This is a genomic window from Butyricicoccus pullicaecorum (assembly GCF_002160355.1).
Lineage (GTDB): Bacteria > Bacillota > Clostridia > Oscillospirales > Butyricicoccaceae > Butyricicoccus > Butyricicoccus pullicaecorum.
The window spans coordinates 57,672-115,342 of sequence record NZ_NFKK01000003.1 but is presented as its reverse complement, the minus strand read 5'-3'; the positions used below and the strand labels follow the sequence as shown (position 1 = coordinate 115,342).

At 49.3% G+C, this 57,671-nt stretch carries 59 protein-coding genes and 1 riboswitch (2 of these 60 cut by a window edge); of the genes, 5 read left to right on the top strand and 54 right to left on the bottom strand.

The window, feature by feature from the left end:
* Positions 1-106 carry the beginning of a rubrerythrin gene (gene rbr / locus B5F17_RS03725; protein ID WP_087370971.1) on the bottom strand. Its footprint begins 434 nt before the window's first position, so only the first 106 of its 540 coding nucleotides appear in the window; the start codon lies at positions 104-106; its stop codon lies off the left edge, out of view.
* Positions 107-269: 163 nt separating this feature from the next.
* On the opposite strand from rbr, the gene B5F17_RS03720 reads away from it, so the two are divergent.
* Entirely contained in the window at positions 270-428 is a 159-nt protein-coding gene (locus B5F17_RS03720; RefSeq protein WP_016146735.1) for a DUF1540 domain-containing protein, read from the top strand.
* A 181-nt stretch (positions 429-609) separates the two neighbouring features.
* Here the strand turns inward: B5F17_RS03720 and B5F17_RS03715 are convergent, their stop codons facing one another.
* From B5F17_RS03715 to B5F17_RS03690, 6 genes are all read right to left on the bottom strand, one after another.
* The gene (locus B5F17_RS03715; protein WP_087370967.1) at positions 610-1,638 is read right to left on the bottom strand and encodes a sulfate/molybdate ABC transporter ATP-binding protein; all 1,029 of its coding nucleotides are present in this window, start codon (positions 1,636-1,638) and stop codon (positions 610-612) included.
* The gene (modB, locus tag B5F17_RS03710) at positions 1,638-2,300 is read right to left on the bottom strand and encodes a molybdate ABC transporter permease subunit (RefSeq protein ID WP_016146737.1); all 663 of its coding nucleotides are present in this window, start codon (positions 2,298-2,300) and stop codon (positions 1,638-1,640) included. The genes B5F17_RS03715 and modB overlap by 1 nt, the downstream gene beginning before the upstream one ends.
* Before the next feature lie 31 nt (positions 2,301-2,331).
* A complete protein-coding gene (modA, locus tag B5F17_RS03705) occupies positions 2,332-3,132 on the bottom strand; it encodes a molybdate ABC transporter substrate-binding protein (RefSeq protein ID WP_087370965.1) in 801 nt (266 codons plus the stop codon).
* 112 nt (positions 3,133-3,244) lie between these two features.
* The gene (locus B5F17_RS03700; protein ID WP_087370962.1) at positions 3,245-4,159 is read right to left on the bottom strand and encodes a diacylglycerol/lipid kinase family protein; all 915 of its coding nucleotides are present in this window, start codon (positions 4,157-4,159) and stop codon (positions 3,245-3,247) included.
* Positions 4,160-4,198: 39 nt separating this feature from the next.
* Positions 4,199-6,079 carry a molecular chaperone HtpG gene (gene htpG / locus B5F17_RS03695; protein ID WP_087370959.1) on the bottom strand — a complete coding sequence of 627 codons (1,881 nt, stop codon included), beginning with the start codon at positions 6,077-6,079 and terminating at the stop codon, positions 4,199-4,201.
* A gap of 139 nt (positions 6,080-6,218) precedes the next feature.
* Complete coding sequence (locus B5F17_RS03690) at positions 6,219-7,355, bottom strand: AI-2E family transporter (protein WP_275532112.1); 1,137 nt, start codon at positions 7,353-7,355, stop codon at positions 6,219-6,221.
* Between the two features lie 215 nt (positions 7,356-7,570).
* Between B5F17_RS03690 and B5F17_RS03685 the strand changes: the two genes are divergently transcribed.
* Positions 7,571-8,608, top strand: coding sequence for an alcohol dehydrogenase (locus B5F17_RS03685; RefSeq protein WP_407922586.1), 1,038 nt, complete (start codon positions 7,571-7,573; stop codon positions 8,606-8,608).
* Positions 8,609-8,652: 44 nt separating this feature from the next.
* Here B5F17_RS03685 and B5F17_RS03680 read toward each other — a convergent pair whose 3' ends face one another.
* The 29 genes from B5F17_RS03680 to uxaC all read right to left on the bottom strand — a co-directional run bounded on the left by B5F17_RS03680 (position 8,653) and on the right by uxaC (position 37,792).
* On the bottom strand, positions 8,653-9,432 hold the full coding sequence (locus B5F17_RS03680) for a sirohydrochlorin cobaltochelatase (protein WP_087370951.1): 780 nt from the start codon (positions 9,430-9,432) through the stop codon (positions 8,653-8,655).
* Between the two features lie 6 nt (positions 9,433-9,438).
* Positions 9,439-10,074, bottom strand: a complete 636-nt coding sequence (locus B5F17_RS03675; RefSeq protein WP_087370948.1) for a precorrin-8X methylmutase — start codon at positions 10,072-10,074, stop codon at positions 9,439-9,441.
* Positions 10,071-10,601 (bottom strand): cob(I)yrinic acid a,c-diamide adenosyltransferase, encoded by a 531-nt coding sequence (locus B5F17_RS03670; protein WP_087370945.1) that lies wholly within the window; start codon positions 10,599-10,601, stop codon positions 10,071-10,073. The genes B5F17_RS03675 and B5F17_RS03670 overlap by 4 nt, the downstream gene beginning before the upstream one ends.
* Positions 10,594-12,105 (bottom strand): cobyric acid synthase, encoded by a 1,512-nt coding sequence (locus B5F17_RS03665; protein ID WP_087370942.1) that lies wholly within the window; start codon positions 12,103-12,105, stop codon positions 10,594-10,596. The genes B5F17_RS03670 and B5F17_RS03665 overlap by 8 nt, the downstream gene beginning before the upstream one ends.
* Positions 12,095-13,162, bottom strand: a complete 1,068-nt coding sequence (gene cobD / locus B5F17_RS03660; protein WP_087370939.1) for a threonine-phosphate decarboxylase CobD — start codon at positions 13,160-13,162, stop codon at positions 12,095-12,097. The genes B5F17_RS03665 and cobD overlap by 11 nt, the downstream gene beginning before the upstream one ends.
* Before the next feature lie 12 nt (positions 13,163-13,174).
* Positions 13,175-14,140 (bottom strand): adenosylcobinamide-phosphate synthase CbiB, encoded by a 966-nt coding sequence (gene cbiB, locus B5F17_RS03655; RefSeq protein ID WP_087370935.1) that lies wholly within the window; start codon positions 14,138-14,140, stop codon positions 13,175-13,177.
* On the bottom strand, positions 14,137-14,520 hold the full coding sequence (locus B5F17_RS03650; protein WP_087370932.1) for a bifunctional adenosylcobinamide kinase/adenosylcobinamide-phosphate guanylyltransferase: 384 nt from the start codon (positions 14,518-14,520) through the stop codon (positions 14,137-14,139). The genes cbiB and B5F17_RS03650 overlap by 4 nt, the downstream gene beginning before the upstream one ends.
* Positions 14,517-15,290, bottom strand: a complete 774-nt coding sequence (gene cobS, locus B5F17_RS03645; RefSeq protein WP_087370929.1) for an adenosylcobinamide-GDP ribazoletransferase — start codon at positions 15,288-15,290, stop codon at positions 14,517-14,519. The genes B5F17_RS03650 and cobS overlap by 4 nt, the downstream gene beginning before the upstream one ends.
* Positions 15,287-15,826 (bottom strand): bifunctional adenosylcobinamide kinase/adenosylcobinamide-phosphate guanylyltransferase, encoded by a 540-nt coding sequence (locus tag B5F17_RS03640; protein ID WP_087370926.1) that lies wholly within the window; start codon positions 15,824-15,826, stop codon positions 15,287-15,289. Before B5F17_RS03640 ends, cobS begins: the two co-directional genes overlap by 4 nt.
* Before the next feature lie 10 nt (positions 15,827-15,836).
* On the bottom strand, positions 15,837-16,895 hold the full coding sequence (gene cobT / locus B5F17_RS03635) for a nicotinate-nucleotide--dimethylbenzimidazole phosphoribosyltransferase (RefSeq protein ID WP_087370924.1): 1,059 nt from the start codon (positions 16,893-16,895) through the stop codon (positions 15,837-15,839).
* Positions 16,895-18,253, bottom strand: coding sequence for a cobyrinic acid a,c-diamide synthase CobB (locus B5F17_RS03630; RefSeq protein WP_087370921.1), 1,359 nt, complete (start codon positions 18,251-18,253; stop codon positions 16,895-16,897). Before B5F17_RS03630 ends, cobT begins: the two co-directional genes overlap by 1 nt.
* Positions 18,250-19,446 carry a precorrin-6y C5,15-methyltransferase (decarboxylating) subunit CbiE gene (gene cbiE, locus B5F17_RS03625; RefSeq protein ID WP_087370918.1) on the bottom strand — a complete coding sequence of 399 codons (1,197 nt, stop codon included), beginning with the start codon at positions 19,444-19,446 and terminating at the stop codon, positions 18,250-18,252. The genes B5F17_RS03630 and cbiE overlap by 4 nt, the downstream gene beginning before the upstream one ends.
* Before the next feature lie 15 nt (positions 19,447-19,461).
* Entirely contained in the window at positions 19,462-20,751 is a 1,290-nt protein-coding gene (gene hemL / locus B5F17_RS03620; protein WP_087370915.1) for a glutamate-1-semialdehyde 2,1-aminomutase, read from the bottom strand.
* The gene (gene hemB / locus B5F17_RS03615; protein WP_087370912.1) at positions 20,751-21,737 is read right to left on the bottom strand and encodes a porphobilinogen synthase; all 987 of its coding nucleotides are present in this window, start codon (positions 21,735-21,737) and stop codon (positions 20,751-20,753) included. Before hemB ends, hemL begins: the two co-directional genes overlap by 1 nt.
* Positions 21,738-21,740: 3 nt before the next feature.
* Positions 21,741-23,225: a uroporphyrinogen-III C-methyltransferase gene (gene cobA / locus B5F17_RS03610; RefSeq protein ID WP_087371313.1), complete on the bottom strand. Its 1,485-nt coding sequence runs from the start codon at positions 23,223-23,225 to the stop codon at positions 21,741-21,743.
* 6 nt (positions 23,226-23,231) lie between these two features.
* Complete coding sequence (hemC, locus tag B5F17_RS03605) at positions 23,232-24,095, bottom strand: hydroxymethylbilane synthase (RefSeq protein ID WP_087370909.1); 864 nt, start codon at positions 24,093-24,095, stop codon at positions 23,232-23,234.
* A 3-nt stretch (positions 24,096-24,098) separates the two neighbouring features.
* A complete protein-coding gene (gene cobK, locus B5F17_RS03600) occupies positions 24,099-25,286 on the bottom strand; it encodes a precorrin-6A reductase (RefSeq protein WP_087370906.1) in 1,188 nt (395 codons plus the stop codon).
* The gene (gene cobJ, locus B5F17_RS03595) at positions 25,283-26,011 is read right to left on the bottom strand and encodes a precorrin-3B C(17)-methyltransferase (protein WP_087370901.1); all 729 of its coding nucleotides are present in this window, start codon (positions 26,009-26,011) and stop codon (positions 25,283-25,285) included. Before cobJ ends, cobK begins: the two co-directional genes overlap by 4 nt.
* Positions 26,008-27,189, bottom strand: coding sequence for a glutamyl-tRNA reductase (gene hemA, locus B5F17_RS03590; protein ID WP_162608064.1), 1,182 nt, complete (start codon positions 27,187-27,189; stop codon positions 26,008-26,010). The genes cobJ and hemA overlap by 4 nt, the downstream gene beginning before the upstream one ends.
* An 8-nt stretch (positions 27,190-27,197) precedes the next feature.
* On the bottom strand, positions 27,198-28,076 hold the full coding sequence (locus B5F17_RS03585; protein ID WP_143287664.1) for a cobalt-precorrin 5A hydrolase: 879 nt from the start codon (positions 28,074-28,076) through the stop codon (positions 27,198-27,200).
* Positions 28,077-28,213: 137 nt separating this feature from the next.
* The gene (gene cobM / locus B5F17_RS03580; protein ID WP_016146763.1) at positions 28,214-28,969 is read right to left on the bottom strand and encodes a precorrin-4 C(11)-methyltransferase; all 756 of its coding nucleotides are present in this window, start codon (positions 28,967-28,969) and stop codon (positions 28,214-28,216) included.
* Positions 28,966-29,658 carry a precorrin-2 C(20)-methyltransferase gene (gene cobI, locus B5F17_RS03575; RefSeq protein WP_087370893.1) on the bottom strand — a complete coding sequence of 231 codons (693 nt, stop codon included), beginning with the start codon at positions 29,656-29,658 and terminating at the stop codon, positions 28,966-28,968. Before cobI ends, cobM begins: the two co-directional genes overlap by 4 nt.
* Positions 29,655-30,785: a cobalt-precorrin-5B (C(1))-methyltransferase CbiD gene (gene cbiD / locus B5F17_RS03570; RefSeq protein WP_087370890.1), complete on the bottom strand. Its 1,131-nt coding sequence runs from the start codon at positions 30,783-30,785 to the stop codon at positions 29,655-29,657. The genes cobI and cbiD overlap by 4 nt, the downstream gene beginning before the upstream one ends.
* Before the next feature lie 195 nt (positions 30,786-30,980).
* Positions 30,981-31,171, bottom strand: a riboswitch (cobalamin riboswitch).
* 347 nt (positions 31,172-31,518) lie between these two features.
* Positions 31,519-32,820 (bottom strand): TRAP transporter large permease, encoded by a 1,302-nt coding sequence (locus B5F17_RS03565; RefSeq protein WP_087370887.1) that lies wholly within the window; start codon positions 32,818-32,820, stop codon positions 31,519-31,521.
* Positions 32,821-32,823: 3 nt separating this feature from the next.
* A complete protein-coding gene (locus tag B5F17_RS03560) occupies positions 32,824-33,315 on the bottom strand; it encodes a TRAP transporter small permease (RefSeq protein ID WP_087370885.1) in 492 nt (163 codons plus the stop codon).
* 15 nt (positions 33,316-33,330) lie between these two features.
* Complete coding sequence (locus tag B5F17_RS03555) at positions 33,331-34,362, bottom strand: TRAP transporter substrate-binding protein (protein WP_016146768.1); 1,032 nt, start codon at positions 34,360-34,362, stop codon at positions 33,331-33,333.
* A 42-nt stretch (positions 34,363-34,404) separates the two neighbouring features.
* Positions 34,405-35,253: an SDR family oxidoreductase gene (locus B5F17_RS03550; protein WP_016146769.1), complete on the bottom strand. Its 849-nt coding sequence runs from the start codon at positions 35,251-35,253 to the stop codon at positions 34,405-34,407.
* A gap of 67 nt (positions 35,254-35,320) precedes the next feature.
* Positions 35,321-36,370: a mannonate dehydratase gene (uxuA, locus tag B5F17_RS03545; protein WP_016146770.1), complete on the bottom strand. Its 1,050-nt coding sequence runs from the start codon at positions 36,368-36,370 to the stop codon at positions 35,321-35,323.
* Between the two features lie 15 nt (positions 36,371-36,385).
* Positions 36,386-37,792, bottom strand: a complete 1,407-nt coding sequence (gene uxaC, locus B5F17_RS03540) for a glucuronate isomerase (RefSeq protein ID WP_087370882.1) — start codon at positions 37,790-37,792, stop codon at positions 36,386-36,388.
* Positions 37,793-37,934: 142 nt separating this feature from the next.
* Here uxaC and B5F17_RS03535 point away from each other — a divergent pair, with 142 nt between their 5' ends.
* Positions 37,935-38,819, top strand: coding sequence for an AraC family transcriptional regulator (locus B5F17_RS03535; protein WP_242968698.1), 885 nt, complete (start codon positions 37,935-37,937; stop codon positions 38,817-38,819).
* A 186-nt stretch (positions 38,820-39,005) separates the two neighbouring features.
* Here B5F17_RS03535 and B5F17_RS03530 read toward each other — a convergent pair whose 3' ends face one another.
* Genes B5F17_RS03530 through B5F17_RS03510 form a run of 5 tightly spaced genes read right to left on the bottom strand, consistent with a single transcriptional unit; the run spans position 39,006 to position 42,410 of the window.
* Positions 39,006-39,764, bottom strand: coding sequence for a carboxymuconolactone decarboxylase family protein (locus B5F17_RS03530; RefSeq protein ID WP_087370879.1), 759 nt, complete (start codon positions 39,762-39,764; stop codon positions 39,006-39,008).
* Positions 39,765-39,774: 10 nt separating this feature from the next.
* Entirely contained in the window at positions 39,775-40,275 is a 501-nt protein-coding gene (locus tag B5F17_RS03525) for a cyclophilin-like fold protein (protein ID WP_242968697.1), read from the bottom strand.
* Between the two features lie 25 nt (positions 40,276-40,300).
* Entirely contained in the window at positions 40,301-41,275 is a 975-nt protein-coding gene (locus B5F17_RS03520) for an alpha/beta hydrolase (RefSeq protein ID WP_087370874.1), read from the bottom strand.
* A gap of 14 nt (positions 41,276-41,289) precedes the next feature.
* A complete protein-coding gene (locus tag B5F17_RS03515) occupies positions 41,290-41,832 on the bottom strand; it encodes a flavodoxin family protein (protein ID WP_087370872.1) in 543 nt (180 codons plus the stop codon).
* A complete protein-coding gene (locus tag B5F17_RS03510; RefSeq protein WP_087370869.1) occupies positions 41,829-42,410 on the bottom strand; it encodes a sugar O-acetyltransferase in 582 nt (193 codons plus the stop codon). Before B5F17_RS03510 ends, B5F17_RS03515 begins: the two co-directional genes overlap by 4 nt.
* Before the next feature lie 139 nt (positions 42,411-42,549).
* Between B5F17_RS03510 and B5F17_RS03505 the strand changes: the two genes are divergently transcribed.
* Complete coding sequence (locus B5F17_RS03505; RefSeq protein WP_087370866.1) at positions 42,550-43,440, top strand: LysR family transcriptional regulator; 891 nt, start codon at positions 42,550-42,552, stop codon at positions 43,438-43,440.
* Positions 43,441-43,559: 119 nt separating this feature from the next.
* Here B5F17_RS03505 and B5F17_RS03500 read toward each other — a convergent pair whose 3' ends face one another.
* Both B5F17_RS03500 and guaA read right to left on the bottom strand, forming a co-directional pair.
* A complete protein-coding gene (locus B5F17_RS03500; RefSeq protein ID WP_087370861.1) occupies positions 43,560-44,069 on the bottom strand; it encodes a P-loop NTPase family protein in 510 nt (169 codons plus the stop codon).
* Between the two features lie 703 nt (positions 44,070-44,772).
* Entirely contained in the window at positions 44,773-46,314 is a 1,542-nt protein-coding gene (gene guaA / locus B5F17_RS03495) for a glutamine-hydrolyzing GMP synthase (RefSeq protein WP_016146802.1), read from the bottom strand.
* A 200-nt stretch (positions 46,315-46,514) separates the two neighbouring features.
* Between guaA and B5F17_RS03490 the strand changes: the two genes are divergently transcribed.
* Complete coding sequence (locus B5F17_RS03490; protein ID WP_087370857.1) at positions 46,515-47,489, top strand: Ig-like domain-containing protein; 975 nt, start codon at positions 46,515-46,517, stop codon at positions 47,487-47,489.
* Between the two features lie 38 nt (positions 47,490-47,527).
* Here B5F17_RS03490 and B5F17_RS03485 read toward each other — a convergent pair whose 3' ends face one another.
* The 11 genes from B5F17_RS03485 to ruvC form a co-directional block, all read right to left on the bottom strand.
* Positions 47,528-49,306: an Rqc2 family fibronectin-binding protein gene (locus B5F17_RS03485; RefSeq protein ID WP_087370854.1), complete on the bottom strand. Its 1,779-nt coding sequence runs from the start codon at positions 49,304-49,306 to the stop codon at positions 47,528-47,530.
* A gap of 15 nt (positions 49,307-49,321) precedes the next feature.
* Positions 49,322-50,098, bottom strand: a complete 777-nt coding sequence (locus B5F17_RS03480; RefSeq protein ID WP_087370851.1) for a Nif3-like dinuclear metal center hexameric protein — start codon at positions 50,096-50,098, stop codon at positions 49,322-49,324.
* Positions 50,086-50,805, bottom strand: coding sequence for a class I SAM-dependent methyltransferase (locus tag B5F17_RS03475; protein ID WP_087370848.1), 720 nt, complete (start codon positions 50,803-50,805; stop codon positions 50,086-50,088). The genes B5F17_RS03480 and B5F17_RS03475 overlap by 13 nt, the downstream gene beginning before the upstream one ends.
* Before the next feature lie 63 nt (positions 50,806-50,868).
* Complete coding sequence (locus tag B5F17_RS03470) at positions 50,869-51,069, bottom strand: DUF1858 domain-containing protein (RefSeq protein WP_016146807.1); 201 nt, start codon at positions 51,067-51,069, stop codon at positions 50,869-50,871.
* 145 nt (positions 51,070-51,214) lie between these two features.
* Positions 51,215-51,493, bottom strand: a complete 279-nt coding sequence (locus tag B5F17_RS03465; protein ID WP_016146808.1) for a zinc-ribbon domain containing protein — start codon at positions 51,491-51,493, stop codon at positions 51,215-51,217.
* 129 nt (positions 51,494-51,622) lie between these two features.
* Complete coding sequence (locus B5F17_RS03460; protein WP_162608063.1) at positions 51,623-52,243, bottom strand: sigma-70 family RNA polymerase sigma factor; 621 nt, start codon at positions 52,241-52,243, stop codon at positions 51,623-51,625.
* Between the two features lie 106 nt (positions 52,244-52,349).
* Entirely contained in the window at positions 52,350-54,188 is a 1,839-nt protein-coding gene (gene glmS, locus B5F17_RS03455) for a glutamine--fructose-6-phosphate transaminase (isomerizing) (RefSeq protein WP_087370841.1), read from the bottom strand.
* 326 nt (positions 54,189-54,514) lie between these two features.
* Positions 54,515-55,867: a phosphoglucosamine mutase gene (glmM, locus tag B5F17_RS03450; protein ID WP_087370837.1), complete on the bottom strand. Its 1,353-nt coding sequence runs from the start codon at positions 55,865-55,867 to the stop codon at positions 54,515-54,517.
* Positions 55,868-55,904: 37 nt separating this feature from the next.
* Positions 55,905-56,945 carry a Holliday junction branch migration DNA helicase RuvB gene (gene ruvB, locus B5F17_RS03445; RefSeq protein WP_370812456.1) on the bottom strand — a complete coding sequence of 347 codons (1,041 nt, stop codon included), beginning with the start codon at positions 56,943-56,945 and terminating at the stop codon, positions 55,905-55,907.
* A gap of 14 nt (positions 56,946-56,959) precedes the next feature.
* Positions 56,960-57,580 (bottom strand): Holliday junction branch migration protein RuvA, encoded by a 621-nt coding sequence (gene ruvA, locus B5F17_RS03440; protein ID WP_016146813.1) that lies wholly within the window; start codon positions 57,578-57,580, stop codon positions 56,960-56,962.
* Between the two features lie 24 nt (positions 57,581-57,604).
* Positions 57,605-57,671, bottom strand: partial view of a crossover junction endodeoxyribonuclease RuvC gene (gene ruvC, locus B5F17_RS03435; protein ID WP_016146814.1) — the final stretch only. It continues 425 nt past the right edge of the window; the window shows 67 of its 492 coding nt (coding positions 426-492); its start codon lies off the right edge, out of view — the gene reads right to left on this strand; the stop codon is at positions 57,605-57,607.

The window sequence follows — 57,671 nt, the reverse complement described above, 5'->3', positions numbered from 1 at the left end:
TCTTCGCCTTGGAAGCGTAGTAGGTGTACTTGTTGCGTGCCTGGGATTCACCCGCGAATGCCGCCATCAGGTTTGCTTCGGTCTTTGTTCCCTTTAAGTTTGCCATAATAAGTCTCCTTTCTCATTCGAACAAGAATTATTATTGTTTATAGTATACCCATTTATACAATTTTTGTCAATGCGGAAATTTAATTTTTCCGAGACATGATGTATATGGTATAGCAATTTCACACATACTTTTTATAAAGTTTTCAAGGAGGTAATCCAATATGGAGAACAAAGCAATTCGTTGTACTGTGAAACAGTGTGCAAATCATGCAAATGGTGCAGACTACTGCGCGCTTGATCACATCACGATCGGTACGCATGAAGCCAATCCCTGCACGCAGCAGTGCATTGACTGCATGAGTTTTTGCACCAACCGCTGATACAGAGAAAAAGTGTCAAATCTAATATAATTATGCAGATGTAGGTGAATTCATAACCATATTTTAAGGCTATGAATTGATCTATCCTGATCGTTTTTGCGATTCAAAAGCGAAAACATCAGAAAAAAAGGCCATCACACAGCAGAAAACTGTATGATGGCCTTTTGCAATACATCGTATTTTATTCAGTGAGCAAATGAATTTGATCCAGTAGCAAATATAGCCGGATGAATTGATCTCTTTGCAGTGAAGTGTTACAGGTACGCCAGTGTAAGACGCCACTTCCCTGTTGTGGGGTTATTAAAACGATGGCATCTGTAGGCCCGTGCATAATGCGTGTGATACAACCGTTCACCGTCAGGTAGTCTGATGGCGGCTCTTCCAAAGTAAAAGCATGTGCAGAGACAGAGACCGCGCGAACGTTTGGCACTGTATTCTGCGGTGTGAACGAGATATTCCAGGCTGGAATATAAATTGTGCCATCGCTTTGTTGTTGTGCATCCAGCACGTTTTCCATGCCAACCAGATGTGCCTCTGCTTGCGTTTGGGGATGACAAAACAGCTCGCGTTTTTCGCGTAGCCCATGTGTCTTTCCATCCTGCACAACTGCAATCTTTTGACACAAGCGATAAGCCTCTTCCCTGTTGTGCGATACTAAAATGGTAGTGCCCGGGAAAGACTCGATGACCTCAGACATTTGCTGCTCGACTTGCCAGCGCAGAAAGGCATCCAGAGCGGAAAAGGGCTCATCTAACATCAAAATGCGCGGTTGACTGGCAAGGATACGAGCGAGTGCAACCCGCTGCTGTTGTCCGCCGGATAGTTCACTTGGCAGACGTTTGTCCAATTTCTCCAGCCCGAACTGCCGAATCAGCGCATCCACACAGGTATATTTTCGACTTCTGCGTGCACCACACATAATGTTTTGACGCACTGTCATGGTGGGAAACAGTGCATAATTTTGGAAGAGCAATCCGGTACCGCGTTCTTGCGGCGGAAGATTGATTTTTTTCTCACTGTCAAATACACATTGCCCGTCGATTACGATTTTTCCGCGATCGGGTTTTTCCACACCCGCGATACAGCGCAGCGTCATGGATTTGCCGCTGCCAGAAGCGCCCAGCAAGGCAATCGGGATGTTATCGGCTTCGAGCTGCATATTTAACCGAAAGCCGTCTAAGTTTTTTTCGATATCGACAAAGATTGACATTATGGCTTCCTCCGTTTGCGTTCCATGAGATTCACGGCCATAAGTACGCAAAATGAGATGGCCAGATTGACAAATACCCAGCGATATGCGAGATCGGTATTTCCCTCGCGCCATAGCTGATATACGGTCGTGGAAATGGTCGCCGTACGACCGGGCGTGTAGCCGGAGACCATGCTGGTTGCGCCATACTCACCTAGTCCGCGTGCAAATGCTAAAATCATGCCGGCAAATACACCTTGTTTGCATCCCGGCAGTAAAATTCGCCAGAAGATATATCGGCCGGATAATCCGAGCGTACGCGCGGCATCCAGAATATTGGGGTCAAAGCTTTCAAACGCACCGCGCGTCGTTCGATACATAAGCGGAAACGTGACGATGATGACTGCGAAAATAGCAGCTTGCCAGGTCATAATGATTCGAAGATCAAACCATTCCAAAAGTGGCGAACCAATGACACCCTTCGGACCAAGCAGACGGAGCAAGAAGAAACCGACAACTGTAGGCGGTAAAACCATTGGAATGGTCAGAATGACATCACAGATTCCTTTTACACTGCGCGGCAGATGACAAACCAGATATGCGGCAAAAATGCCCAGAAAAAATGTGATGACAGTTGCTGCTGCGGCGATGCGCAGCGAGTTCCATAATGGAAACCAATCCAAGGAACACTCCCCCTATTTTATGATGACGGTGTTAAGCCTCGTCCGGACGCGAGAAGCCGACCGATGCAAATACATCCATTGCCTTATCGGTCTTGAGGTAATCCAGAAATGCCTGTGCCTCTTCTGCCTGTGTCGCATTGGTCAAAACAGCAGCAGGATAGATGGCCGGAGAATAAGACTCGGCCGGTGCAGTTGCAACGACTTCAATTTCCGGTTCGCTGGCAGCATCGGTGCGATAAACAATGCCGCAGTCAACAGCCGCTGCTGCAACCTGCGAGGTAACTTCCTTTACATTGGAACCGAACGTGATCTTGCCGTCTGCGTTCAGGCCGTCCCACAGTCCCATGTACTTTAAGATTTCTTCGGAATACTGTCCAACCGGAACGTCAGAGTTGCCCAGTGCGATGGAAGATACATTTGCCAGATCTTCAAATGAAGCAGGAGCGTTTTCCGCACCCTTGGGCGCAACCAGAACGACGGTATTTTCAAGCAGATCTACACGAGAGTCACTCTTGACCAGATCACCCAGACCATCCATCTGCTTTTGTCCAGCGGAGATGAACAGATCACAGACGGCACCCTCTTCGATCTGAGTCTGTAACGTACCGGAAGAGTCAAAATTATATACCAGCTCTACTTCCGGATGTTCGGACTCATAGACTTCCTTAATTTGATTCAGCGATTCTGTGAGCGATGCGGCTGCGAATACGGTTACTTCGGTGGGATCGGTCGATGCCGCAGCATTCGAAGCATCATCTGTCTGCGTATTGCTATTGCCGCAAGCGGTTAAAGTCATCGCTGCAAGACACAGTACTGCCAATCTTTTTTTCATGGAAAATCGCGCCCCTTCATTCGTTATATTTTTAAAAGTATAGCGATAGTATAACAAACAAAAATGCAAACTGCAAGCGTGATGAAATCAGAAAAATCGACTGATTGATTGCTCAATCAGTCGATTTTACGGTTTTTGGAGCAGTTAAAATGCTTAAAGCGCGGTAATTGTTGGAAATTCCCACTTTTTTGGTCGTTCCACCAAATTCTCCGTCCAGTGTCCAGGGAATCTCTTCGTCAGAGAAGATCTGGAGCTTGGATGCCTTGCAGCGCAAGAGGAATTTAGAATCCCCTTTTGATTGCATCAATTCATTAAAGATGGTCTGCCAATCCAGCGGATTTTTGGGCTGGCGAATCAATACAACCTCAAACAGTCCATCATCCATGCGGACATCGTGCGGCGTGAGTTCTTTAAACCCACCGATGGATGTGGCGTTGGAGACCATGCCATAGATGAGTTCATCTTCCAGACTTTGTCCACAGGAAGTCTCAATTCGAATATGATAAGGTTTTAAATGCGGCAGGGACTTGATGCCTTCCAAAATATATGCGGTTCGTCCAAGCAGATTTTTTTGTGCTTGCGGTGTGGTATAGGATACGTTGGTAAAGGCTCCGAACGCTGCAATATAGCAAAAATTGCGGTCGGCAAAGCGGCCAATGTCCACTTGCCGTATCACGCCGGTGGCAGCAATTTGTGCGGCTTCCAACGGATGCTTGGGAATACCCAAGCTGGAAGCAAAGTCATTTACCGTTCCCGCCGGAATATAGCCCAGCGGGATACGGTCGGTGTGCTGCAGAAGACCGGTCACAACTTCGTTGAGTGTTCCATCTCCACCTGCACACACAATGCGGTCAAATTGTGCCGCACGCTCTATGACAATATTGGTAGCGTCCAGAGGCTTTTGGGTTGTATATACTGTAACGTCGAACCCGGCTTTTACGAAGATATCGATACAGCCCAGTGCAGAATTTTGGATGGCACCTTTTCCGGCGTGCGGATTTATGATAAAAAGTAATTTTTGATTCATCTCATCCAATTCCTGTCCCTAACCTCTCGTGAATTGTGATTATACCAACAGTTCGCAGACGGTATTTGCGTAAGCAACCGGGTCTTCCAGCGGCAGACCTTCAATCAGCTGTGCCTGTGCATACAGAACAGCAGCATATTTTGCCAGCGTATCTTGGTTAGCGGTCTTGAGCTTCTGGAAGATCGGATGCTCTGCATTGAGTTCCAGAACACGTTCTGCATGGATTTTCTCCTGACCAGGCTGCTGATTGAGCACCTTTTCCATTTCCAGAGAAAGCATACCCTTGGTGGTCAGACAGCAGGGATGGCTCTTCAGACGGCTGGTGAACTGAACGGCAGTGACCTTTTCACCGAGTGCCTGCTTCATCGTATCCAGAACAGACTGATACTCCTTGGTCAGGGTTTCAATCTCTTCCTTCTCGTCCTGAGTTTCCAGATCCAGATCATCGTCAGAAATGGATTTGAATTCCTTGCCCTGATAGTCATGCATCATCTTCATGCAGAACTCATCAATGCTGTCGGTCAGGCACAGAACCTGATATCCCTTGTCGCGCAGACGCTCCATCTGCGGCAGCAGCTCGATCTTTGCCTTGGTTTCGCCGCATGCGTAATAAATATACTTCTGCTCTTCCTTCATCTGCTCGGTGTACTCTGCCAGAGACAGCATTTTATCCGAATCCGCAGTATGATACATCAGAAGATCCTGGAGCAAATCCTTGTGCATGCCATAATCCATGTATGCGCCATACTTGAGCTGCAAGCCAAAGGCCTGGAAGAACTTTTCGTAGTCCTCGCGCTTGTTCTTCATCATAGATGCAAGCTCGTTCTTGATCTTCTTTTCGAGCGCACCTGCGATGAGCTTGAGGTGACGGTCATGCTGAAGCAGCTCACGGGAAATGTTCAGCGACAGATCGGCCGAGTCGACCAGACCGCGAACGAAGCTGAAGTAATCGGGCAGCAGATCGGCACACTTGTCCATAATCAGCACACCGTTAGAGTACAGAGCCAAGCCCTTTTCGTAGTCCTTGGTGTAATAGTTCATAGGTGCATGGCTGGGGATATACAGCAGCGCATGATAGGTAACCGAACCCTCGGTATACATGTGAATATGGTGAATCGGGTCTTGATAATCAAAGAACTTCTGCTTGTAGAACTGGTTATAGTCCTCATCCTTCAGTTCGGACTTGGACTTGCGCCACAACGGAATCATGGAGTTGAGCGTGGTCAGTTCCATGTATTCTTCCCATTCCGGCTTTTCCGGATCGCAGCCTTCCTTCTGGCGCGAACGCGGCATTTCCATCTGAATGGGATAACGAATGTAATCAGAATACTTCTTTACCAGCTCCTGAATGCGGTAAGGCTCGAGGAACTCACTGTACTTGTCCCCTTCATTGTCCGGCATCAGGGTCAAAATGATATCGGTACCAACTTCAGCACGCTCTGCGGGTTCAATGGTGTATCCATCGGCACCGTCGGAAACCCAGCGGTTTGCAGTATCAGCGCCCTGTGCACGGGAGACAACTTCAACCTTGGATGCAACCATGAATGCAGCATAGAAGCCAACGCCGAACTGACCGATAATATCGATATCGTCCTGCTTGTCATTCTGCTGCTTAAACTGCAAGGAACCAGAATGCGCAATGGTACCCAGATTTTCTTCCATCTCTGCAACCGACATGCCGCAGCCGTGGTCAGATACGGTCAATGTGCGGGCATCTTTATCGATGGTAATAGTAATGGGCAGATTATCGCGCAGGATACCGGTCTGTCCCTGCTGCATTGCATGATAATACAGCTTATCGGTCGCGTCCGAAGCATTCGAGATCAACTCGCGCAGGAAAATATCCTTGTGAGAATAGATCGAGTGGATCATCAAATCGAGCAGTCTTTTCGACTCAGCTTGGAACTGTTTCTTTTCCATAATGAAAAACACCTCTGTGATGTAAATAAAATAAATGGGTTTAGCACTCTGACACCTCGAGTGCTAACGATATTATGATAATCCCAATGCACATAAAAATCAAGAGCCCATATTATCTTTTCACAGAAAGTTCAAGAACTCACCGCAGCTTGTCCTGTGGTACTTTTCGCTTGGCCAAACGATTGTAGGTATAGCGGCGAATGAGTGCATAGATGACCGAAAACAGCGGAATATTGATCAGCATGCCCAGAATACCCATGGTGCTGGCACCTGTGGTCACAGCGACCAGAACCCAAATGGACGGCAGACCAACCGAGCTTCCCACAACATGCGGATAGATGAGATTGCCTTCAATCTGCTGCAGGACCAAAAACAGGATGATAAACCACAAAGCCTGCATGGGATTGGCAATCAGAATGAGGAATGCACCGATAAAGCAGCCAAAGAATGCGCCGAAGATCGGAATGAGTGCCGTGAAGGCAATGACAACGCTAGTGACAGCTGCATAGGGAAAATGGAAGATCGACATGGAGACGAAGAACAGCATACCCAGAATGCATGCTTCTAAACATTGACCAGAAATAAAATTGGAGAATGTACGCTGGGTCAGACGCAGGATATTCAATGCAGTATCTACAGGGTGCTCCGGGAACCAGGCATACATGATCTTTTTGCACTGTGCAGCAAGCTTTTCTTTTTGCAGCAGCAGATAAAATGCAAAGATCAATCCAATAACGGCATTTGTCATGCCGCCGATAATGGAGGATGCAACAGAGAACGTATTATCCAAAAGATTACCGTTTTTGAGGAAATCCAGAAGATTTTGCAGCTGTTCCGTCCAGTTGATTTGACGCAGTGTATCAATTGAACTGTTTACATAATCGGTGATTGCCGGATAGCGTTCGATCAGATCATTTCCCCATTTTGTAATCTGGGCAATAAATCCCGGCATAGAGGCGCTGAGTGTGCCGATCGAGTTTGCGATTTGAGGTGCCACAATGAAAACCATCAGGGTAATGATGCCAACGATCAGCATGAGTGTGATCAGAAGGCTGATGGGGCGATGTAATTTGCGAAGAATAGAATGGTTTCTTGTGACTTTATCTGTGAATAGCGTATGTTCGATTGCCCGCATTGGTACATTGATGATAAATGCGATGGTACACCCAATCAAAAAGGGCATCAAAAACCGAAATATGGTGCTGATAGTTCCTGTCCATACGCTGATATTTTGCAGACCTAAAAATAAAATGATGCCAAAGGCAATCAAAAACATGAGATGCTGCATGTTTTTACGATTAAAATCCATTTTTGCTCACCTGATTTCCTTTCTATATGAATGGAGCAAACCATTATATGTTATTGTATCATTTCTCCCATAAAATTGTACATCTAAATTGTAAATAAAATATAACAATCTTCCCTTTGGGCGTCATGTGTGTGATAATAGAGTTATATAGATGGGAGGGTTATGATATGAGTCAGCAAACTATGCAGGCTGTTGTATTTCAGGCACCGGGAAAATTCGGTTTGGAAGAGCGACCGATTCCTCATCTGCAAAGCGAGACCGACGCAATTATACGTGTCACTTTGGCGTCAATTTGTACGAGCGATCTGCACATTAAACATGGCAGTGTACCGCGCGCAGTGCCAGGCACCATTGTTGGACATGAGATCGTGGGTGTCATCGATCAGCTGGGTGCGGGCGTTACAGGATTTTCGGTTGGTGATCGTGTTACGGTCAATGTAGAGACGTTCTGTGGAGAGTGTTTTTTCTGCCAAAGAGGTTGGGTTAATAATTGCACCGATCCGCACGGCGGCTGGGCTCTGGGATGCCGGATTGACGGCGGACAGGCGGCCTATGTTCGTGTTCCGTTTGCACAGAACGGATTAAATCACATCCCCGATGGCTTGACCGATGAGCAGGTCTTATTTACAGGAGATTTGCTGGCAACTGGCTACTGGGCGGCAAAAATCAGTGAAATTCAGTCAGGTGATACAGTTGCAATTCTGGGCGCAGGCCCGACCAGCTTGTGTACGCTGCAATGTGTACGCCTCTATCACCCGGGACATATTGTTGTTATAGATCCTGATACCGAGCGTTTACAGCTGGCAAAACAAATGGGAGCGGATTTTGTGATTGATCCGACCAAGGAAGACCCGACTTCCCTTCTGCACAGTCTGACCGATGGACGTGGGGCTGATGTTGTTTTAGAAGTTGCGGGAGCGAAGGATACGTTTCAGACTGCGTGGAAGATAGCACGTCCCAATGCGGTAGTGTGTGTTGTCGCAATGTATGATGAAGCTCAGATGCTGCCGCTGCCCGATATGTATGGAAAAAATCTGGTTTTCAAGACGGGTGGCGTAGATGCCTCGGACTGTCCGGTTATTTTAGAGCATATTGCACGCGGTGAAATTGATGTGACGCCGCTTTTGACGCACGTATATCCCCTATCGAAGGCGATAGAAGCGTATAAACTGTTTGAATCCAGACGAGACCATGTCATTAAAGTGGCGCTCAAGCCCTGAAAACAAAAAATCCTTCCTGCGTGTATGCAGGAAGGATTTTTTTATCAGATTTCGCGCAGTGCATCCTGACAGTGAGAAATGAACAGTTCACCAATGCCGGGAATGGTGCCAAGTCCGCGCAGAACGATTTCGACTTCGTACCCTTTTGCGGTCAGAATAGATTTCCAGCTGTCCTCTTCTTCTCCGGCCAGATCATTTTGGGCATGGTCACCCGCCACGATCATAAAAGGTGCAAGCCAGACCTTACGGATGTTGTGTGCACGTAAGCGTTTTTGTACGTAGTCGAGTGCTGGGAAGCCTTCAACCGTACCAACATAAACACGCTCTGCGTCTAAAAAGCGGAATGTGTTTTCAATCTGGCTGTATGCCGCATTGACGGCATGTTCGGTTCCGTGCCCCATATAGACATAGGCTTCATCGGCTGCGAGTGCGGGCATCTCACTAAGCAGCGCCTGACAGACTGTAATGTAATCTTCCTGTGAAGTCAACATGGGCTGACCAATCTTGACGGTCATCTGTCCTGCGGCCTGCCGGATTTGTGCACACATTTTTTCATATTCCAGACCGGGAATGACGTGCAGACTTTGGCAAATGACTTCTTCATATCCGGCTTCTTGCAGCTGCTCCATGAGCTCTGCAGGATTGGGAATATGAATGCCCTCTTCCCGTTCGATTTTTCGGATAATCATGCCCGAGGTAAATGCACGATAAAAGTCGTAACCCGGCATGGAATTGGCCAGAGACTGTTCCAAAACCTCAATGGCATGGCGGGCATCGGGATAGCTTGTACCAAAGCTGATAATTGCAAGTGCTCGTTTTGTCATAATCGGTTAAAAACCCTCTCTTTTTACCAGTTGATATTGCAAAGCATTGATAATTGCAGCGGCGACATTGCTTCCGCCCTTGCGGCCGCGTGCAATAATATAAGGTGTAGTTCCGCCAATAAACAGTTCTTTGGATTCTACAACATTGACAAATCCAACCGGAACGCCAACAACCAGTGCGGGATGGCATACACTCTGTTCAATCAGCTCATGCAGGCGAATCAGTGCAGTCGGTGCGTTGCCAATTGCAAAAATCAGAGGACCATCCAGTCTGGAAGCATGTTCCATGGAGACAATCGCACGGGTTACGCCACGCGACTTGGCTTCTTCAGCCACTTGTTTGTCTGCCATAAAGCAGCAAACTTGTCCGCCAAGACTGGACAGAATCGTTTTATTGATGCCAGACATTGCCATGTTGGTATCGGTAATGATAGTCGCACCATGAGACAGGGCATCTTTTGCCGATCCGATTGCATTCTCAGAGAAACAAAGATTGTCCGCGTAGTCAAAATCTGCTGTGGTGTGAATGACGCGCTTTACGACTTCTTCCTGACCGGCAGGAAAGGTGCGATCGCCTAATTCTTGTGTGATGATGGAAAAACTTTTCTTTTCGATGTCCGAAGGTTTTATGATAGGATTCACTGTTCAATACCCTCCCGTGCGGCAATACCGCGGTCAAATGGATGTTTGCGCTTGCAGATTTCGGAAATATAGTCGGCTTCGGCCTGTAAGCGCTCGGATGGATCGCGGCCGGTCATGACCACTTCTAGTGTGTCCGGCTTGTTTTGCAAGAACGAGAGAACACGTTCTTCTTCCAGGAATCCGCAGGTAATCGCAGCACAGACTTCATCTAGGATCAGTAAGAATGCATGTTCACGGACTGCAAATTGGGTTGCAGCTTCAAAAGTGCGTACAATCGCGTTCTTGGTCACTTCTTTTTCGGTGTCATTCATAGCAAAGGAGAACTTTCCAACCGGGTTTGCGGCCAGAACGGTTACCTGATCGAGCGCACCCAGAAAGCGACACTCTCCCGAGGTGCCATCTTTTAAAAACTGTGCAATGACGACCGGCTTACGATGTCCAATGCTGCGCAGCGCGAGACCCATGGCTGCCGTGGTTTTTCCCTTGCCGTCACCGCAATAAATGTGGACAAGTCCGTTTTCACGCATAATCTGCCTCCAAAATTTGATAGATGCGCTCCATGTCTAATGCCGACCGCACCATATCTGCGAGTTTATCGTATTGTTCTTCTTTATATTGTACCGGATCAAATACCGTAATATCGCTTGCAGATATTCCCTTTCGGGCGAGCAATGCTCGGATGAGCGGCTCCAGAACTTCCGGAGTATCCAGTACACCGTGCATATAGGTACCGTATGCATCCCCTGCACAGCATCCATCGGTGACAAGCTCGATTCCGCGCATGAGCTGCTGGAACGGTACGGCACCTTCAAGCAGCGTGGTATCACCCATGTGGATTTCATAGCCGACTGTTGGTACACCAGCAAGATTGTGGAAAATACCACCGGGAGATAAAATTTTTCCGGTTGCCTGCGTTGTTGTTTTCTGTGCGCGGAAGATGGTTTCCGTCGGGAGCAATCCCAAACCGGCGATACTGCCGCCGCCCTCTACGCCTTCGGGGTCGTGCAGATGACGTCCCATCATCTGATAGCCGCCACAGATACCAAGCACTGGTGTACCCTCGTGGTGCAGACGCTGAATCTTTGCTTCAAGCCCGGAGGTGCGCAGCCATTTCAGATCATCAATCGTACTCTTGGTGCCGGGAATGATGATGAAATCAACACCATCGAGCTGCTTTGGCGTGTTAACATAGCGAACAGAGACTGCGGACATGCGCTCCAGAGATGCGAAGTCGGTGAAGTTCGACAGATGTGGCAGACGAATGACTGCGATTTGCAGTGCGGCCTTGGAAGAATCCTTTGCAGTTAGACGCTCGGATAAACTGTCCTCATCATCAATGTCTAAATGTGCGTAAGGCACAACACCAACGACAGGCTTGTCCGTTAATCGTTCCAGATCAGTGAGTCCGGGCCGGAGAATTTCCAGATCACCACGGAACTTATTGATAATCAGACCTTGAATGCGATCTTGCTCGTCCGGTTCCAGAAGCTTTACCGTACCATACAGCGAGGCGAATACACCGCCGCGATCGATATCGCCTACGAGCAAAACAGGAGCATGTGCCATCTTTGCCATTCCCATATTGACCAGATCATCTTGTTTGAGATTGATCTCTACCGGGCTGCCGGCACCCTCAATTACGATAATATCATAGTCATTTGCCAGACTGTCGAAGGCCTGCTGAATAAAGGGGCGCAGCGCTTTTTTATCACTCCAATATTCTTTTGCAGTACGGTTTCCGATTGCTTTGCCGCAAAGAATGACTTGAGAGCCAACATCGCTGGTAGGCTTTAACAAGATAGGATTCATTCGAACATCCGGAGCAATTCCAGCGGCCTCTGCCTGCATTACTTGTGCACGGCCCATTTCTAGACCGTCGGCTGTAATATAGGAGTTGAGTGCCATGTTCTGCGACTTAAATGGAGCAACGCGATAGCCGTCCTGTTTGAAGATACGGCAAAGAGCTGCGGTTAGGATACTTTTTCCGGAATTCGATGCAGTTCCCTGTATCATGATTGTTTTAGCTGCCATGCGTCAGCACCTCCGAAATGGTTTGAATTAAAATTTGATTATCTGCATCCGATTTAACTGCAACACGGTAATAGCCTTGGCCGAGTCCGCGATAATTTGCACAGCTGCGAATCAAGACACCGTGCGGCATTAGGCGTTCTCGCAAGTTGTGACAGTCGGAGTAAAAAAGCAGATAGTTTGCCTCGCCGGGAAATATCTGAAGTCCGCAATTGGATAGTGCAGAGGATAGAGCTTGTCGTGATTTGGCGATTTCAGACGCAGTTTGCTCTTCCCAATCGGTGCACTCTAATGCAGCCACGCCACATGCTTGTGCAATTACCGAGACATTCCAAGGTTGACCGGAAGTGGATAACTGAGCGATTAAATCCACGTTTTTTGTCATACACCAGCCCAACCGCACTCCAGGAACGGCATACATTTTGGTAAATGCACGAACGATGATGAGACGATCATATTGATCTAGCCAGGAGCGCATTTCATGTGCGTGTGCATCCAGCAGAAAATCTCCAAAACATTCATCCAGAATGAGCCATGTCTGATGTGCTCGACACCGTTCAATAATTTGAACCAAAAGCTGAGGATCAATCGTGCAGCCGGTTGGGTTATTGGGATTACAGAGAATCAAGAGGGATAAATCATCTGTAATTTGATCCAGAATACGTGCGGTAACCCGGAACTGCTCCGAGGCACTTAATGTGAAAAAGTCGATGTCACATCCAGTAGGATGCAGTGCCATTTCATACTCGCCGAAGGTGGGCGCAGTCAGAAGTGCACGCGAGGGCTTGAGACAGGTGGCCAGACGATAAAAGATCTCTGCTGCACCGTTGGCACAAAAGAAATACTTGGGATCTAATTGCCAGCGCTGCCCCAACGCTTTTCGTAAAGCTCTGCAATGCGGATCGGGATACTGCGTGCAAAGATCGATTGCATCGTGCATTGCAGCACGTACACGAGCGGGAATTCCGCGCGGATTGATATTGGCAGAAAAGTCCAGCGGAGTCGTTCCGGGGAATTGCTCGCTGTAACTATACACATCACCGCCATGCTGATATTGCATGATGATTCTCCTTTACAACAAATTCACCGTACAGGCAATCCGAATCGCCGTGCCAAGCACCAACATGATGAGCGACGCACCGGTCATGAGTCGTTCTGCATAGGCGATATCATTGCGTGTGATCGGTCGGTCAGGGTCACCGATGAACGGCTTTTCCATTTTCTTTCCAAAGTACACGGCATCCCCGGCAAGCTGGATATGCAGCGCACCGGCACATACAGATTCGGTCTGCGCGGAATTGGGGCTCTTATGATTTTTGCGATCTCGTCGAAAGATGCGCAGTGCATTGCGATTATCGAAATGCAGCATACCCGCTGCCGCGATCATGCAGATTGCCGATATGCGAGCGGGAATAAAATTGAATACATCATCTACTTTTGCAGAAAATCTGCCGAAATACTCATATTTATCATTGTGATAACCGACCATAGAGTCCAATGTGTTGACCGCTTTATAGAGAAAACCGAGCGGAGCACCACCAATCAGCATAAAAATCATCGGAGCAATGACACCGTCTGTCGTATTCTCTGCAATGGTTTCAACCGTCGCTTTGATAACGCCAGTTTCATCCAATGCCTGCGTATCGCGGCCAACGTACATAGACACTGCTTTGCGTCCGTCGTCTAACGATCGTGCAAGAGCGGTATAAACATCCTTGCCGGCATCAGCAAGGCACTTGCGTGCAAAGATCTGATAGCAGAAAAAGGTGTTTGCAATAAACGCAAGTGCAGGATGAATGCGGGACAGCAAATATAACACGACGAGTGGAATGAGGAAGCTGAGACCGCACACGATGAACCATAATAAAACACCTGCGATAAGGAGTGCGTTGGGTGTTGACGGAAAGACACGACGCAGCAGCGCTTCGGTTTTTGAAATCAGCTTGCCAATCGCGCAAATCGGGTGCCAGAGATTGGCAGGATCGCCAAACAGGCAGTCCAGACAAAAACCGATTAAAACCGATAAGACAATGGTCATGCTTTTTTCTCCTTAATGCACTGTGCAATCCCTGCACGCAGCCAATATACGGCATCAGCGCGCTCGGCCAGATCACAACACAATCGACCGGTTGCTTCTCTCCAATCGTTCTCCGATTTTTCAGCAGGTACGACACCGCATCCCAGTTCATCGCACAACACGATGTGTCCGTCCAGCCGTTCCAGTAGACCGGACACAGGCTGGTTATTCTCTAACATACGTTTAATCAGTAAGTGCAGATGATCGACTGCAGGTGCAGAGATTTCGCCAGACAACGGCATGTCTGCACCGTCGGCAAACGCATGGTGATCTAAATGAAATGTTTTCTCAGCAAATGCACGTTTTCCCTGATAGGCGCCGCCTATAATTAAAATGTTCATGCACATAAACCTCCGATCACTGCGATGAGCAGCAGGAGCAGCTCGGTTGTTGAAATCAAGAATCCTGCTAAGTCGCCTGTAATTCCGCCAAATCGCTTTTGACACAGCCGCGCATGTCCAATACACCACAGGATGACCGCTGCAATACTGATTACCACCCAAATACTGCGAGAAATTACAGCTAAGGCAAGAAATGCTGCAATAAGTTCGAACAGCATTGCATGCTTGGTGCGCTCTTTTTCGCTGTTCTCTGCAAAAATATAAGCAAGCCCGGTATTCTTTGCACATGGCAGGGATACAATCGCACGGCCACCGACGATACGCGCCAGTGTAGATCCGCAGAGCGCTAAAAATAAGTAGTTCGGTGTCTCGTAGAGCTGTGCAAACAGCGCAGTTTCACACATTAAGAAGACAACCATACCCAGAACACCAAATGCACCAACATGAGGGTCTTTCATAATTTCCAGTCTGCGTTCCGGTTCGCTGTGTGAGCCTAACGCGTCTGAAGTGTCTGTCAGACCATCCAGATGGATGCCTCCGGAAATCAGTACCGGAAGCAAGGTCGCACCGATGGCGTAGAATAGCGTATTGGCTTCAAAATGCGTACAAAACAGGAACCATAGATATTGGCACGCACCAATGAGCACACCGACAAAGGGAAGAAAACAAAGCGCATAACGCATGGTTTTTTTATCCCATGTGAGCTGTGGCATGGGAATGAAGGAATACATGGAGAATGCGACACAAAAGCCGCTTATTAGGCTGTTCATAAGAGGTCTGCTCCTTTCAGTGGAAGAAGAATACCGCAGACCGAATGCACGACAACGTCAGCCTTTTGAGCGAGCACGGCATTGAGCTGTGCCAGCTGTTTCATGTATTGCATGGTTTGTGCGGGATACTTGATACCATCTGAAAAAATTTCGTTTGTTACAACGACCAATGTTTGGCAGCAGCGCGGATAGAGTGAATCAACAGCTTGAAGAATGGCAGAAACGGCTTCCTCCCCTGCCCCATCCGGGCTGAATATTTCATTGGCCAGAAGTGTGGACATGCACTCGAGCAGGATACCGTCGTACATTTTTTCAGGCAGTTCGATATGTGTCAAATCCGTGTATCGCTCTACGGTTTGAAATCCTTTTCCTGCACGCAATGCGTGGTGCCGCAGCATGCGTGCCTGTGCCTCGGCACCAAACGGCTGCATGGTCGCTAAGTATAGCCGGCTGCCTTCACGCGCACGCTCACACAGCAAGCGCTCTGCGTGCTGAGATTTTCCTGATGCTGCACCGCCGGTCACTAAAATGAACATGGCGGTATCCTCAAGTCAGCGGCTGGTAAGCTTCGATTGCAGTATCGACAAAACAGGGCATTTCATCATAAACAGTAAAAGCCAGATCTAATAGCGCAATTGCAGCAATTGCGCCAGTGCCCTCACCAAGACGCATGCCTGCGGTAATAAAGGGATGCACGCCAAGGGTGTCCAGCAGCACTCTGCCTGCGGGTTCCTGAGACTCGTGCGCAAAAATGATGTAGTCCTGTACAGCCGGACAAAGACGAACGGCGCAGAGTGCAGCTGCTGCTGTGATTACACCGTCGGCGACGATCGGCATTCCCTGTGCAGCGGCGCCCAGATAGAATCCGGTGATACCTGCAATATCAAAGCCACCGACCTTAGAAATGACATCAACGACATCGGAAGGATCAGGCTGATTGAGCGTAATGGCTTTTTCGATTGCTGCGATTTTTCGATGCAGTCCTTCGGTAGACAATCCCGCGCCGCGGCCGGTCACTTCGGTCACCGGTCGGCCAGTCAAAACAGCCGTAACGGCAGCGGTGGATGTCGTGTTGCCAATGCCCATTTCGCCTACCGCGACGATATGGTCACCGTCGGCCTTACATTTTTCAGCCATTTCAATGCCGACTTCGAGCGCACGAATACAATCTTCGCGCGTCATGGCGGGTGCTTGGGTCATATCCTGCGTACCGTAAGCGATTTTACGGCGGATGATTTTTTCGCCCTGCACATCACAGGCGACGCCGATATCGATGGGAAGCACCCGGACGTTGGTATGGAGCGCCATTCGGCATACAGACGTTTGGGCACGATTGAGGTTTTCGGTTACGATTGCCGTGACATCCTGTCCGCACTGGGTAACGCCCTGCGCGACAACACCATTGTCTGCACAGAATACAGCCACCGATCGCTGAGAGATCTTAGGATGCGCCTGATGCTGAATCCCTGCGATCTGTACGATCGCATCCTGAAGCATTCCCAAGCTGCCTAAGGGAATGGCAATCGACGAAAAATATTGTTTTGCCTCCTCTGCGCTTTGTGCACAGAGAGGACGAATAGCCGCAATCGTTTGTTCCAAAGTCATTATTTTGCCCTCATTTCTATACAAATTTCAAGAAATTGACGAATGGATGCGGGAATAGCGCGAAAATATAGATGAGGATATCCTGCGTATAGGGTGTGTGACGCGAATACACAGTCCCATTGCTTTCCATTTGGTTTTTTGGCCGTGAAATCACAGCCGGAGAATTCAGATTTTGAGTAATGAAACTCATGTGCGGGTAAGACTTGTCCTTGTTTGCAGAGCAGACAATCTTTTTTTGCAGTTAAGGCGGTATAGCCGAAATTTTGAAGACGTGCAGTCAGCTCAGCACGTCCGGGCAATGCGCCAACCATGGGGAACACACCGGTTTCACAGCAAATTTCTTCGCCCAGGTACATAAAACCGCCGCATTCCGCAATGGTGGGAAGTCCTTGACCGATTTTCTCTTTGAGTTCGGCACGTAATTGCCGATTTGCAGCCAAACGTGGCGCGTAAAGTTCGGGATACCCGCCGCCAATATACAAACCGTCGATTGCTTCTGGCAAGGAGGTATCTTCCAAGGGAGAAAATGGTACTAGTTCTGCCCCTAAAGCGGTGAGCATGTCCAGATTGTCCTGATAATAGAAGCAGAATGCACGGTCTTGTGCAACACCAATGCGAATGGGAGTTTGTGCAATTGGCGTAATCGGACTGAACTGGTCTGTGAGCGGTGGTGCGGTATGTGCAAGCTCCAACAGCCCATCGAGATCTAAACATTCCTCCGCTGCATCAGCTAAGCGATCCAGTTTTGTTTGGATATCTCCAATTTCTGCCGCAGTTACCAGTCCAAGATGACGGTCTGGAATTTCCGATTCTGGGACTGGCGGCAAAAATCCATAGACTTTCACACCAGCTTGTTCCAGTATGCTGCGATAAAACGGATACATCCCTTTTGATACATCATTTAAGATGACACCCTGAATAGTGTTTGGTGCAAATCGCAGAAAGCCTTGCACCATAGCAGCCAATGATAAGGACTGCCCCTTAGGGCGTACGGTTAAGATGGCCGGTGTTTGCGTGGCTCGCGCAAGATGCGCAGCAGATGCTTGATCGGTCGTGCCAGATACACCGTCATAGAATCCCATGACGCCTTCCATAATGCCGACCGTCTGATTTTGTAGATGCTGTGCAGCTAACGCACGAATTTGAAACTCAGACAGAAAGAATAAGTCTAAGTTATAAGACGGAAGACCTAGGGCTGCGCGATGAAACATGGGATCGATATAATCCGGACCGCATTTGAAAGCGCACAATGAAACACCGCGGCGCTGCAATGCTCGCAGAATCGCACTCGATACCGTGGTTTTACCGCATCCACTTCCGGTGCCACCGATTAACAAACGAGGCTGAGAACCGGTCACGGCTTACCACCTCCTGAAATGAGAAAGACAGGATTGTTTGCTGTCATCATGGTATAGCTTGCCACCTGTCTGCCGCGTGCGGCGCTGATTTGACAGACCTCTATGTTGGAAAATTCCAATTTTTTGAGAGACTCCAGCGCACGGCTCATGGTTTCCAGTGCAATGGCACTGATGCAAACACGGACATCCGGATTTTTCTGTTTCAATACAGCTAAAATTTCGGGTAATTCTCCCCCGCTGCCGCCGATAAATACTGCGTCCGGTGTTGGTAGACCTTCCAGCGCTTCGGGTGCATATCCCGAGACTGGAATTACATTTCCGGCGCCCAAAGCCAGTCGGTTCTGTTCAATCAGAGAAAGCCCGGCATCTTTTCGCTCGATGGCGTAAACCAAACCTTGGCAGGCATGTCGCGCCATCTCAATAGATACCGACCCGGTTCCTGCACCGATATCATATACGATATCGCTTTTTTGCAGATCGAGGAGATTTACAGCAGTCCAGCGCACCTCCTGCTTGGTCATTGGCACCTCACCGCGCACAAAGTCGCGATCTCTCAGGGCTTTCTGGTAATCCACTGCATTGGGATTGAGCACGAGAAGTACGGCCAGATCACTGTACGACCGTAAAGCCAGTTCCTGTGCTGTTCCGGCAGAAATACGCTCTTGCGCAGCACCCAGATCTTCACCAACGTAGACAAGCAGATGACCGAGTCCGGCGTTCACCAAATCTTGACAGATGCTTTGTACCGTGTGGGTACCGCCAGTCAATGCGAATACTTTCTTGTGATAGCTGACGGCACCTAAAATACTGCCGGATCGGCCATGCAGGCTGAGAATGTAAGCATCATCATAGCTTTGTCCGCATTTTGCACAGAGATATTGCATGCTGCTCAGTCCGGGTAAGATCTCAACCGAGCCGTATGCCATCAACTGATGCTGAATGGACTTCGTCAGGCTGAAGAATCCCGAATCACCAGACACCAGTAGTGCAACCGGAGATTGCGTACATGCAATCGACCATTCTACCATTTGAGACATGGTCGCCGGTTTGATCTCTCGCAGGTTTCCCAGCTGCTCGGCCAAACGCGGCGCAGCAAATACGCAGGCAGCGCTCATCAAAGCCCGTCTGGCTGTTTCGGTCAGATTGGCAGCCTGTCCTGTTCCTGCCCCAATAATGATAAACCGACGACTCATATCGTTAGACTCCTTTTATAATGCGTTGATGACTGCCGCTGCTGCCTGACAGAATGCTTCGACATCGTCTGCGGTGTGGCTGGCGTTGACAAAGGTTGCTTCGTACTGCGAGGGCGCAATGTACATGTGATGATCTTGCATACCCCAGAAATACGTGCGGAATTTTTCGAGATCCGACCGCTGCGTGTCTGCAAAGCAGCGCACAGGTTCGCTGGTAAAGTACGGGCACAGAAGCGCGCCGCACTGATTGACTTGCAATGCAACCTGTGAAGCTGCAGCGGCCTGACGCATTGCATCTGCCATGCGCTGTGCCTTGTGTTCGATTTCGGTATAAACTTCAGGATGTGCATTCAAAATCTGAAGCTGGGTTAAGCCTGCGGCCATCGCAACCGGATTACCGGACAATGTGCCAGCCTGATAAATCGGGCCAGTCGGTGCAACCTGCTCCATGATTTCACGCTTTCCGGCATACGCACCGACCGGCATACCGCCGCCGATGATCTTACCGAACGTTACAAGATCGGCACGTACGCCGAAGTATTCCTGTGCGCCGCCGCGTGCGAGACGGAAGCCGGTAATGACTTCGTCAAAGATCAGCAATGCGCCATGTGCATCGCACAACGCGCGAAGACCCTCTAAAAATCCGGGTTCAGGCGGGACAACACCCATGTTTGCAGCGATCGGCTCTACAATGATTGCTGCAACCTGTCCCGGGTTCGCTTCTAACAGCTCACGTACTGAATCAAGGTCGTTATACTGTGCAATCAGCGTATCGGCTGCAACCGCAGACGGAACACCCTTAGAATCGGGCGCGCCTCCGGTCAGAGCACCCGAGCCAGCCTTGACCAGCATGGCATCGCTGTGACCGTGATAGCAGCCTTCAAACTTGATGATCTTGTCGCGACCGGTCACACCGCGTGCAACACGCAGCGCACTCATAACCGCTTCGGTGCCCGAATTGACCATGCGTACCATATCAATATTGGGCACCATGGATACAATCAGTTCGGCAACGTCTACTTCGATTGCAGTCGGTGCACCAAAGGACAGGCCGTGCTGCATGGCCTGTCCGACAACTTCTAGTACAGCCGGATGGCTATGACCAAGAATCAGCGGGCCCCACGAGCCGACGAAATCGACGTATTCATTTCCGTCTTCATCCCATACATGACTTCCCTCTCCGCGTACCAGAAACGGAGGCGTACCGCCGACCGAGCGATAAGCACGTACCGGAGAATTCACACCGCCGGGAAGGACTTTTTTTGCACGTTCAAACAGTGCTTTGGAATGGGCTTGCGTCAACATCAGCCAATCTCTCCCTTCCGAATGGCATCTGCCAGTTCACATGCATAATAAGTAATCAGAATATCTGCGCCAGCGCGGAAAATGCTGACAGCAGACTCACACATAACGCCGTGCTCATCGATCAAACCAGCCTTTGCAGCGGCCTTGATCATAGCGTATTCACCGCTGACCGAATAGGCAGCGATCGGCAGATCAAAACGGCGGCGTGCCTCATGGATGAGATCCAGATAGCTCAGTGCAGGCTTGACCATCAGGATATCTGCACCTTCTTGTACATCCAGTTCACATTCCCGCATCGCTTCGCGGGCGTTGTGCCAATCCATCTGATAGGAACGGCGATCACCAAACGACGGAGCAGAGCCAGCTGCGTCGCGGAACGGGCCATAGAAATAGGACGCATATTTTGCAGCATAAGACATGACCGGAACATTCTGGAAACCATGGGCATCCAAAATCTCACGGATGCGTGCGACACGGCCATCCATCATATCGCTGGGGGCGACCATATCTGCACCGGCCTGCGCATGGCTCAATGCGGTTTTACACAGAACCTCAAGGGTCTTGTCATTGTCTACATCATGACCGCACAGAATACCGCAGTGGCCATGCGAGGTATATTCGCACATACACACATCGGTAATGACATACATTTCAGGTGCCAGTTCTTTGATTTTGCGGATGCCCTGCTGTACGATGCCGTCAGCAGCCCAGGCACCCGAACCGCATTCGTCCTTGTGCGCAGGCAGACCGAATAGAATGACACGCGACACGCCGTGCGCACGAGCGCGATCGATCATGCGATACAGCTGATCCGGGCTGTAATGATACTGACCGGGCAAGGACGGGATCTCTTCATAGATATCGGTGCCTTCGCGCACGAAAATCGGCCAGATCAGACTATCCGGTGAAATACGGGTCTCGCGCACCATACGGCGCAGACAATCAGATGTGCGCAGACGGCGCGGACGAATGGTTTCGTTAAACATTGTTTATTCCTCCAATAAGCATGCGATCATGCTGTCAATGGTCGCAGTTTTTGCAATTTTTACCTGCATACCATAGCTTTGTGCCTGAGCAGCAGTTTGCTGACCGATACACAAAGCGGTAAATGCCTGAAAATCAAGATCACCTACGGCTTCGGCAAAGCCACGCACGGTGGATGCGCTGGTGAATGTCACAACATCCAACGTGCCGTTTGCAAGTTCTGTGCGCAGCAAGTCGCCCTGATCGGTGCGGTAGACGGTTTCATATGTTGCAACATCGGCGAATGTGATTTCCGCTTCTCGCAGTTTGGCCGTGAGTTCTGAACCTCCCTGCGCCGAGCGCAAAATCAAAACGCGTTCCTTTGGGTCTAATGTATCGACGAGCGCCTGACCTAAGTGTGAACCATCATACACATCGGGCATTAAGTCAGCTTCGATTCCGTAAGCTGCCAGTGCTTGCGCAGTACCCGGACCGATGACGGCAAACTGCATGCCATATAAAGCACGTAGATCATAACCTGCACGCTGCAAAGCATGAACCATAGCCGAAACGCCTGCCGGGCTGGTCAGTACAACCCAATCCCAGCGGTCGGTCAGCTCATATTTGAGCAGTGCAGTGTCTTCGATTTCCTGCGTCTCAATGCAGGGACATTCAATTACGTTCGCACCCAATGCACGCAGTTTTTTGGACAGTGTTCCGATACGCTCTTTGGGACGAGTCACTGCAATGGTTTTTCCGTGCAGTGGCAGCGGCGTAAACCAGTCCAGTGCTGAATGAAGCTCGCAAACACGACCGACGACGATCAGCGCGGGACTTTTGAGTCCTGCTGCGCGAACTGCATCATACAGCGTGGAAATCGTGGCAATGACTTTCTTTTGATTGCCGCGGGCACCATTTGAAATGACTGCTGCGGGCATATCCGGCGACATTCCAGCAGAAAGCAGACCTTGCATGACTTCGGACAGAGCACTCAATCCCATCAGGAAAACCAATGTACCGCCGGTCTGTACCAATGCATCAAAGTGAATGTCGAGCGGTTTGCCTGCACGCGCATGTGCAGTCACAATATGTACCGAAGAACAGTAGTCACGATGGGTTACCGGAATACCTGCATAGGCAGGCACAGCCAACGCGGATGTTACACCGGGGACAACTTCGAATGAAATGCCATGCTCTAACAGATATTCGCATTCTTCTCCACCGCGACCGAATAGATAACAGTCGCCGCCCTTTAAACGAACGGTCTGCTTGCCTTCCTGCGCCAGACGCACCAAAATTTCATTGATCTGATCTTGCGGAACCGGATGATGGTTGTTTTCCTTTCCGACATTGACGCGTTCAGCGGTTTGCGGAATGAGTTCCAGAATGTCCGGGCTGACCAAGCGATCGTACACAACTGCCTCGGCGGATTGCAGCACCTCAGCACCGCGCAAGGTGAGCAGATCGCGACCGCCAGGGCCAGCGCCGACTAAAATTACTTTTCCTGTCATATCCATTTACCTCGCTTGTTTGAGCTGCTGTGCCAGCTGAATGCCTAGAGTAACCGCCTGAGAGCGGTCACCTTCGCATTGACCGAATCGCACGATCGATTCGTCTTCGCTGACATACATACCGTGCAGAATGAGGTGATCGTTCTCTAATTTTGCATAGGCAGCAACCGGAGAAGAACAGCCGCCGTCTAACGTACGGGTAAAGCTGCGTTCTGCCAACGCGCAATCGCGTGCATCTGCATCTGCGAATGCCGAAAGACAGGATAAATCGCTGCCTTCCCTGCCCTGCACCGCAACAATGGCCTGACCAGCAGCTGGCAAAATTTCATCTGGAGAAAAATACCGATGAATGCGTCCTTCCAGTCCTAATCGGTGCAGACCGGCAGCTGCAAGGACAAGCGCACCGTACTGGCCTTCATCCAGTTTACGCAGGCGGGTCTGTACATTGCCGCGTACTGGCTGAATGTCAGCCTCGGGAAAGAGTCGCTTGAGCTGAATCCGGCGGCGTGCGCTGGCACATCCGATCGGCTTGGATAAGTCAAGCTCCTGCAAACCGGCTTGCAGCACCAGTGCATCGCGTACATCAGCACGCTTGGAATAGGCAACAATGGGCAGTCCCTCAGGCTGCTCCATTGGCATATCCTTGAGACTGTGTACGGTAAAATCTACCTCTCCGGCAGCGAGTGCACGGTCAAGTTCCTTAACAAATAAGCCTTTTCCGCCGATCTGATCCAGTGTTCGATCCAGAATCATATCTCCGGTCGTTTTCATAGTAACCAGTTCGCACGGAACCGGAACCGCTGCCCGCACCATTTCTGCTTGGATGACTGCGAGTTTGCTGTCCCGGCTACCTAATTTGATCGTTTTCATTTTTTACTCCAATATCTCGCGAATTTTTTTTGCAGTACGCGATACTGCGTGATGGTCGGAACCATCTGAAACCAATCCAGCAATCAATCCGCTGCCCTCGCAGATCGCAGGAAAATAAAAGGTACTCTCCTCTGCACAATCCGCGACACTTACCGGAATCTCATGCTGTTTACAGATTGCAGCAACTCCGTGATTTACGGTACGATCATTGGTCGCGGCAATGACCAGAAATGCACCGTCAATATCTTCAGGCTGAAAACTGCGCGCTTGATAATGAATCTTTGACAAGTCGATATTCTGTGAAATTTCGGGGGCAATCACATGAATGTCCGCACCGAACTTTTGCAGGACACCGACTCTGCGTGCCGCAATCGCTCCTGCACCAATAATTATCACTTTTTTTCCAAGCAGAGAGACGAACAAAGGAAATCGAGGAGGCTTCTGTACATCAAATTCTGCCAAGAGCTTTTGCTGCATTTCTTCCAGCGTAAATCCCTCTTCATTTTGTGGACGAGCGATCATCAATACCTGTACGCCAACTTCGCGGGCAGCGGATAACTTTTCCGCAAATCCACCGCTCTTTCCGGTATCCTTTGTGACCAGAATCGACGCACCGGTTTTATGAAGCAGGGCGACATTCATTTCATGAGAGAATGGTCCTTGCATTGCCAAAATGGATGCACCGGGGAAACCAAGTGCCGTACATTTTTGAAGCACTTCGGCTGTGGGCAGTACGCGTGGATAGAGTCGCTGTTGATAATCTGGAATCGCGGTATAGGCATCTAATTCCTTACTTCCGGTTGTGAGAAGAACTTTACCGGTTGTCTGGCAGAGCCATTGCACTGCAGCTGCTGTGTCGGGTACGATATGCACGCCGTCGGATGATTGTGCAGGTCGAACCAGACGCAGATACTGGGCACCGGATGCCGCACAGGCCGATTTGATATTCTCGGTCACTTCACTCGCATACGGATGGGTCGCATCGATAACCATACAGTCTTTGTGCATCTGCTGCGCCATCTCAGTATATGAGAGGCGACCGGTGTGTATGGTAATTCCGGGCAATTTTTCCATGACCGCTTCCCCATAGGCTGTGGCCACGTACACATGTGCCGGGATACTGTGCGATGATAAAAACCGGCATAACAAATGTCCTTCTGTTGTACCGGAAAAAATCAGTAGCTGTTTCATACGCCGTGATAACCACGCGGGGTGACCAGATGACCGTTGATAACCTTGGTCTGAGAATTTCCGATAAATACAGTCGTTAACATGTCGACGTTGGTATCTCGCAGTGCGCCAAGGGTGGTCAATGTGAACGCTTCCCCTTCGCGGCCGATATTGCGCACGATGCCGCAGGGTGTTTCCGGTGCGCGTTCGGTCAGCAGAATATCACAAGCCTTTTGCAAATGATCGGTACGGCGTTTGCTTGCAGGGTTGTACAGACACAGGCAAAAGTCACCAGCCGCCGCGGCACGCAGGCGCTTTTCAATGGTTTCCCAAGGGGTAAGCAGATTGCTGAGGCTTACAACTGCAAAGTCGTTGGTCAAAGGTGCACCCAGAACAGCGCCGCCAGAGCTTGCCGCCGTGATACCGGGAATAACTTCAATTTCAATCTCCGGATGGGATTCGCATACTTCAAACATTAGACCAGCCATGCCGTAGATACCGGCATCGCCGCTCGAAATGACAGCGACCGTGTGGCCTGCCAGAGCAGCATCTCTTGCTGCCGTGCAGCGATCAACTTCACGGGTCATTCCGGTCTGAATGCGTTCCTTTCCCTGAATGAGAGAATCAATCAGATCCAGATATAGGCCATAACCTGCGACGCAGTCGCACTGCTCGAGTGCGCGGACTGCCCGCAGCGTCATCTGCTCTTCGCCACCCGGGCCGATGCCAATTACATATAGTTTCATTTTCCGTTTCCTTTCTGCATCTTGGACAGACACGACTGCACCTGTGCCGCAGTCAATATTTCTTTCATGCCGCCGAGCAGCATGTCAATGGTTTTGTGTACTGCAAGTTCGGTCAAACCGTCCAGATCACCGTCTGCATAGAGTCCGGAGAACGCATGATCATACTTCACTCGCGCAACCGCAGTGTCTTTGATCTCTGCGATCAGCGGCAACGCCTTTCGATATTCATACCAAGCGTAGAACTCAGTTTCTTCCTCTTCCAGGATTTGCTTTGCCGCTTCGCGCTCGCCTGCGTTTTCATCAGCAAGCTGTCCCAGATCGTCGAGATTATAGACGGTCGTCAACTGAGCGATTCCATCGTCAATATCACGCGGCATCGCCAGATCAACGATCAGTTTCGGCGGTGTTTGCATAGCATGTACTTGCTCGTGAGTGAGTGTAAAGTGCGGGCTGGTCGTCGCACTCACCACAAGATCGGCACCGTCGATGATAGAAAATCGATCATCGTAGGGATGGGTTTTACATCCGGCCGGAACGATGGTTTCGCCATGCCGGTAGGTACGCAGCGTGATGGTCACTTCGCATCCTGCCTGATACAGGAGCGTAGCAGTCAGGCGACCCATTTCACCGTTTCCAATCACGACAGCGCGCTTTCCGTTTAATCCGTGCAAGGCGTCTCGCGCTTTTTCTACACCACGATGTGCAGCGGAAGTCGGAACACCGATCAGATGTGTCTCGGTTTTGACGCGCTTTCCACCGGTCACTGCGTGGCGAAACAGCGTATCCAGAACACTGTCCGCACAGCCTAACCGACGAGAGAGTGTGATTGCATTGCGCACCTGAGATAAAATCTGATCGTCACCGAAAATCTGTGACTGCATTCCGGAAGCGACTTCCATCAGGTGTGCGACGGCGTCCTGATCGGTTCTCACGGTGGAGATTTCTGTGTAAGCATCATAAGGAATGCCTGCAGTTTTACATAAAACGAATAAAGGATCAATGTCGGGATGTTCGGTGTGCAGATACAGTTCGGTTCGGTTGCAGGTTGCCAGAAGAGCACAGCCCAATACACCGTCAAAAGCTCGAATCTTGGGCAGTAAGGTTTCGACCTGTCCCTGCACAAACGATACAGGTTCACGAGCTGAAAGATTTGCGCGCTGGAAGTCAATTCCAGTCATACAAATATTCAAAAATGTGCCCTCCAATCCTCAATCGCCAAGGCGGCAGTCATGCCGTCTCGAGCGGTTTTCTTTCTCAAAATCGTTCCGCCGCAGCTGGAAAGAACTGCGGAACGCTCACACACATTGTCTACACCGACCGTTTTTTGCACAAAATTGGAAGTTGTAAACGAGCCCGGTGCTTGCGCTAATGCGTGTGCGGAATAGGTGACAAACGGGAGATTGTGCTGCTTGCAGAACATGCATAATCCCAATTCATCCTGTTTTAAATCAATGGATGCCACACGGCGAATGGCTGAAAATGGGATGTGTTCCTCGTCTAAAATCTCTGCAATGAATGCTTCAATCTGTTCTGCGGAAGTCCCGCGCCGACATCCAATTCCCAAATGCACCACACGCGGAATTACATGCAATGTGTGAGCAAAAGGCTGCAGCTGCGTGCGGACGGATAAGACGATTCCACAGGTTGCGGGTTCATTTACCCGAATTTCTTTGGGAAGCTCTCCTTCTAAAGGAAAGTCACTATGCAGTCCGACGGGATCACCCGCTAAGATTGCACCGGAAATATGCTTGATTCGTGGCACCTCATGCACGGTACAATCGTTTTGCTGTGCCCAGGTATCGACAGCGAATGCGCGACGACCATCGGTCGCCGTGGTAATCACTGCCTGTGCGCCAAGCGCTTGCGCAAGCTGTTCTGTCAGTGCATTTGCACCGCCAATATGACCGGATAACAGTGAAATCACAAATTTTGCGTTCTCATCGACGACAAGTACAGCGGGGTCATATTGTTTTCCCTGTAAGTAAGGTGCACAGGAACGAACAGCAATGCCGCAAGCACCGACAAAAACAATCAAATCGCAGTCAACCATCGCCTGCTGTACCATACGGGACAGGTTGGTCTGTTTAATCGATCGATCGGTTCCACGTGCGTACTGTTCTGCATGAGCCGGATACAGCGCTTGTGCAATCCGACTGCTGGTTTGTGCACCGCGCGCCGTAAAAGAGATAATTTTTGCACGAATCACTGTTTGGCCTCACGAAATTCGGTCGTAAAGGTTGGATCGTACAGCTTAGATCGCTCATAATTCGAGCCTAAAAAGTTGCCAACAGTAATTAACGCTGTTTTCGTAATATTATGTTCCTTTGCAGCCTGTGCCATCTGTGCAATTGTCGTCCGTACGACCTTCTCGTCAGGCCAGGTCGCCTTATACACAATGCCAACCGGTGTATCCGGTGCATAGCCACCGGCAATCAGGCGCTCAGAGAGCTGTTCCATCTGACCGGCAGACAGGAAAATGACCATGGTAGCACCGTGCGCTGCAAGCAGTTCGATCTTTTCTTTCTCCGGTACTGGCGTGCGGCCTTCCATACGGGTCAGAATCACTGTCTGGCTGACATCAGGCAGCGTATACTCGGCTTTGAGTGCCGCGGCTGCACCGCAGAAGGACGATACACCGGGAACGACTTCATACGCGATCTCATGTGCATCCAGGATATCCATCTGCTCACGATGTGCGCCATAGACGCAAGGGTCACCTGTGTGCAGACGGACGACAAGCTGTCCTGCCTGTGCCGCCGGGATCATAACATCCATGACTTCCTCGAGTGTCATGGTTGCGCTGTTATAAATCTGGCAGTCTGCTTTGCAATACTCTAAAAGTGCAGGATTTACCAGGGATCCGGCATAGACAACAACATCCGCTTTTTGTAAGAGATTGGCGCCGCGAATGGTAATCAAATCGGGTGCACCCGATCCTGCACCGACAAAATAAATCATTTCTGTTCCTCCCGTACTAAGATGACCGAAAAGTAACCTGTGGGATCGTCCAGTTCCCGTAAATCCCGTACAACGCGCTCGCCTTCCATGCTGCATCGTTCTACCAATGCGGCGCTGTCAAGCTTGCCATCAGCCTCTAACAGATCGCGCACTTCAAGAATGGATTTTCCCGCCTTCATCAGAATTTTGTTGCCGGACAGTGCAAGACCTTCCTTGGTAGAAGAATGCGATGCCGGGATGATGTGCAGCATCTGGCTGCCTTCACACAGAGCCTGCCCAAGGCGTGCAGCTGCAGCACAGAAAGACGGTACGCCGGGAACGATTTCAACCGTATATCCACGCGCTTGCACACGTCGATGTACATACCAGTAGGTCGAATAAACTGCGGGGTCACCCAATGTCAAAAAGGCAACATTTTTTCCTTCATTTAAAAGCGCACAGATATCATCGGCTGCTTGATCATGGCAGGCATTGAGCACAGCCTGATCGCGTGTCATGGGCATATCGCAGTGCAGGATTGGCTTGTCCTGAATGAAAGCCGCGGCGATCTGCAATGCAGTCTGTTCTCCGCTGCCGCCCTTAGGAACTGCGATGACATCGCATTCCTTGATGAGGCGGACAGCCTTACAGGTCAAAAGCTCGGGATCTCCAGGTCCAACGCCGATTCCATATAATTTTCCTTGATTCATAATAGACCTCTGAATTCTTCACAAAGTTTTACAGCATTTTTCGACTGTGCTAAAACACCGCTTTGATTGGTAAACATTAAATATCCGATCTCAGCTTTTCCGCGTAAACGGTAATGCAGTCGTTCGTCGACTGCCTTACCGATTCGCTCCAAAACGGGGTCGCGTAGATTAACCTTATCTAATACTTCTAAGCATGCGTCAATTGTGACCGATTGCATGAGGGCTTGCAGGGTATCGTGCGGTGCACCGCAAAGTGCAGCGTGCGCGGTGAAAATTTCCTGTCTGCCATCGGCAACCGATGAATGTGTATTCATCACGCCTGCTGCAATTTTGACCAGCTTTCCAGCATGCCCGACTAGAAAAATCTGCTGGAAGCCTTTCCAGGCAGCATAATCCAGTGCGTCACCAATAAAATTGGAGCACTTGACGGCTTGCTCTAAGTCAAGTCCGAGCTGATCACGTGCAAAATCTGCACCGTAATTTCCGGGACAGATTAAAACTTTTCGTGCCCCGGCAGCATACAGACTGTCAAGTTCCAAATGCGTCGTATCCATAAGTGCAGTTTCACTCATCGGTTCCACAATACCGCTGGTTCCCAAAATTGAAATCCCGCCTACAATACCTAAGTGTTCATTGTAGGTCTGTTTGGCAATTTGGTCGCCGTTTTCGGCTGAAATTGTGATTTGCAATCCACCCGTATATTCAGCCTGCTGCACCGCAGTGGTAACTGCTGCGGTAATCTGTGCCCGCGGGCCGGGATTGATGGCCGGTTGGCCAACTGCGACAGAAAGTCCGGGTCGTGTGACAACACCAACACCGTCGCCGCCGAGAATTACGATTTCTTGCTCTTGTTTTTGAACAGCTGCATAAATACAGATGCCATTTGTTACATCGGGATCATCGCCGCTATCTTTGCGAATACCGCAGCGTGCGACCGTGCCGTCGAAGCTGGCCTGCTCGGGATGAAGGAAAAGATCAATTCCTTTTGGCGTATGCAGCTCGATCACTTCGGGCAGTTGTCCGGTAAGGAGCAAGAGCGTTGCAGCTTGTGCAGCTGCAGCAGCACAGGAACCGGTCGTATAACCTCGTCTGAGAGTGGTCTGATTTTTGTAAACCAGATTTGACATTTGCTTCCTCCTTCCCTGCGCAACAAGATGATTGGTATTATGATGTGCGCAGAGTCTGAAAAAACGCACAAAAAAATCGCATACCATCCAATGACAGATCAAAGGTGGCTGCGATTTGAATTCAGAAAACGATCTGGGACCTTTGGCAGACCGTATATTCCCCTATCATCACAGCATCCGTTCCTCGTCGTTGCGTGTATATTGACCAAAAAGGCAGGTTTTCTGACTCTGGAATCAACGTCACATGCGGCCTTCCCGGTGTGTGCTTACCAGTGACCATATATTTGCATGCGGCTCTTCCATTACAGCGGCGGGCCCGTTTGGGATTTTCACCCAATTCCCTTTTACCCTGTCCAAAGGCAGGCACCTCTTTGGTGGACTGATCGTCCCATTTGATTTATTCCATTGTATCGCGTTCCTCTTCTCTTGTCAATCATACAACAAGGCTCTAGAATATTTGTCCTAAAAATTGATAAAATTGTCCAAAAAATTGCGGTCAGAAATCGTTCTATTTCGAGTGATTCAAAAGGGGCGAAATATAGATGTAAAGGTAATTTACTATTCTTTCTTAGTGTTTTTTTATTTTGGTTTTAATTTATATTACCTACGTTTTGTATAATTCATATTTTAAATTGCTGCTTTCCTCATTAGATGCAATTTCATATCTCCCACCTATAATAATATAACAAAAAGGATGCAAGCGTAAAATTGCTTGCATCCTTCTCTCTTCCTTTTACAGCAGACCTGCCATTTGCGGCAGTCCCAAACTAATTACGGGTACATAGGTGACGAGCAGCAAACCGATGAGGATTGCAATATAATACCATAACATGTATGGCATGACCTTAGATAGACTGGAGCGTCCTACCTTGATTGCAACAAACAGCGTATTGCCGACCGGCGGTGTAATGTTGCCGATGCAGAGGTTGTACACCAAAATCAGACCAAACTGCACAGGGTCCATACCGAAAGTCTTTACAACAGGTAAAAACAGAGGCGTAAAGATCAGGATTGCCGGTGTAACATCCATGAACGTACCTGCGATGAGCAGAATCACATTCATAATCAGCAAAATAATGATCGAATTCTGTGTCAGACCCAGCAGTGCTTCGGAAATCGCCTGCGGAATCTGGGTGAACGCCATAACCCAACCAAGAATGTTGGATACACCAATCAGGAATACGACCATGCCGCTCATCTTCGCACTATCAACAACGATTTTCCAGAACGACTTGACCGTGATATTGCGATAGCAGATACCAAGAATCAATGCGTACACGACAGCGATTGCAGAGCCTTCTGTTGCGGTGAAAATACCACCGACGATACCACCGATAACAACAACGATCAGAGACAGGGACGGTAGCGCAGCCAGTGTTGCTTTACCGAGATTCTTCCAATCAAACTTACCCGGTGTTCCCTTGTATCCCTTTTTCTTTGCAATGACGATGGCAACCACCATACATGCCAGTGCCCAGATGATGCCAGGTACATAACCAGCGAGGAACAATGCTGCAACCGATGTACCGCCTGCCGCAAGCGAGTAGGTAATCAGTGCATTGGAGGGCGGAATTAGCAGGCCAGACGGAGCCGAAGCACCATTCGTTGCTGCACACAAAGCCTTATCATAGCCCTGCTCCTCTTCTCCCTGCTCTACCATGCTGCCAACTGCTGCCGCAGCTGCAGAGGCCGAACCGGAAATTGCGCCAAACAGTGCATTTGCGCCGACGTTGGTGACAAGCAGCGCACCCGGCAGCTTGCCCAGAATCGCCATAACAAAATTAACGAGTCGCTTTGCAATACCGCCCTGATTCATTAGGTTACCCGCCAGAATAAAGAACGGAATTGCCGTCAAGCTGAATTTGCTCATGCCAACGAAGATACGCTGTGCACCTGTTACGACCGATACATCCATCGAAACAGTCTGCAAAATCGCAATCAGCGAGGAAATACCGATAGAATAGGAGATCGGTACGCCGACAACCAGAAGAACCGCCAGCACACCAACGATAATCAACAAAGACTGGATTGCCATAGCTTACGCCTCCTCCTTCTTCTCTTGTGTGGTACCATTACAGATATCTGCAATGTTGAGGATGGTATAAATCATGTTAAGTATACCGCAAAGAGGCATAACCACATAGAAAACACCAACCGCAACGCCAAGCGACGAAGTCATCTGTCCCATCGCCAACTGAGAAATCTGGATACCACCGTAGACCAGAATGATAGCCGAGAAGGCAAAGGCGACGATTTCACCAAAAATTCCAAGCGCCTTCTGCGCACCGGCATTCAGACGTTCTACGATAATCGGAATATTCATGTGACCGCGCTCACCAGTGATCAGGGATGCACCAAGCAAGCTGGCCCAGGCAAACAGATACGATACCAGCTCTTCCGACCAAGTCGAAGGACTCTTCAGGATATAGCGTGTGAAAACCTGCCAGCAAGTCAGAATAACCATTGCAATAAAGCTGATTCCTGCCAACGCATTGAGCAGTTTTGTCATCACATTTCTTAAAGCTTTCATCTTCCGGCACCTCCCTTATGAATCAGACGGATACTGCTCGTTGTATGCCTGGATAGCGTCGTAGATCGGCGCAAGATCAGGATACTGTTCGAGCATTGCCTCGTGCATCGGCGCACAGGCTTCCTGGAAGGGTTTGGTGTCCGGATAAATGAACTGAACGCCCTGCTCATTGGCTGCACGTTCCTTTGCTTTCTCTACCGCAGTGACCCATTCTTCACGCTGAACCTGGTTAACCAGATCAAAACCCTCTTCGAAGATATCACGTTCCTCTTCGCTCAGTGAGTCGAGGAATGCAATATTGCCGATCAGAATATCGGGAATCATCTGATGCATGTCGTACGAATAGTACTTACATACGTCACCATGGCCATTATCGGTCAATGCCATCTCATTGTTTTCTGCGCCGTCGATGATCTTGGACTGGAGCGCTGTATAGACATCACCAAAGCCCATCGGTGTTGCCGAACCACCCAGCAGATTCATCATCTGCACATTGGTCGGAGACTGCTGCACACGGATCTTTAAACCGCGCAGATCCGCAGGCGTCTCAATCGGCTTATCAACGGTATAGAAGTTACGCGTACCGGCATCCAGCCAAGTGACAGCCTCAAAGCCTGCCTGTTTGGTGGATTCAAAGATCGGTCCGGTAATATTCTCATCATCCATCGAGGCATGGTATGCCGTGCTGGATGCAAACAGATACGGAAGATTAAACAGCGTATAGTTCTGGCTGAAGGTTTCCAGAAGCGAATTTGAAGCAACACAGAAGTTGATTGCACCCGTCTGGGTCAGCTGAACCATTTCGTTCTGAGAGCCCAACAATTCACTGGGGAAGACTTCTACATCATACTTATCTCCCAGCTTACTCTCAATGAATTCCTCAAAAGCAACCAAAGCGATGTGAGTCGGATGGTTCGTGGACTGGTTGTGTCCGATGCGGATGATCTCCCTATCCTCCGCAGTCGACGTACCGCCGCAGCCAGCCAACGTACCCAATGTCAACGCCGCCGCCAGTGTCAGTGCTACCGCACGAATCCTCTTGTTCATAAAGCTCCACCCTTTCTTTCGGAATGCTTTCTTATCCCGGACTTATACGCCGGAGTAAGCAGCATAGCCGCCGTCGATCGGAATGCAGACACCGGTGATAAAGCCGGCAGCAGCATTGTTCAGCAGGAACAAGACAGCACCTTCCAATTCGTTGAGCTCACCAAAACGACCCATGGGCGTACCTGCGAGAATCTTTGCAGTACGTGCAGTGGGTGTACCGTCCTCGTTAAACAGCAGACGGCGATTCTGGTTGCCAACGAAGAAACCGGGAGCGATTGCATTGACGCGAATACCAGACTTTGCAAAATAAGTTGCCAGCCACTCGGTAAAGTTCACGATTGCAGCCTTTGCGCCCGAGTACGCCGGAATCTTGGTCAGAGGGGTATACGCGTTCATGGAAGCGATATTCAGAATGTTGCCGTCGCGATCGATCATATCGACAGCAAATACCTGGGTCGGAAGCAGCGTGCCCAGCCAGTTCAGTGCAAAGACAAATTCAACACCCGACTTGTCCAGATCAAAGAAAGTCTTGCAGCCCTCAATGTCCTTAGCCTCAAAGTGGAATTCATTGTCGGTCGTAGCACGCGGATTGTTACCGCCTGCACCGTTGATCAGGACATCGCAGGGACCCAGATCAGCCAGTACCTGCTGGTGAACTGCTTCCAGATTTTCCTTTTCCAGTACATTGGCCTTGTAAGCCTTTGCGATGCCGCCCTCTGCGTTGATCTCATCAGCGACCTGCTGCGCTGCCTGCTCGTTGAGATCGAGCACAGCAACCTTGCCGCCTGCACGTGCCAGCGTCTTTGCGAACATGCCGCAGATTGCGCCGCCCGCACCGGTTACAACGCAGACCTTGCCAGTCAGATCGGTGTTCAGAACGTTCTTCATCATGGTGATTCTCTCCTTTTTCTTCCTATATCTTTATGCGCCTCAAAATTGAGGCGCATAACCGTTTCAATTACTTACCCAGCGACTTCTCGCAAGCCTCGAACAGGCCGTTGAGATAGGTTGCACCCAGTGCACGGTCATACAGACCATAACCCGGCTTGCCAGTCTCGCCCCAGATCATACGGCCGTGGTCAGGACGAACGTAGCCGTCAAAACCGGTCTCAACCAGTGCCTTGACGATTTCGTACATATCCAGAGAGCCGCAGCCGGACAGGTGTGCGCGCTCCTCGAACGAGCCGTCGTCCATGATCTTTACGTTACGCATGTGCATGAAGCCGATACGTCCCATAGAAGAGTATTTGCGTACCATGGACGGAATATCATTGAACTTTGCGCAGCCCAGCGAACCGGTGCACAGGCACAGCGTGTTGGACGGCGAATCTACGATAGACAGGTAACGATCCAGGTTCTTTTCGCAGGTGATAACGCGCGGCAGACCAAAGATCGGGTACGGGGGATCGTCCGGGTGCAGAGCCATCACGACATCGCATTCCTCAGCGACCGGAATGACCTTCTTGAGGAAAATTTCGATATTCTTCCACAGACCTTCCTCACCCAGTTCACCGTACGCACGAATCAGATCACGTACCTGATCCTGGGTGTAACTTGCATCCCAACCGGGCAGATTGATATCGTCCTTGAGCGGATCAAGACCCTTCATCTGATCCCAGTACATGACAAGGCTGGTCGAGCCGTCCGGCGCCTTCTTGTCCAGCTGGGTACGCGTCCAGTCAAAAACCGGCATGAAGTTGTAGGTAACACACTTAACGCCGTATTTTGCGCAGCGGCGAATGTTCTCACAGTACGCTTCGATGTGCGCATCACGCTTGTCGGTACCCAGCTTGATGTCCTCGGATACCGGAATAGACTCAACGACATCGAATACTAAGCCGTGCGCTTCGCACTGTGCCTTCATCTTAGCCAGACTCTCTTCCGGCCATACCTCACCCGGCTTTACATCGTAAACAGCCGAGACAATCGAGTGCATACCCGGGATCTGGGAAATGTACTCCAGAGATACCGGATCGGACTCGCCATACCAACGAAACGACATTTTCATGTAAATTTCCTCCTTTTATGCATCCAGTCCAATATAATTCCAAACGTTATTGAAGCAGATATCTTCGATCATCTGACCGATACCGTCGTAATCCTCCGGTGCCATACCGCGATCAATCCAGCCACCGACAACCTCGCAGAGAATGCGGCGGAAATATTCATGACGCGGATAAGACAGGAACGAACGAGAGTCGGTCAACATACCAACAAAACGACTGAGCACGCCGATATTTGCCAGCGACTTGATCTGTGCGGTCATGCCGTCATAGTGATCGTTGAACCACCAAGCCGAACCGAACTGTACCTTGCCTGCCGTGCTCTCATCCTGGAAGCAACCAGCTGCAGCAATCAGCTTGTCATTATCTGCTGCGTTCAGCGTATACAGAATGGTCTTAGGCAGCTTATCACGTACCGCCATACGGTCGAGCAGCGCTGCCAGAGAAGCAGCCGATACGACATCACCGATTGCATCACCGCCAACGTCAGCGCCCAGTGCGCGATAGAGCTTGGTATTCAGGTTGCGGATGGCGCCGATGTGCAGCTGCATGGTCCAGCCATGATTGCTGTACTGCTCACCCAAGAAGTCCATCAGGAACGACTGATATGCTGCGACTTCGTAATCGAGCAGCGCCTCACCCTTCAGTGCCTTCTGCATCGCCTCTTCAGCCGCACTCTCATCCCATACGGTAAAGTCCGGAGAACCGAAAGAGTGGTCGGACAGGCGGCAGCCGCAAGATGCAAAGTAATCAATTCGATTGGACAGTGCCTGCTTCACATCATCGATGGTGCGAATGTATACATTTGCTGCTGCACCGAGCTTCTGCATATATGCGGGATAGTTAGGATCAGCAATATTGAGCGCCTTTTCCGGACGGAAGGTCGGCAGCACCTTGGTGTCAAAGCTCTGATCCTGCGCCAGCAGGCGATGATACTGTAAATCATCGATCGGATCATCGGTCGTGCACAGTGCACGTACATTGCTCTCTGCAATCAGCGCACGCGCGGTACCCTGCGCGCTTTGCAGCTTACTATTTGCACGATCCCAAATCTGGTCGGCGGTCTGCGTGTTCAGCAGCTCATCAATGCCGAAGAAACGTTTGAGTTCCAGATGAGACCAATGGTAAATCGGATTGCCAATCAAAGTAGGCATCACAGCTGCGAATCGATCAAACTTTTCACGATAGCTTGCATCACCCGTTACGTACTTCTCGGGTACTGCATTGGCACGCATGACGCGCCACTTGTAGTGATCGCCAGCCAGCCATGCCTCGCCGATATCAGCAAACTGCTTGTTGTCATAAATTTCCTTCGGATTCAAATGACAATGATAGTCGAAAATCGGCATACGTTCCGCATGCTCATGATACAATCTGCGTGCTGCCTCGGTGGTGAGAAGGAAATCTTCACTGATAAAGCTTTTCATCCCAAATACCTCTCTTTCTAATGATTTCCTAAAGGAAATCTAATTTTTTCTTGTCTTTATGCCTATATTATACAAATTATTTTATGACACTTCTCGGAATATCCTGCTTGAAACCTGGTGAAAATTGCTATATAATATAAACATGGCCAAAGAAAAGGAGATGATTTTGTTGAATTCTCCCAAAGATATTTTTACCTTGCGTCAAACGATGGAACGGCAGGATTTTGAGTGTTATCACTATTACGATCCCATTCCACCAGTCATTGATTTTCACGAACACGAATTCTTTGAAGTGTTCTTTTTCCTATCCGGAGATGTCTCTTATGTGATTGAAGGCCGTACCTATCAGCTGCGACCGGGTGATATCTTATTGACCGATAACCGCGATATTCATAAGCCGGATATTCACAGTGATAAGCCTTATGAACGATTTGTCATCTGGATTCAGCCGGACTTTCTGACGCGTACCAAAGAACTGGGCTCCGATCTTACCGCGTGCTTTACCGATGCCAGTGCCAAGAAGTATAAACTCATTCGCCCTGAGAGCGGTGTGCTCACACATCTGAAAGGCATCTGTGAAAAAATGCTCCGTAGTAGAGACGGCAGTGAGTTTGGCAGCAGCACCTTGTCCTATATTTATCTGATCGAATTTCTGGTCTATCTAAATCGTGCGTATTTTGCAACACCAGATGCTATTCGTAAGGATGTCACAGAAAACGAAAAAATAAACGAAGTCGTCGCATATATCAATGACAATTTATCCAGTGACCTGACTCTGGATCGTCTGGCGGATGTTTGTTTTATCAGCAAATCTCATCTGGCACATCAGTTCAAAACCTATACTGGACTAACCCTATATCAGTTCATCATCAAAAAACGTGTCACAGTAGCAAGAAATATGATCCGTGCTGGTTCCCCTGTCATGGATGCCTGTATGCGCTGTGGTTTTAATGATTACTCGAACTTCCTAAAAGCTTTTAAGCGAGAATTCGGACGCAATCCAAAAGAATTTCAACCTGGAAAATAAACAAAAGGGCCGGTACTTGTAATGAATTACGGGTACCGACCCTTTTCTGCTCTTATAAATATTGATACAAAAAAAGACCTTGCACAATCAATGCGCAAGGTCTTTCTATATGACTGTATTTATTTTACGTAAATGAACTGATACTCCCGCTCGACGCAATCCATTTCATAAACTGTCTCGAGGCACTTAGAGCGACGTGTACGCTTCATCACTGACACTTTCCAGCCATTCATTTGTGCAGTTTACACCTGGAACCTCAACTGCCAAATGTGAGAACCAGCTATCGGGGGCTGCACCGTGCCAATGCTTGACGCCCACAGGGATATTCACTACATCACCCGGATGCAGCTTCTGTGCTTCTTTTCCCCATTCCTGATAATAGCCTTCTCCTGCTACACAGATCAAAATTTGGCCGCCGCCGTGATCTGCGTGATGCACATGCCAATTGTTTCGACATTTGGGTTCAAACGTCACATTGTAAATCCCCACCTGGCTAGTCGAAAGCGGTGCAAGATAGCTGTTACCGACGAAATACTGCGCAAATCCATCGTTAGGCTGTCCGATCGGGAAAATCATGCTATTTTGATGCTTCGCTTTCTCATCCGCATTAGAATCTGTGATTTCTTCTTCGAAGACTTCCTTTGCCATACGGAATGCAGCCCAAGCTTTAGGCCAGCCCGCATAAAAAGCTGCATGTGTCAAAATCTCCGCCATCTCAGTCTTGGTGATTCCGTTTTGCTTAGCACTCATCAGGTGATACCGAAACGAGGAATCTACCAATCCCTGAGACATCAAAGATACGACTGTAACGAGCGATCGATCCCGCAACGAAAGCAAACTCTCCCTGCTCCAAACCTCTCCAAACAACACATCATCGTTCAGCTGCGCAAATTTAGGTGCAAACTCTCCGAGTGCATCTCTGCCTGCTGTCTGTTTTGCTGCCATAATTATTCTCCTATTCCAACGAAAACGTCGCTTGAATTGTTCCGCTTCCAAGCTTCTCTTTCAATCCTTCCGGATCATCAATCTTGGCAAGTCTGGTAAAATTCCAGGTATTCGTACCATAGTAAATGGTAATCTGATCCCCCTGATAAAGAATCACGTCTCCAGGTTCTGTGGTAATGCGTTCATCTGTGCGTGTAAGCTCTGTATCAAGTGAGCCTACCTTCTCAAATCCACCGTAATCCTGCATTTCTACTGTGATTGCACCTTGGGCAAGCAGCTCTTGAAATTCATCGGCGGAAGGATTATCCGCAAATGTTGCATAGAATGTATGCTCACCGACTGTAATCTTCAATGCAGATTCCTCCTGATTGTCTTCTTTTTGACCCGAAGATTCGTTGTATGATTCTTCTGCCGAAGGAGTTGGCGTTATTTCAGTGTTTGCCGGTAACTCTCCTGTTCCACAGCCGGAAAGGCTGAGGGCTGCAAAAAGAATTCCAAATAGTCTTACCATGGGACTCACCTTTCCGTAATCTAAGTTATTTCAGGTATGTGTTAAAGAAGCATGCCATTTTATCAAAGGGAATGATATCTACACGATCATATAGATCTGTGTGAACTGCATCCGGAATCAGCATCAGTTCTTTATTGTCTCCTGTCAACTGCTTAAATGCATCTTTGCTGAAATAGCAGGAATGCGCCTTTTCTCCGTGGATAAGCAGTACAGCGCTTCGAATCTCCTTGCTATACTGTAAAATCGGCATGTTCAGGAAAGAAAGCGAAGACGTTACATTCCAGCCATCATTGGAGTTCAGCGAACGAGCATGATATCCGCGGTTGGTCTTGTAGTAATCATAATAATCCTTGACAAAGAACGGTGCATCTTCCGGCAGCGGATCTACAACGCCTCCCGCTCGGGCATAAGTTCCATTCTTATAATCTACTGTTCTCTGTTCATTGAGTGCTTTTCGCTTCTCGTATCGAAGAGCTTCGCTATCTTCAGAATCAAAATACCCCTTTGCAGTGACTCGGGTCATATCATACATGGTAGAAGCAACGGTAGCCTTGATTCTTGTATCAAGCGCAGCAGCATTCAGCGCCATTCCTCCCCATCCGCAAATACCGATAATGCCAATCCTTTCCGGATCAACCTGATCGTGTACAGACAGAAAATCAACGGCCGCCTGAAAATCTTCGGTATTGATATCTGGAGATGCAACATAGCGAGGCATACCACCGCTTTCACCCGTAAACGAAGGGTCAAACGCGATGGTCAAAAAACCACGTTCTGCCATAGCTTGTGCGTATAATCCCGAAGATTGTTCTTTGACAGCGCCAAAAGGTCCGCTGACCGCAATCGCCGGTAATTTACCTTGTGCATCCTTAGGCATATAGAGATCGGCCGCCAACGTGATACCATAACGATTATGGAACGTCACTTTTTGATGATCTACCTTGGGGCTTTTTGCAAATGTTTTATCCCACTCTGAAGTTAAATTCAATTTTTCTTCCATTGTAAATACTCCTTTTATCCAATCGCTTTGCCCATTTCATAGGCTTTTTGCAGTGCAGGATGTCCTTTGATTTCTCCAGCTGCACCCACGCCACCGCCGAAGACCGTTCCTGCAAGATGTGCTCTTTCAAAGCAGGCAATCCATCCTTGCAAACCGTTGATCGCACCATCCATTGTACTGTCGTCTTCTTCCGCAGCAGCTGCCAGTAAATAAATGTCTTGGAAACGATAATCAGAGCCATACAGCGGATTGGAGCGATCCAGCATGGTTTTCATCTGACCACACATCTCGTAGTAATAAATCGGCGTTGCAAATACAATCACATCAGCAATCAACATTTTCTGTACAATTGCGTTGGCATCATCAGCTATGGCGCAGCGTCCGGTATTTAAACAAGCCAAGCAGCCCTGGCAAAATCCAATCTGCTTATCTCTTAATGTAATCTTTTCTACTTTATGGCCTGCCTCCTGTGCACCACGTAAAAACTCGTCCGCCAGCAGATCAGAATTGCTGCTTTTACGAGGGCTGGTCGAAATAATTAAAACATTCTTACTCATACATTTTCCTCCTCATCAATTTCTCGCATGACTCTTGCAGGGACTCCAGCTACTATGGTATTTTTCGGAACATCCTTTGTCACAACGGCTCCGGCTGCAATAATCGCACCGTCCCCAATCGTAACACCCGATAGAATCGTAGCATTTGCACCAATCCATACATTTTCTCCGATGTGAATCGGTGCTGGAATCATGGTACTGCGTTCCTCGGGTGACATAGCATGATTTAGCGTCGCCAAAACCACATTATGTCCAATCAATGTTCCATCTCCGATGAAGATACCGCCCTGGTCTTGAAACTTGCAGCCCATATTGATGAATACGTTTTTGCCAATCGTAATGTTTTTTCCGCAGTCCGTATAGAACGGTGGAAATAGTGCAAAGCTTTCATCTACTTCTTTTCCAATCAACTTCGAAAATAATCGTCTCAGTTCTTCAGGTTCGTGATAGCTGCCATTGATTTCTGACGTAATCTTCAATGCTTCTTGACTGACGCGATGCATAAATAAATGAACTGCACCGCCTCCTGTTACCGCATTTCCATTATTAAGATGATCTAAAAAATCTTTTAACTCCATTACAACCTCCAGCATAGCATGTTAGCTATTTTTATTGTAACATCTTCGATATATAATAACAAATACCTATAATCAATGTCTTACTATACTTGAAAACTATAGCTGTTTTCATTTATAATGACATTAAGGAGTGAGTTTTATGGAATTACGTGTATTGCAATACTTTCTTGCCGTTGCGAGAGAACAAAATATTTCAGCAGCCGCACAATCGTTACATCTCACGCAACCTACACTTTCCAGACAATTAAAAGAGTTGGAAGACACACTAGGAAAACAACTCATGATTCGTGGAAATCGTAAAATCACCTTGACAGAAGATGGGATACTCTTGCGAAAGCGTGCAGAAGAAATTTTAGATTTAGTCAACCGTACTGAAAAAGAAATCATGCAGTCGGATGAAATAATTACGGGTGATATTTATATCGGAACTGGTGAAACTGACGGCGTGCGGCAAATCGCTAAAACAGCAAAGCAACTGCAGGCAAGCTATCCCGGTATTTCTTTTCATATTACCAGCGGAGATGCAGCCGATGTGTGCGAGCGCTTGGATCGTGGGCTATTAGACTTCGGTATCCTTCTGGGCGATATCGATAAAATGAAATATAACTACATGGAACTTCCTATGAAAGACATTTGGGGCGTTTTAATGCGGCGTGATTCTCCTCTCGCAGGGAAAAATACCATTACACCAAAAGATTTATGGGACAAGCCTCTGATTTTATCTCGCCAAGTAGGAAATAAAAGTGGTCTTTATCGCTGGTTGGGAAAAGAACCCGTTGAACTTCATACCGTCGCAACATATAATTTAATCTACAACGCTTCGTTGATGGTAGATGAAGGTATGGGCTATGCTTTTACCTTGGATAAACTCGTTAATACATCAAACAGCAATCTATGTTTTCGTCCATTAAAGCCAAAATTGATGTTAGACATGTACTTGGTCTGGAAAAAATCTCAGGTCTTTTCTAAACCAACCGAACTATTTCTGGAATTTCTCAAAAAGAATTTAGCGAAATATAACGAAGATTAAGCTTATATATCTCGCCTGTATGGAAGTAAAACAAAAAGACCTTGAGTGATAAAACTCAAGGTCTTTCTTCTAGCATCTTGTTTAGACTCATACAGTCTCGTTGAAAATCATGTTGTCAATTACAGCCCAATGTCTATCTCATACTTGTCTTTAATAAGTACATAATTTGTATTGTACTTTTGGGCAAGTTCCAAAAACCGTGCATTGTCCTCCAATACAGTTTCTATAGTACATCCATCACTTAAACGATTTTCGATCACATTGGAATACTCTTTGATGTCAGCAAAATGATTTTTAATATAATCTTTACTCATAATAAGGCAATAGTATTTTATATGCGAGAGATATTTATTCTCAAAATCTTTTGACCAGTCAAAGGGAATGTAGCAACCTTCAATGATTAGATTTTGCCCATTCTCTATGGAGGTTTTTATCATCTCACGAATAATGGGCCACAAATAATCCGTGAGCGCATTATCTTCTTCTGGCGTCAGTTTAGTATAGCCGCTACGGATGAGTCCCATTTTCAAGTGGTCGATTGATAAATAAGGAATTTTATACTTTTCAAGCAGCTTTTGAGCAAGTACCGTTTTTCCAGTATGAGAGGCTCCTGTTATTAATATGATCATCGTTCTCTCCTGCCTTATATTTTGGTTCTGTTGTTTTTGAATATGATACCACAAAGCCACTTGTAGTTCTACATTTTAGCGTTCTCGCGCCAGGCCACTTGCGGCCTTCCTCCGCCTATTCCAGCCGTTTGTCGGCCTGTGCCGCAATTTTCCCTGCTCCGGGACAAATCCCTTTTAAACCGTCGTTCTAACTTTTCCGGGTCTCTGGTGTATTGGTACAAGGTCATTTTCACGCAAAATGCGAATTCGTTTTCCATGGCACCAATTTTTCGTGGTTTATATCCTAAATAAAAATGCAATTTTATCTAGTGTATTCTGGCCGTTTTTGAATAAAAAAAAGACCCTGAGCAACAAAACTCAAGGTCTTTCTTCTAATGCCTTATTTAATTACGTGCAGCCTCATTGAAAATCATTTTGCACATTGAGTGAAAATTGGGTTGCACCATAACATTTTGTGTATTGGTGCAAGGTCGTTTTCACTCAAAATGCGAATTCGTTTTCCATGGCACTAATTTTTCGCGGTTTATATCCTAAATAAAAGTGCAATTTTATCTAGTGTATTCTGGCCGTTTTTGAATAAAAAAAAGACCCTGAGCAACAAAACTCAAGGTCTTTCTTCTAATGCCTTATTTAATTACGTGCAGCCTCGTTGAAAATCATTTTGCACATTGAGTGAAAATTGGGTTGCACCATAACATTTTGCTTATTCCCACTCGATGGTTGCCGGGGGCTTGGAGGTGATGTCGTAGACAATGCGATTGATATGCTTAACCTCATTTACGATGCGAACCGAAACACGGTCCAGAACCTCATAGGGGATTCGAGCCCAGTCAGCAGTCATAAAGTCAGAAGTAGTTACACCTCTGAGTGCAAGGGTGTAATCATAGGTACGACCGTCACCCATAACGCCAACCGAACGCATACCGGTCAGCACGGCAAAGTACTGGTTGATGCTGCGATCCAGACCAGCCTTCGCGATCTCCTCACGGAAAATCCAGTCAGCCTCCTGCAGGATTGCAACCTTATCCGGAGTAACTTCACCCAGAACACGAATGCCGAGACCAGGACCCGGGAACGGCTGACGCCAAACCAGATAATCCGGCAGGCCAAGCTCCAGACCCATAGCACGTACTTCATCCTTAAACAGCAGGCGAAGCGGCTCAATGAGTTCCTTAAAGTCAACAACGCTCGGCAAACCGCCAACATTATGGTGGCTCTTAATTACTGCGCTGTCGCCCAGACCAGACTCAATTACGTCAGGATAAATGGTACCCTGTACGAGGAAGTCAACTGCACCAATCTTGCGCGCTTCATCCTCGAATACACGAATGAACTCTTCGCCGATTGCCTTACGCTTATCCTCGGGGTCGCTCAGTCCCTTCAGCTTATTGAAGAAACGATCCTGCGCATTTGCGCGAACAAAATTAGAATCGAAACGAGTTGCAAAAGCCTGCTCTACCTCGTCACCCTCATTCTTACGCATCAGACCGGTATCTACAAAGACACAAGTCAGCTGACGGCCAACAGCCTTGGAAACCAGTGCAGCAACAACAGAGGAGTCTACGCCACCGGAAAGTGCGCACAGAACCTTACCGTCGCCTACCTTCTCACGGATCGCCTCAACCTGCTGTTCGATGTAACGAGTCATGGTCCAGTCGCCGGTGCAGCCACATACATCATACAGGAAGTGACCCAGCATATCCGTACCGTGCGGCGTATGATTTACTTCCGGATGGAACTGAACGCCGTAGAAGTTCTTCTCTGCGCACTCCATTGCAGCAGTCGGGCAGGTATCGGTCGTAGCGGTAACACGGAAACCTTCCGGAACCTGCGAGATGAAGTCGGTGTGGCTCATCCAGCAGATTTCTTCAGATTCCAGATCAGAGAACAGCTTGCTGCTCTTATCCAGCTTGACGCGGGTCTTACCGTACTCGCTCTTCTCTGCAGCATTGGATACCGTACCACCAAGTACGTGTGCCATCAGCTGGCAGCCGTAGCAGATACCCAGTACCGGAATGCCCAGCTCAAAGATCTCACGACCACAGCGCGGAGAAGTCTCCTCGTATACGCTGTTGGGGCCGCCGGTAAAGATAATACCGACCGGATTCATTGCCTTAATCTCCTCAAGAGGAGTCTTATAGGACTTTACTTCACAGTAAACATGGTGTTCACGCACGCGGCGTGCAATAAGCTGGTTATACTGGCCACCAAAGTCCAGCACCAGAACAAGCTGATGATGCTCCATGCGTTATATTCCTCCAAATCATTCTTTTGCTTAGATAAAATTATGCCATATTTTGCGCGTTCGGGCAAGACCTTTTCTGCTAGAAATTAAATTTTGCTGAAGCGCACAAAAATAAAGCGTTCATTCTGATCAAGGTTGCGTATGGGATTCGTCCGAATTGGAAACACTTTGACTAAACTCTTATAAAAGGATGGATTGCAATGAATACATTGACCCGAAAGGGAATTTTATCCCTGGCCTGCATCCTGGCTTTCATCATGCCTTCTGCAGCTTTTTGGCGGGATGAAGTACAGGCATTGGCAGAAGAGTCTTTGCTGAGTTCTTCTGTCGGACATGCACCAGTTGTCCAAACTGTCGAAACAGAGACCGTGAAGGATGTTATGGTGCATATTCCCCTTGCAGCAACCGATCCCGACGGCGATACCGTGACGCTGAAGCTAATTGATCAGCCTCGGCTGGGCACCGCTTCCTTTGAAAACGGAAACCTGATTTACACGCCGGCAGCAGGCAAAACCGGCACTGACCAGTTCTCTTACTGTGCTGTCGATGTCATGGGCAATGAATCAGAACCGGCTCGTATTTCGGTCAAGATCGAAAAGAATAGTTCAGGCATCACTTATGCAGACATGACATACAATCCCAATCACTTAGCTGCTGTTCGATTGGCACAAGAAGAAATCTTTCTGGGAGAAAAGGTTGGCAGTGCTTATTTCCTGCATCCGACGCAGACCGTCACACGCAACGAATTTATTGCCATGGCTGCCGCAGCTGCCGATCTGGAACTCGAAGATACAACCGTAACCGACTTTCAAGATGACAGTGCCCTTTCTCCGTGGGTCAAGCCCTATATCAGCGCAGCAGCAGAAGCTGGCCTGATTCAAGGATATCAGACTGCGTCCGGTAACGCGGAGATTCGCGGCGAGCGTGCAATCACGATCTCGGAAGCCGCTGTCATCGTATCCAATCTGATGGCACAGCAACAAATTCTGACTGCTGCACCAACAAGTGGCACCATTTCTTATCGTGTTGTTCCCGCGTGGGCAGAGTCCGCAGTCAGCACACTGGATGCTGCCGATATTCTCCCCACCTCCGAACTGGACAGCGCTGAACCGCTGACCCGTGAAACAGCATGTGTCATGCTCTATCGCGTTCTGTGTCTGGCAGATGAAAACTGAATCCCATAACAGGCGAGTATATCACTCGCCTGTTTTTTTTAATCTTTCACGCGCAAAGACTCAATCAGTGCCTCATCCGGCGTCACAAACGCCGTTTGATAGACCTGATAGATCACAAATCCGGGCTTGGCACCAGAGGGCTTTTTCAGATTGCGCACTTCGGTATAATCAACCGGTACCAGAGAAGATGTTCTTGCTTTGGAATGATATGCTGCAATCATTGCTGCCTGCGTCATGGCTTCATCTGTTGGCTGCTTTCCGTCGGTAATTAAAATAACATGCGAGCCGTGAATTTTCTGCGTATGGAACCAGATGTCGCTCTTAAATGCGGTCTTCATACTCAAAAGATCGTTCTGCAAGTTATTCTTACCTGCCCAGACTGAAAATCCATCTGTTGTGCGATACTCATACGGTGCAGATCGCGCTGGTTTCTGTCTGCGCATATTGCGCTGCTGCTTGTGCGAGAGCACGCCCGTCTGCGTGAGTTCCTCACGCAGCTGCGCCAGATCAGCTTCATTTTCCGCTTCATCGATGGAAGCGAGCACGCTTTCCAAATAATCCAGTTCCTGTGTGCCCTGCTCAATCTGCTCTGTGAGCATCTGCTCGGCTGTTTTCGCCTTATTATACAGTTTAAAGTATTTCTGTGCATTCTGCTGTGGTGTCAAGCGTACATCCAAGGAAATTTCGATTTCCGGGCATTCCGGATCATAATAATCGATTACCTTTGCCGTGCGCATTCCCTTTTCCAGCTGATAGAAATTTGCAGAAATCAGTTCGCCTTTTCGCTTATACTTTTCGCGGTCATGAGTTTTGGTCAGTTCCTGACGCTGTGCAGCCAGCTTACGTACCAAGCGATCACGGGCTGCGGTAACCGTGCGCAGCATATCTCCGGCTTTGCGATGCATGCGCTCTGTCTGACCCTTTTTCTCATAAAATGCCGCGAGCAGAGAAGAGAAATCCGGCTTGGTGTCCAAGCGCATCAGCGTGCCGTACTGCGTAATGGGCAGACAGGTAAAGTCAAAGACTGTTTTATCCTCTGCTTTGACAAGCAAATAAGGCCGCGCCTTGTCTTCCCGAACATAGCTCAGAAAATCCTCAAACACCTCGCAGAGCTTCGTGCGATCTTCGGCAGAGAGCATGCTGACCGGCTTTCCGGTCTCCCCTGTCGCACGGTATGCGATTTCCCGGCATAGCAGCGGTGATAAACCACAGAAAGAAGAGAGCAGCCACTTATCCAGTCCCATCTCTCCTTCTGCCTGACTGACCGCTGCTGCGATTCCGGCACCCGAAACCGTGAGCGGGTCGACCTTATGCTCCTGCGCCGGCGGCATTCGATAGAACAATCCGGGCAGAATCTGTCGTTTTCCCGAGATATCTCCATCAATACGACGAATGGAATCAATGATACGGTCGTCCTCTCCCTTGAGGATGAGGTTGGAATACTTACCCATGAGCTCTGCGATCAGATACCGTTTGACCGGTACGCCCATTTCATCATTGGTGTCCAATTCCAGAACCGCCATACGCTCGAGCGAGGGCTGGGTCAGCGATACAATCTTAGCGCCCTGAATGTGCTTGCGCAGCAGCATGCAAAACATGGGCGGTGTTGCCGGATTTTCACGGTTTTGCTCAATGAGATGAATACGCGGCGCTGACGGCGAGGCAGAAAACAATAATCTGCATGCGCCCTGACCGCCACGCAGCTGAAGCACAATTTCTTCGCGGTCGGGCTGATATACCTTTTCGATTCGTGCACCTGCGATTCGTGTATTCAGCTCAGAGAGCACGGCACGCAGGCATACAGCGTCTAATGGCATAAATTCATTTTCTCCTTATACGAATTGAATACAATCCCGGTGATCCTCGGAAACCATAGCGGTAACCGTCGGGAAGCAGCGTCCGAGATGTTCTGCGAATGTCTTCGCAATGGGGTTCTCTGTGGGAAAATGCCCGGCGTCCACCAAAGTCAGTCCCAAAGACTGTGCACGCTGCATGATATCATACGAGCAATCGCCGATGACAAAGGCATCTGCACCTTTAGCTAGTGCACAATCCATCATCTTGCCGCACGCACCGCCGCCGACTGCAACACGGCGAATCGGCTTACCGCCATCGGTGAAGCGTACGCCGCCTGCGTCCAGAGAGTCTTTGACGTACTCTGCAAAGATCTTCGGCGACATACGCGCAGGCAGGTCACCCACACGGCCCAGCATTTTATTTTCGCCCGCTTCCATGTTAATGACATTGGACAGACCAAGTGCTGCGGCCAGTGCATCGTTTACGCCGCCCTTGGCACAATCGGCATTTGTGTGCATACAGATGACGGCAATATCATGGCGAATGGCCTGACGCAGTGCGCGGCCGGTTGCGTCATCCTCGGTTACACAATGCACCGATGTAAAAATCAGCGGATGGTGTGCAACCACTACTTGTGCATCTCTACGGATGGCCTCTGCAATGACATCCTCTGTCGCGTCCAGTGCGCACAGGATGCGCTCGACCTTCCGGGTTCGGTCGCCGGTCATCAGTCCGCAATTATCCCAGCTTTCTGCCAATTCATAGGGTGCAAACAGCTCCAGGCAATGCAATACATCATTTACAGTTGGCATGTTAATCCCTCCAATGCACGTGAAATGGTTTGTACAACCGTTCTCTGTGCTTCTATCATCGCGGCGTCCGTGTTCTGTCCCTGCTCCATACCGGACAACGCACGGTTTTCTCTCGCATAGAGCGCCTTGAGATACGCCATAGCGCCTGGTGCGCGCAGCAAAGCATCGGACAGCACACAAGCCTCCAGCGGCTTATCCTGACGTTCTGCGCCGCCGCAAACCGTCCAGATCAAGTAGTAACGGTGTCCTTCTTGACATACCGTTTCTTCCTGAATGCAATATCCATGTGCCCACAGCCATTGTCTGAGCTGCGGCAGCATGGTCATAGGCTGCAAGAGCAAGGTATGCTTCCCGTCTGCCGTCCACGGTGCGGCCTCCAAAATCGCAGCAATGGTTTCACCGCCCATGCCTGCAATCGAGATGGTATCACATTCATCGGGCGCAATTCCTTCCAGTCCGCTGGCCAGTCTAAAGCTCACACGGTCAGTCAGTCCATGAAACCGCGCATTGTCCCGTGCGTGATCGAGCGGGCCTTCACGCAGATCGGATGCGATTGCGCAGGTTAATCGATTCTGCGTCAGCAGCCACAGCGGCAAATGTCCATGATCGGTACCAATATCCGCCAGCCGTGCGCCCTGCGATACTCGGTCGGCAATCGCTTGCAGGCGCGGTGTTAAAGTCAAATTTTCTTTGGTTCGTTCGGTCATTCTGTCATCCTATGATCTGAAAAAACAAGGCCGACAGCGGACTGTCGGCCTGCGTTTGTCTGATTATTCACCCAGGAATGCGTTGATCTGTGCAACCAGCTCGTCCGCATTGGTGCCATGCACCATGCAAGCCTCCTCGATGCTCTCGCCCTGAGAGGACGGGCAACCCAGGCAATGCATACCCATATCCAGGAAATACTTTGCGGTGTTGATATCACGTGCGAGAACCTCGCCAATCGTGGTCTTCTTCGTAACTGCAGCCATAATAGACCTCCTGCAAAATTCTGAAATAATTTGATTATATTATACTGCCCCTGTCCACAAATTTCAATACCGGAAATGTAAGAACTTACAAAGAAAGGGAGCGAAAACCGAATTGGTCTTCGCTCCCTGACAAATCAAATGGAAATTAGCCCTGCGCCTTCATCTTAGCGAAGCACTCGCTGCAGTATACCGGGCGATCGGACTTGGGCTCAAACGGAACTCTTGCCTCACCGCCGCAAGCTGCGCAAGTTGCAGTGAAGAATTCACGCGGGCCACGAGCTGCGTTCTTGCGAGCGTCACGGCACTTCTTGCAGCGCTGAGGCTCATTCTGGAAGCCGCGCTCTGCGTAGAACTCCTGCTCACCAGCAGTGAATACGAATTCCTCGCCGCATTCCTTGCATACTAAAGTCTTGTCCTGATACATGATTACTACCTCTCTTTGATTACCTTGGTCCCTATACCCTTTTTGCGTTGCAGAAATGCTAGGAACAACTGGATTGTATTGCGAACAAGGAATTGTTCCTTGTTTCCGCCTGGAAATGATTAGGTATTGTCACAGACGCTCTGCTTTCTGATGGACGCGCTGCATGGCGTTTGCCACTGATTTACGCGATTTTCCGATCTTGCAAGCAATCTCGTCGTATGACAAGCCATATAAATATAGCTGCAGAACCTGGGCCTCAAAATGCGAGAGAAGATCAAAGAGACGTTCCAACGTTTCTTTGTGTTCCTCACGACCGATGATAAACGCTTCGGGATCGGAAATACAAGAAACGGAGGGATAGGATTTCAAATCTTCGAACGGAGGTTTATCAAGCGAAACGGCTTGGCTTAACGGTTCGTGTTTGCGTGCCGCATTGCTTCGCATAAACGAACGCAGGCGACGCTCCACGCATAGACGAGCATAAGCCGGAAACGGGACTCCCTTCTGCGGTGAAAAACTTTCAATCGCAAAAAAGAGTGCCAATAATCCTTCTTGAATCATGTCCTCTACATCGGCACCGCGCAGCGTAAACATATGCGCCTGTGCTCGTACCATGCGACCATAATCGCGCAGCAAGCATTCTAACGCTTCGCTGTCCCCCTGCTGTGCCGCCTTGAGAACATCATTTTCGTCATTTTTACCGATATTCCAATTCATTTGCTCGGTTCCATTTGCCATCTTGTCTATCATTATATAAGGCATCCATAGATTTGTCAAGCAATTTTGTGAAAAATAGATTTTCCTGACACAAATCCACAAAATATATTTGTGCGCATTTTACAATTCCCTGACAAATTTATTCTACTGTGACCGATTTTGCCAAATTACGCGGCTTATCGACATCACAGCTGCGCTCAACGGCAACATAATATGCAAGAAGCTGTAACGGAACGATGGAAAGCGATGCAGAGAACAAAGCGGGGCATTCCGGCAGACGAACAACATGTCGGCATGCACTTTCATCACCCGAGAAGTCCGATCCTGCAATCAGGATGACCTCGGCACCGCGCGAAGTAACCTCTCGAATGTTAGACACCGTTTTCTCATAGAGCTCGGGCTGTGTTGCCAGTGCAACGACCAGCGTACCGTCTTCAATTAGCGAGATCGTACCGTGCTTGAGCTCACCTGCTGCGTATGCCTCGGAGTGAATGTACGAAATCTCCTTGAGCTTGAGCGATGCTTCCATCGCAGCAGCATAGTCAAGGCCACGTCCCAAAAAGAACACACTGCTTCGGTTATGATAACGCGTTGCCAGATACTGCATGGTCTGCTTGCACTCCAGCATTTTCTCCAGCATCTCGGGCAGCGCCTGAAGCTGAGCACAGAATGCATGCTGCTCTTCTTCGTTCATTTTTCCGCGTGCGTAGGCCAGTCTTCCTGCAATCAGATAGAGTGCCGCGAGCTGTGCAGAATATGCCTTGGTGGTTGCAACCGAAATCTCCGGGCCTGCCCAAGTGTACAGAACACCATCCGCCTCGCGGGCAATGGTCGAGGAAACCACATTGACAATTGCGATTGCAAACGCACCTGCCTCCTTTGCTTGACGCATTGCCGCCAGCGTGTCGGCAGTCTCACCCGACTGGCTGATGACGATGCACAGATCATCCGGCTCGACGATCGGATTCTCGTAACGGAACTCCGATGCCACACGTGCCGTGCAGCGTACGCGGCCAATCGTCTCAATGACACGCTGACCTACAATACCTGCATGCAGTGCCGAGCCACAGCCAATGATATGCACATGATTGGCTTTTTTCAAGCGGTCATCGGTCAGGCCGTTCTCTTCAAATACGATCTGACCGTCACGGATACGAGGCTGGATGGTCTGCGCAATTGCGCGGGGCTGCTCCATGATCTCCTTGATCATAAAGTGCTCGTAACCGCCCTTTTCGGCTGCGGACATATCCCAGGTAACCGTACGTACTTCCTTCTCAATCGGTTCGCCAAATGCATTGAAAACCTGCACGCTGTCCGGACGAATGATTGCGACCTCATTGTCGTCCAAAATCATATACTTACGCGTGCGGCGAATGATCGCGGTCACATCGGACGCGATCATATTCTCTCCGTCGCCCAAACCAATGACCAGCGGGTTGTCGCGACGCGCTGCAACAATTTCATCCGGTCGATCAAGCGAGATAACACCCAGTGCGTAAGAGCCGCGTACGCGGTGAATTGCACGCAGTACCGTCTTGGCAATATCTCCATCCTGAGATTCCTTGTGCAGATCGGCAATCAGGTGTGCTACGGTCTCGGTATCAGTCTCCGAACGGAATACATAGCCGCGTGCGGTCAGATGCTCACGCAGTTCCAGATAATTTTCGATAATGCCGTTATGAACGACTGCAATTTTACCGTCGCCGCCTAAATGCGGATGCGAGTTTGCGTCGGACGGCTCACCATGGGTTGCCCAGCGCGTATGGCCAATACCGCAGGTGCAGTGCAGTCCGCCTGCCTCGCGTACCTTTTCCTCCAGAGCGTCGATGCGTCCACGGGTCTTGATAACACGCAGGCCATCCTCGGTCATTGCCGCAATACCGGCAGAATCATAACCACGATATTCCAGTGCATGCAGTCCTTTAATCAGGATCGGCAGTGCATTTTCTCTTCCTGTAAAACCAACAATACCACACATTTGTGTTTAGTCCTCCAATAGTTTAATGCGATAAAGATCTAAAAAAGGGTATAAAAATAGTGGGTCATGCGAAGACGCTCTGTTTCCGGAATCACTCCCGGGGTTTACACGTCCTGCTAACGACCGGCTCACTCGCGGCCGAAGGGTCATCCGCCGAATTTTCGATCAACCCTTACCTCGTCCACTGCGAAACGGGCTGCTCCGCAGTTCTGGCGCTATCGATATGCAATTATACGCTTTGGCCTCACCTTCTTTCCTGATATTAAAAATGATAAATTCCGCCGCATGGCACATACGCGGCCACACGGCGGGACATTCATCCATACTTAGCCAACAACCGACCGAATCACATCAGCCACTTGTTCTGCAACCGACTGTACCTTGTCGGCATCTACGCCTTCAACCATAACGCGTACCAGCGCTTCTGTGCCCGAAGCACGTACCAGAATGCGGCCCTCACCGAGTTCTGCATTGCCCTCTTCGATCGACTTTGCAACCTCAGGACGCTCTGCAATGGTGTGCTTATCGCTGTTCGGCACCTTGACGTTGATCTGCACCTGCGGCCACGGTACAACTTCATCGGCAATCTGAGAGCACTTCTTGCCGCTCTCCTTGAGAATGTGCATAAACTGGATTGCAGTCAGCTGGCCGTCACCCGTCGAGGCATACTCGAGGAAGATAACATGGCCGGACTGCTCACCGCCCAGGATGTAGCCGTCACGCAGCATCATTTCCAGCACGTAGCGGTCACCAACGTTGGCGCACTTGATCTCCATGCCGTTTTCCTTTGCATACTTATGCAGGCCCATATTGGACATGATAGTTGCAACAAATGCATTGCCGCGCAGCTTGCCCAGCTTCTTCATGTGTGCTGCGCAGACTGCCATGATACGGTCACCGTCCAGAACCTCGCCGCGCTCATCAACGACCAGGCAGCGGTCAGCGTCGCCGTCAAATGCGATACCAATATCGTAATTGCCCGTACGCATGCGCTCCTGCAGGTTTTCCAGATGGGTCGAACCGCAGTTTGCGTTGATGTTAATGCCATTCGGCTCGTAGAAGCGCAGATCTGCACGGCATTCCAGCAGACGCATCAGTCGAGTCACGGTCGTCGAGGACGCACCGTTTGCGCAGTCAACCGCAACGCGCAGGCCGCTCAGATCGCCCGGAACGGTCTCTGCCAGATGATCGGTGTACTCTACGACCGGATCGATGGACGAGCGAATCACGCAGCCCAGATGCTCATGGCTTGCCTTGGGTACACTGTCGAAATTATCGATAAACTCCTCAATACGGTTTTCCAGCTCATCGGACAGCTTATAGCCCGAGCCTGCAAAAATCTTGATGCCATTGTACTCAAAGGAGTTGTGGCTGGCCGAAATAACGATGCCGGCGTCTGCCTTATGCTTAATGGTCAGATAAGCGATTGCCGGAGTCGGAATGACGCCCAGAAGCTCGACATCTGCACCAACCGAGCAGATACCGGCAACCAGTGCGCTCTCCAGCATATCCGAAGAAATACGGGTATCCTTACCAATCAGCAGTTTTGCCTTGCCACCGGCATTTCTTTCCTGCGTCAGTACATGTGCAGCAGATGCACCAATCTTAAACGCAAGCATTGCATCCAGTTCGACATTCGCCACACCGCGAACACCGTCAGTTCCAAAATATTTACCCAATGTTATGACACATCCTTCCATTTTTATGAAGGGTAATTTACAGCATTTGCTGGCCGTTCGGCAGTTCTACCCCTAAATGCTCATACGCTCGAAGTGTAACACACCGTCCGCGCGGTGTACGGTTCAAGAAACCGATCTGCATGAGATACGGCTCATAGACATCTTCCAGCGTGACTGCTTCCTCTCCGATTGTCGCCGCGAGGGTATCCAATCCCACAGGGCCGCCGTTATAGTTGACAATAATGCTGGTCAGCATTCTGCGGTCAATATTATCCAGTCCCAGTGCATCAATATCCAATGCCTTGAGCGCCATGTCAGCGGTCTCTTTGGTGATGACACCGTCGCCTTTTACCTGTGCGAAGTCACGCACACGGCGCAGCAGACGGTTTGCAATACGCGGCGTACCGCGCGAGCGGCGGGCAATCTCGTAAGCGCCGTCATACCGGCTATGTACGCCAAGAATACCGGCCGAGCGGGTTACGATCTTTTCCAGATCCTCTGCGCTGTACAGTTCCAGACGCAGCATGACACCGAATCGATCTCGAAGCGGAGACGTCATCTGACCGGCACGCGTTGTCGCACCGATCAGCGTGAATTTCGGCAAATCCAAACGGATAGAACGAGCAGACGGTCCCTTGCCGATGATGATATCCAGCGCATAGTCCTCCATTGCAGGGTACAGAATCTCTTCGACACTGCGGTTGAGGCGGTGAATCTCATCAATAAACAGAATATCATTTTCTGCCAGATTGGTCAAGATTGCAGCAAGATCTCCTGCCTTCTCAATGGCAGGACCGGAAGTGATACGGATATTCACTCCCATCTCTGCCGCGATGATGTTCGCCAGCGTCGTCTTGCCCAGTCCCGGAGGTCCGTAAAGCAGCGTGTGATCGAGCGGTTCGCCGCGCTGTTTGGCTGCTTCAATAAAGACGGAAAGATTTTCCTTGACCTTACTCTGTCCGATGTAGTCTTCCATACATTTGGGACGAAGCGAGTTGTCGGTCTCATCCTCTTTGATCTGGCGGCTGGATACGATGCGTTCATCGTCCATCATACCGCCGGAAAATTCAATACTCAATCCTGTTCACCGCCTTAACCCATCGCCAAGCGCTTGAGGCAAACACGGATAATCGATTCTGCATCCGGGTATTCCGACAAGTCCAGCCCTTCCAGTGCTGCGAGGGCTTCGGACTGTGCATATCCCAGCACCATCAGCGCTGCGATGGCTTCCTGCGTATGATTTACACTTGCACCGCCCTGTGCGGGGAGCTCCAAGGCAGCAGAGCCGCCATTTTTCGCGCCTTCCAACTGCTCTTTGCTCATCTTATCGCGCAGTTCCAGCACGATGCGCTGAGCAATCTTTTTGCCGATGCCCGGTGCCTGGGTGAGCAGCTTTTCCTCTCCGGTAATGATCGAGAGTGCCAACCGGCTGGGCGGCGCGACCGACAAAATGGCCAGTGCCGCTTTGGGACCGACACCGGATACACCGATCAGCATTTTAAAGCAGCTCAGCTCTTCCTGATCGGCAAATCCATACAGGTCAAAAATATCTTCCCGCACATAGAGATAGGTATACAGGCGTGCAGGCTTTCCTACCTTGACCTGAGAAATCGTATTTTGCGATGTATGGCAGGCATAACCTACGCCTGCGCAATCGATCACGCACAGCGACTGTTCGACAAACGCCACTGTGCCTTCCACATAATAAAACATAAGCGATTACTCCGTATTAAAAGCTCACTTTTGCGTATAAAGTGCCGAACGGCTTGCATGGCCATGACAAATTGCCACTGCCAGTGCGTCG

Excerpts from the sequence above, each read along its gene's own strand:
- B5F17_RS03700 (WP_087370962.1), bottom strand. The coding sequence starts at position 4,159 with ATGAATCAAAAATTACTTTTTATCATAAATCCGCACGCCGGAAAAGGT.
- B5F17_RS03480 (WP_087370851.1), bottom strand. The coding sequence starts at position 50,098 with ATGCCAACTGTAAATGATGTATTGCATTGCCTGGAGCTGTTTGCACCC.
- B5F17_RS03685 (WP_407922586.1), top strand. The coding sequence starts at position 7,571 with ATGCAGGCTGTTGTATTTCAGGCACCGGGAAAATTCGGTTTGGAAGAG.
- cobT (WP_087370924.1), bottom strand. The coding sequence starts at position 16,895 with ATGACTTTGGAACAAACGATTGCGGCTATTCGTCCTCTCTGTGCACAA.
- cbiE (WP_087370918.1), bottom strand. The coding sequence starts at position 19,446 with ATGAGTCGTCGGTTTATCATTATTGGGGCAGGAACAGGACAGGCTGCC.
- B5F17_RS03490 (WP_087370857.1), top strand. The coding sequence starts at position 46,515 with ATGAATACATTGACCCGAAAGGGAATTTTATCCCTGGCCTGCATCCTG.
- glmS (WP_087370841.1), bottom strand. The coding sequence starts at position 54,188 with ATGTGTGGTATTGTTGGTTTTACAGGAAGAGAAAATGCACTGCCGATC.
- cobJ (WP_087370901.1), bottom strand. The coding sequence starts at position 26,011 with ATGAAACTATATGTAATTGGCATCGGCCCGGGTGGCGAAGAGCAGATG.
- cobI (WP_087370893.1), bottom strand. The coding sequence starts at position 29,658 with ATGAATCAAGGAAAATTATATGGAATCGGCGTTGGACCTGGAGATCCC.
- B5F17_RS03500 (WP_087370861.1), bottom strand. The coding sequence starts at position 44,069 with ATGATCATATTAATAACAGGAGCCTCTCATACTGGAAAAACGGTACTT.
- B5F17_RS03515 (WP_087370872.1), bottom strand. The coding sequence starts at position 41,832 with ATGAGTAAGAATGTTTTAATTATTTCGACCAGCCCTCGTAAAAGCAGC.
- B5F17_RS03555 (WP_016146768.1), bottom strand. The coding sequence starts at position 34,362 with ATGAACAAGAGGATTCGTGCGGTAGCACTGACACTGGCGGCGGCGTTG.
- B5F17_RS03485 (WP_087370854.1), bottom strand. The coding sequence starts at position 49,306 with ATGCCATTAGACGCTGTATGCCTGCGTGCCGTGCTCTCTGAGCTGAAT.
- B5F17_RS03510 (WP_087370869.1), bottom strand. The coding sequence starts at position 42,410 with ATGGAGTTAAAAGATTTTTTAGATCATCTTAATAATGGAAATGCGGTA.
- B5F17_RS03505 (WP_087370866.1), top strand. The coding sequence starts at position 42,550 with ATGGAATTACGTGTATTGCAATACTTTCTTGCCGTTGCGAGAGAACAA.
- B5F17_RS03565 (WP_087370887.1), bottom strand. The coding sequence starts at position 32,820 with ATGGCAATCCAGTCTTTGTTGATTATCGTTGGTGTGCTGGCGGTTCTT.
- B5F17_RS03560 (WP_087370885.1), bottom strand. The coding sequence starts at position 33,315 with ATGAAAGCTTTAAGAAATGTGATGACAAAACTGCTCAATGCGTTGGCA.
- cobD (WP_087370939.1), bottom strand. The coding sequence starts at position 13,162 with ATGCAATATCAGCATGGCGGTGATGTGTATAGTTACAGCGAGCAATTC.
- hemA (WP_162608064.1), bottom strand. The coding sequence starts at position 27,189 with ATGACTGGAATTGACTTCCAGCGCGCAAATCTTTCAGCTCGTGAACCT.
- B5F17_RS03460 (WP_162608063.1), bottom strand. The coding sequence starts at position 52,243 with ATGATAGACAAGATGGCAAATGGAACCGAGCAAATGAATTGGAATATC.
- cbiB (WP_087370935.1), bottom strand. The coding sequence starts at position 14,140 with ATGACCATTGTCTTATCGGTTTTAATCGGTTTTTGTCTGGACTGCCTG.
- B5F17_RS03585 (WP_143287664.1), bottom strand. The coding sequence starts at position 28,076 with ATGGTACAGCAGGCGATGGTTGACTGCGATTTGATTGTTTTTGTCGGT.
- B5F17_RS03640 (WP_087370926.1), bottom strand. The coding sequence starts at position 15,826 with ATGTTCATTTTAGTGACCGGCGGTGCAGCATCAGGAAAATCTCAGCAC.
- uxuA (WP_016146770.1), bottom strand. The coding sequence starts at position 36,370 with ATGAAAATGTCGTTTCGTTGGTATGGCGAGTCCGATCCGGTATCTCTG.
- cobA (WP_087371313.1), bottom strand. The coding sequence starts at position 23,225 with ATGACAGGAAAAGTAATTTTAGTCGGCGCTGGCCCTGGCGGTCGCGAT.
- hemL (WP_087370915.1), bottom strand. The coding sequence starts at position 20,751 with ATGTTGACGCAAGCCCATTCCAAAGCACTGTTTGAACGTGCAAAAAAA.
- B5F17_RS03670 (WP_087370945.1), bottom strand. The coding sequence starts at position 10,601 with ATGCGTGAAAACGGACTTGTCCACATTTATTGCGGTGACGGCAAGGGA.
- modA (WP_087370965.1), bottom strand. The coding sequence starts at position 3,132 with ATGAAAAAAAGATTGGCAGTACTGTGTCTTGCAGCGATGACTTTAACC.
- hemB (WP_087370912.1), bottom strand. The coding sequence starts at position 21,737 with ATGTTTAACGAAACCATTCGTCCGCGCCGTCTGCGCACATCTGATTGT.
- uxaC (WP_087370882.1), bottom strand. The coding sequence starts at position 37,792 with ATGAAAAGCTTTATCAGTGAAGATTTCCTTCTCACCACCGAGGCAGCA.
- B5F17_RS03475 (WP_087370848.1), bottom strand. The coding sequence starts at position 50,805 with ATGACCGAACGAACCAAAGAAAATTTGACTTTAACACCGCGCCTGCAA.
- B5F17_RS03520 (WP_087370874.1), bottom strand. The coding sequence starts at position 41,275 with ATGGAAGAAAAATTGAATTTAACTTCAGAGTGGGATAAAACATTTGCA.
- cobK (WP_087370906.1), bottom strand. The coding sequence starts at position 25,286 with ATGAAACAGCTACTGATTTTTTCCGGTACAACAGAAGGACATTTGTTA.
- B5F17_RS03720 (WP_016146735.1), top strand. The coding sequence starts at position 270 with ATGGAGAACAAAGCAATTCGTTGTACTGTGAAACAGTGTGCAAATCAT.
- B5F17_RS03525 (WP_242968697.1), bottom strand. The coding sequence starts at position 40,275 with ATGGTAAGACTATTTGGAATTCTTTTTGCAGCCCTCAGCCTTTCCGGC.
- cbiD (WP_087370890.1), bottom strand. The coding sequence starts at position 30,785 with ATGTCAAATCTGGTTTACAAAAATCAGACCACTCTCAGACGAGGTTAT.
- hemC (WP_087370909.1), bottom strand. The coding sequence starts at position 24,095 with ATGAAAACGATCAAATTAGGTAGCCGGGACAGCAAACTCGCAGTCATC.
- B5F17_RS03690 (WP_275532112.1), bottom strand. The coding sequence starts at position 7,355 with ATGTTTTTGATTGCCTTTGGCATCATTTTATTTTTAGGTCTGCAAAAT.
- B5F17_RS03530 (WP_087370879.1), bottom strand. The coding sequence starts at position 39,764 with ATGGCAGCAAAACAGACAGCAGGCAGAGATGCACTCGGAGAGTTTGCA.
- B5F17_RS03650 (WP_087370932.1), bottom strand. The coding sequence starts at position 14,520 with ATGAACATTTTAATTATAGGCGGCGCCTATCAGGGAAAACGTGCATTT.
- B5F17_RS03465 (WP_016146808.1), bottom strand. The coding sequence starts at position 51,493 with ATGTATCAGGACAAGACTTTAGTATGCAAGGAATGCGGCGAGGAATTC.
- B5F17_RS03680 (WP_087370951.1), bottom strand. The coding sequence starts at position 9,432 with ATGACAAAACGAGCACTTGCAATTATCAGCTTTGGTACAAGCTATCCC.
- B5F17_RS03535 (WP_242968698.1), top strand. The coding sequence starts at position 37,935 with ATGGCCAAAGAAAAGGAGATGATTTTGTTGAATTCTCCCAAAGATATT.
- B5F17_RS03715 (WP_087370967.1), bottom strand. The coding sequence starts at position 1,638 with ATGTCAATCTTTGTCGATATCGAAAAAAACTTAGACGGCTTTCGGTTA.
- cobM (WP_016146763.1), bottom strand. The coding sequence starts at position 28,969 with ATGATTTATTTTGTCGGTGCAGGATCGGGTGCACCCGATTTGATTACC.
- htpG (WP_087370959.1), bottom strand. The coding sequence starts at position 6,079 with ATGGAAAAGAAACAGTTCCAAGCTGAGTCGAAAAGACTGCTCGATTTG.
- ruvA (WP_016146813.1), bottom strand. The coding sequence starts at position 57,580 with ATGTTTTATTATGTGGAAGGCACAGTGGCGTTTGTCGAACAGTCGCTG.
- B5F17_RS03550 (WP_016146769.1), bottom strand. The coding sequence starts at position 35,253 with ATGATGAAGAACGTTCTGAACACCGATCTGACTGGCAAGGTCTGCGTT.
- cobS (WP_087370929.1), bottom strand. The coding sequence starts at position 15,290 with ATGAACAGCCTAATAAGCGGCTTTTGTGTCGCATTCTCCATGTATTCC.
- B5F17_RS03665 (WP_087370942.1), bottom strand. The coding sequence starts at position 12,105 with ATGGCAGCTAAAACAATCATGATACAGGGAACTGCATCGAATTCCGGA.
- guaA (WP_016146802.1), bottom strand. The coding sequence starts at position 46,314 with ATGGAGCATCATCAGCTTGTTCTGGTGCTGGACTTTGGTGGCCAGTAT.
- B5F17_RS03470 (WP_016146807.1), bottom strand. The coding sequence starts at position 51,069 with ATGGCTGCAGTTACGAAGAAGACCACGATTGGCGAGGTTCTCGCACGT.